Raw genomic sequence first — 57055 nt, 5'->3', positions numbered from 1 at the left:
CACGCCTCCGCCACCGCGCACACCGTGGTGTACGGCGGCTCCGACGTGCCCGAGCATCGGCGCATCCGCTCGGGCCTCGCCTGCAACCCCACCTTCCTGCGCATGTTCGCCAGTGCCGCCGTCCTCGACGCGGTCCGTCTCTCGCGGGGGTTCTTCGACCTGGGCCCGTTCCGCGCCGCCGACATGGAACAGCTCGCCGACAACCGGTACCGGCTCACCCAGACCCTCACGACCGCCTACTACCAGCCGCTCCCGAAGGATCTGAGGCGCGACGACGGCGCGTACCGTCTGGTGGACGAGGGCCGCTTCTCCGCGGCGATGGCCTTCCCCGACCGCCCTCAGGACGAGGTCTCCCACACGACCCGGGTCGAGGTCGACCTGCGCAAGGACGGGGCCGACCTGCGGATCGACATCAGCGGCCCACCGGTGCCCTGGGCCCTCGAACTGACCTTCCGGCCGGGCGGGAAGCCGAAGGGCGCCGTACCGCTCGGCGACGGCCGCTGGTGCCTGACGACCGGACCGATGACCTACCGCGTCGGCGACGACGAGATCCGCGTCGAGGCCCACGTCGAGGCGGGCGAACCCCTGGCCGGGCCGGACCGCGCCGACGTACTGCGCTACGACCCGGGGCAGGACTACACCGTGGTGGGCGGCACCGACGCGACGACCGGCAACCGTGTCTACATCGGCGGACAGGGTCCGCACACACTGACCCTCGCACTGCGCGCCCACCGGCCCGCACCTCTCGTACGGCCATCCCAGGCATGAAGGGCTGATCCCACGTGCACCTCGTCCATCAGCGCGGCCCGCTCCACGACCTGCCCGACACCCCCGAGGCATACGATGCCGTCCTCGCGGACGTCGTCGAGCAGGCCCTGGCCCGGCTCACGCCGGAGGGCAACCTCGAACACCCCGACTGCGTCGACGACATCGGCGACACCTCCCTCGGCATCACCTCGCTGCTGGCCCTCGCCTGGCAGCGCTCCAAGGACCCGCGACTGCCCGAGGCGGTGCGGCGCAGCCTCGCCTTCCACCTGCGCGAGCGGGTCTACCGCGAGGACAACCCCGGCTACCCGAACCTGCGGATCCGCAACTCCGGCCTGCCGTACGCCCGTTACACCCTGGCGGCCGGCGCGCACCCCGTCGGCGACTGGCCGAGCACGGTGTGGGCGCTGCTCCAGGCCGTCAACCTCCTCGACACCACCGACAACCTCGTCGACGACGAGCAGCGCGCCGAACTCCTCGACGTGGCACGGGGTTACTGGCGCTGGCTCACCGAGGCGACCTTCTTCAACCCGCAGGAGGCCGGCAACCAGGCCATCGGCTGCGTGGTGGGCGGCCTGATGCTGGCGCGCCATCTGCCGGACGCCGAGAGCGAGCCGGTGCGTGCGCTGGCGCTGCGGCTGTACGCCGAGAAGATCCGCGCCCACCGGGTCGCGGACCGGGGCGCCCTGCTGCCGCCGGAGCACGGAGGGGCGTACGACAACAACTACGGCCCGATCTCCCTCTCCTTCCTGGCCCAGGCCCACCGCGTCAGCGGCGAGGAGGTCTTCGCCGAGGACGGCGACACGCTCGCCCGCTACATCGACGCCCGCCTCACGGGCGGCGGCTTCGACAACGGCGGGCCGCGCTACAGCGAGCAGCACTCCGCCTTCGAGTCGGTCCTCGGCCTGCGCTACTTCGGCGCCCGGATCGGCTCCGACCTGGGCCGCTACCGGGGCGACAGCCGCTGGGCCCGGCACGCGGCCAAGGCGGACGGAGGGGTCGACGGACACTTCGCGTGGATGCTGGTCTGGCAGATACAGGACACCACTCCCTGGCACCGCGAGCCGTCGACGCGCCCCGCAAGGCACCAACTGCGCGCCGGCACGGTCTCCGTGGCCTTCGACAGCCGTATGACCCCCGCGGTCGTCGAGGCGGGCGGCACGTACTACCTGCCCGCCGCGGTCAACCGCCAGCACGGCTTCGGCCCGGTGGCCGACGGGTTCGTGTTCTGCCGTCCCATGGGCGAGGTCCGGGTACGGGACCTGCGCGCCGACGGACTGACGGCGAAACTGGTCACCAAGCCGGTCGTCGGCCGCGACCACGTCCTGCGGCACGTGCGGTCCCTGTACGTCACCGACGGCACGACCCTGTGGACGACCGTCGCCGTCGAACGCCTCCCCGAGGACGCGTACCTCCTCGCGGGCCTGCCGTACGCGGCCGACGACGGCGACCGGGTGCGCCGTACCGCCGGGGGAGCGGTCGCGTCGGCGGGCCCGCTGCGGCTGACCCACCCGCAGGAGCAGGGCCCGGAGCACTTCGACGCGCGCGCCGAACTCCTCCAGGAACAGGCCGCGTTCGCGCTCGCCGAGGACCCGCGCGGCTACGGCAACCCCGACGAGGGCTGGCGGCACCTGATCAGCTCGACGGCCCTGGAGGCGGCCCCGATCGCGGACGCGCCGGACGACCTCCATGTCTTCGCCGTGCAGTACGGGTCGGCGGAGCCGTATACCGTCGAGGCCGCGTGGGCCGAGGAAGGGCTGACCCTACGAACGGCCGCCTTCACCGCGGTGATCGGCGAGGCGGACGAGCACGGGGAGCCGGAGCTGAGCCTGCGCGCCTAGGCCGTCCCTGACGGCTCGTACGGCCAGGACAGGGAGCCGACCGATACGACCAGGTCGGCCCTGTCCCGGGTCGCGGCGACCAGCTCGGCGTTGGGCTGGTCGCTGCGCATCACCCACGCCACGGCTTCCTCGTGGCCCTTGCCGAACTCCTCGTGCCGGGCGATCAGCCGCCGCAGCCGCTCCTGCTCGTCCAGTTCGCAGAACCACACCTCGTCGAGCCGGCCGCGGACCCGGCGCCACGGGTCGGCGTCCAGCAGCAGGTAGTTGCCCTCGGTCACCACCAGCCGCGCCGTCGGCTCCACGGCGACCGCACCCGCGATCGGCTGCTCCAGCACCCGCTCGAAACCGGGCGCGTACACCACCTCGTCCCGCTCCTCGCGCAGCCGGCCCAGCAGCGCCGCGTACCCGGCCGCGTCGAAGGTCTCCGGCGCACCCTTGCGGTCCCGCAGCCCGAGCCGCTCCAGTTGCACGTCGGCGAGGTGAAAGCTGTCCATCGGGACGTGCGCGACCCAGGGCTTCCCGGTGCCGTTCAGTTCCCGTACGAGGTGCTCGGCGAGCGTCGTCTTCCCCGCGCCGGGACTGCCCGCGACACCGAGGACCGCGCGCCGGCCGGTGCGGGTGAGGGCGCGGGCACGGGCGAGGAGGTCGTCGAAAGTCAGCGGCACAGAGGAGAGTGTGTCACCGTCCGGCGAACGGCTCGGCCAATTGATGTGGCGTGCGCCATAAAGTGGAGGTCGTTCTGCGGGGAACCGGACCCGTATGACGCAGCTCGGTCTTCCCGAAGACATCCAGGCCTGTCTCTTCGACCTCGACGGGGTCGTGACCAGGACGGCTGTGGTGCACGCGGCCGCCTGGAAGGAGACCTTCGACGCGTTCCTGAGGGAGCGGGAGGGCGACGGCTTCCGGCCCTTCGATCCCGTCGCCGACTACGACGAGTACGTCGACGGACGGCCGCGCGCCGACGGTGTGCGCACCTTCCTCGCCTCCCGCGGCATCGAACTGGCCGAAGGATCCCCCGACGACCCGCCGGACACGCCGACCGTGAACGGGGTCGGCAACCGCAAGAACGTCCTGCTGCTGGAGAAGATCCGCACCCAGGGCGTCGAGGCGTACGACGGCACCCTGCGCTACATCGAGGCCGTCCGCGCGCAGGGCCTGCGCACCGCGATCGTGTCCTCCAGCGCCAACACCCTCGACGTGCTGCACTCCATCGGCGCGGAGCCCCTCTTCGATGTGCGCATCGACGGTGTCGTGGCCGCCGAGCGGGGCCTGCCGGGCAAGCCGCACCCCGACACCTTCCTCGCCGCCGCGAAGGACCTGGGCGTCGAGCCGAAGCGGGCCGCCGTCTTCGAGGACGCCCTCGCCGGGATGGACGCGGGCCGCTCCGGCGACTTCGGTTACGTCGTCGGCGTCGACCGGGTCGGGCAGACCGAGGCGCTGTACGCGCACGGCGCGGACGTCGTCGTACGGGACCTCGCCGAGCTGCGAGGTGAGAAGTGATCACGCATCGGTCGTACGCCGTCGACCCGTGGTGCGTGCGCGAGACGGACCTGCACCTGGACGTCCTCGCCCAGAGCGAGTCGGTCTTCGCCCTGTCCAACGGCCATGTCGGCTGGCGCGGGAACCTCGACGAGGGCGAGCCGCACGGCCTGCCCGGCAGCTACCTGGGCGGCGTCCACGAACTGCACCCCCTGCCGTACGCCGAGGCCGGCTACGGATATCCGGAGTCCGGCCAGACCGTCATCAACGTCACCAACGGCAAGATCCTGCGGCTGCTGGTCGACGACGAGCCCTTCGACCTGCGCTACGGGCGGCTCGTCTCCCACGAACGCGTCCTGGACCTGCGCCGCGGCGTGCTGGAGCGGACCTGCGAATGGACCTCGCCGGCCGGGTCGACGGTACGCGTGCGCTCGACCCGGCTGGTCTCGCTCACCCAGCGGGCCGTCGCCGCCGTCGCCTACGAGGTGGAGGCCGTCGGCGACCGCTCCCGCGTGGTCATCCAGTCCGAACTCGTCGCCAACGAGAGCCTTCCCGAGCCGAAGGGCGACCCGCGCGCCGCGAGGGCGCTGAAGTCTCCGCTGGAGCCGGAGGAGGACGTCGCCGTCGGACACCGGCTGCGGCTCGTGCACCGCACCCGGCGCAGCGGACTGCGTGTCGCCGTGGCCGCCGACCACACCGTCACCGGCCCCGAGCGCACCACGACCGACAGCGAGAGCAACGTGGACGTGGCCCGCCTGACCGTCACCTCCGTGCTGGAGCCCGGCCAGCGGCTGCGCGTGGAGAAGCTCGTCGCCCACGGCTGGTCCGGCGTCCGCTCCCGGCCCGCGATGTCCGACCAGGTGGAGGCGGCCCTCGCCGCGGCCGCGCACAGCGGCTGGGACGGCCTCCTCGCCGACCAGCGCGGCTACCTCGACGACTTCTGGGCGCGCGCCGACGTCGAGGTCGACGGCGACGAGGAACTCCAGCAGGCCGTCCGCTTCGCCCTCTTCCACGTCCTGCAGGCCGGCGCCCGCGCCGAACGGCGCGCGATACCCGCCAAGGGCCTGACCGGCTCCGGCTACGACGGCCACGCCTTCTGGGACACCGAGACCTTCGTGCTGCCCCTGCTCACCTACACCGCCCCGGAAGCCGTCGCCGAGGCACTGCGCTGGCGGCACAGCACCCTGCCCGCCGCCCGCGAGCGCGCCGCCCAACTCGGCCTGGCCGGGGCCGCGTTCCCCTGGCGCACCATCGAGGGCTCGGAAGGGTCGGCGTACTGGCCCGCCGGTACTGCCGCCTTCCACGTCAACGCCGACATCGCCGACGCGGTGGTGCGCTACGTCGCCGCCACCGGCGACACCGGTTTCGAGAGCGAGGCCGGTGTGGAGCTGCTGGTGGAGACCGCCCGGCTGTGGCGCTCGCTCGGCCACCACGACGGCCACGGCGTCTTCCACATCGACGGCGTGACCGGCCCCGACGAGTACAGCGCCGTCGCCGACGACAACGCGTACACCAACCTCATGGCCCGCGCGAACCTCCTGGCCGCCGTCGACGCCGTCGGCCGCCATCCGCGCCAGGCCGCCCGCCTCGGCGTCGACGACGAGGAGAGCGCCGGCTGGCGGGACGCCGCCGAGGCGATGCACCTGCCGTACAACCACGAGCTCGGCGTCCACGAGCAGCACGCCGGGTTCACCCGCTACCAGCACTGGGACTTCGCGGGCACGGGCCCCGAGCAGTACCCGCTGATGCTGCACTTCCCGTACTTCGACCTCTACCGCAAGCAGGTCGTCAAACAGGCGGACCTGGTGCTGGCGATGTACACCTGCGCCGCCCACTTCGACGAGGACCAGCTCGCCCGCAACTTCGCCTACTACGAGCCCCTCACCGTCCGGGACTCCTCGCTGTCGGCCTGCGTCCAGGCGGTGATCGCCGCCCGGGCCGGCCACCTGGGCCTCGCCTACGACTACACGGCCGAGGCAGCCCTGATGGACCTGGAGGACCTGGAGGACAACACCCGCGACGGCCTCCACATCGCCTCCCTGGCCGGCACCTGGACCGCCCTGGTCGCGGGTTTCGGCGGACTGCGCCGCGAGGGCGGCACGCTCCGCTTCACCCCGCGCCTGCCCGAGCGCCTCAGCCGCCTCGCCTTCCACGTCCAGCTCCTCGGCAGCCGGCTGCGCGTCGAGATCGGCCCCGACAAGGCGACCTACACACTGCTGTCCGGCCCGCCCCTGACGATCCGCCACCACGACACGTCCCTCACGGTCAACGGCGACGGCCCGGCGGTACGCCCGCTACCGCAGACCCCGGACCGCCCGGCTCCCGAGCAGCCTCCGCACCGGGGGCCGAGCGTGCGCTGAACGGGGGCGGGGCAGGCGCGTCCAGGCGTCAGGCGATCGGCCGTACAACGCGCGGCACGCCTTCGCCTGCCGAGTTAGCTTGTCCGTGTTTCAGCCGGTTCGCGTTCCTCTGCTCGCAGGGTGTCGCGGTCTCTACGGCAGCAGCCCTCACGGCAAGGGGTGGACCATGGCCGACGTGGTGCCGGCGGCACGGCAGGCCGGTCTTCGCAGGCGGGCCGGCTGGCAGGCGGCGCTCGCGCTCGCGGGTCTCGTGGGCGCGGCCTGGCTCGTCCGGCGTCACTGGCCCGTGCTGCACACCGGCGCCGTCCGGCTCGCCGTCGCCGACCAGGGCTGGCTGCTGCTCGCCGCGGCGGCCGCGGCCGGGACCTGGTTCTGCGCGGCCCTCGCCCAGCAGGGCGCGGTGGCCCGGCGGCTGCCCTCGGGACGGCTGCTGGCCACGCAGTTCGCCGCCACCGCCGCCAACCACATGCTGCCCGCGGGCCTCGGTGCGGGCGCGGTCAACCTGCGCTTCCTGATGCGCTGCGGACTCACGCCCGGCCGTTCGGCGACCGCCCTAGCGGTCAAGGCCACGGCGGGTGTCGTGGTCCGCGCGGCCCTGATCGCCGTACTCACCGCCGCCTGCCCCGGTCTGCTACGGCTGCCGCGATGGTCCGGGGGAGCGGTGGCAGCCGGGGTCGCGGTCGTCCTCCTCCTGCCGGGCGTTGTGCTGTGGCCGCGTTGCCGCCGGGCCCTCGTGACCGTGTGCGCCGACATCAGGGCCGTCCATGTGCGCCGGGGCCGGGCGCTCGCGCTGTGGGGCGGATCGCTGGCCTTCGTCGCGCTCCACTCCCTCGTGCTGATCGCCGTCACCCGCGCCGTCGCCCTGCCGCTGGCCCCGGAACGCGTCACCCTGCTCTACCTCGCCGCCAGCAGCGCGGCCGCCCTGCTGCCCACCCCCGGCGGGCTCGGCTCCCTCGACGCCGCGCTGGGCCTCGCTCTGACCGTCGCGGGAGCGCCCGGCGCCGCGGCCGCCTCCGTGGTCCTCGGCTACCGGCTCCTGACCGTGTGGCTGCCGCTGCTGCCGGGCCTGCTGGTGCTCGGGGTGCTCGTCCGGCGCAAGGCGCTGTAGCGGTCCGGCGTTTCCCGTCCCCCTGGTTCAGGTAGGAGTCGGAGTACCGGTGCGAGCAGGAGGGGGAGCGGCATGGCGGCGAGTGACAGCGAGGGCCAGTTGGGGGAGGAGTTCTTCACCCCCGGCAGCGCGTCCTTCACCGAGTTCCTGGCAGCCCACCGCCCGGAACTGCTGCCGACCCGGAGCCCCTTCCCGGACGGGGTGCGCGCCGAGCCCGGCCGGTTCCCGCACGGCACCACCGTGCTCGCCCTCGCCTACCGCGACGGCGTGATGATCGCCGGAGACCGCCGCGCCACCATGGGCAACATGATCGCCCAGCGCGACCTGGAGAAGGTACACCCCGCGGACGACTACACCGCCGTCGCCTTCGCCGGGTCCGTCGGCCTCGCCCTGGACATGGTGAAGCTGTACCAGGTCGAGCTGACGCACTTCGAGAAGATCGAGGGCATCCCGATGACCCTCCGGGCGAAGGCCAACCGCCTCGCCGGCATGATCCGGCAGAACCTCGGCCAGGCCATGCAGGGCCTCGCCGTCGTACCGCTCCTCGCCGGTTACGATCCCGCGCTGCCGGAAGGCCGCAGGGGACGCATCTTCAGCTTCGACGTGGCGGGCGGGCTGTACGAGAAGGCGGACTTCCACGCCGACGGCTCCGGATCCCCGTACGCCCGGGGCGCGTTGAAGAAGCTCTTCCACCCGGGCATGGACCGCCGCGAGGCGGCCCTGGCCGCGCTCCAGGCGCTGTGGGACGCGGCGGACGACGACTCCGCGACCGGCGGACCGGACATCAACCGCCGTATCTTCCCCATCGTTTCGGTGATCACCGAGGACGGTTTCGAGCGGCTGCCCGAGCCCGAGACGGAGGAGCTGAGCCGCGAGATGGTCGAGCAGCGCCGCGACCGCCCGGACGGGCCCGGCGCCACTCCGTGACACCGGACCCCGCACCGGTCAGCCGCGCAGCCGCAACTCCTTGCGGCACTTGAGGATCTGCTGCGCCGGATCCCCCGTGTACGACCACGGGGTCCGGGTGGCCCGCGGGCCGAGCATCCGCAGCACCGCTGTGGCGATGTCCGTGACGCCCGCGTTGCAGGCCGCGTGCGCGAGGTAGTTGAGGTCGCGCAGCTCGCCGGGCGCGATGCCGTCGTCCGGGCGGCCCATGATCCAGCGCTGCCAGGTCCGGCGTACGTCGCCGACCGCGCCGTCGTGGTTCCAGTGCTGCCCGAGACCCACCGCGGACTGGCTGCCCTGCGCGGTGTCGAGGGCGTAGCGGTACTCCTCGACGCGCGCGTACTGCACCAGGACCGGCAGGGCGCAGCCCTGGGGTGACACGCCCGCCGCGTCGCGCGCGAAGTCGTACATCAGGCCGTGCGTGCCGTGCCAGCGCGCCGAGTAGTAGTGCAGGACCTGCAGATGCCCTTCCACGCTGTACGGGTCGCGCTGGTGCAACTCGTCCCACCAGCGCGCCAGTTCCTGCCGGCGTACCCCCTGCGGATAGAGCCGGGCCACCGAGATCAGCGAGATCCACGGCGTCGGATCGTCCAGGTAGGCGTCCGCGGCCTGCAGACAGGCCGTCACCGCGGTGTCGATGCGGTGCTGGTCGATGGGCATGCCCCGGCCCGCGGCGATGGCCAGGTTGAACGCCCGGGCCGTCTCGGTCGCCGCGCGCAGCACCAGCGCGTCGGCGCTGTGGGGTTCGGCGGCCAGCCAGGTCTCCGCCGTCGAACTGCCCGCGCAGGCCTGGGCGAGCAGCCGGACCCGGTGGCCGCGGGCGAGCCAGTCGGGGCCGGTCGCCCGCAGCAGGTCCCTGAGGCCCTGCCAGCGGCCGATGACGATGTCGTGGGAGGCGTCCGTGAGGGCCGCGTCCCCGCAGTCGGGGTCGAAGTCGGGGGCGAAGCGGTCGCGCGCCATCGCGGTCTCCCTCAGAAGTCGGTGGAGAGACCTTCGTGGGCACGGGTGTCGGGGGCCGGGTGGTCGTCGAAGACGTACTCGGCCTCGACGGTACGGGTGGCGTCCAGGCGGGCCGGCCGGTAGTAGTCGCTGCCCTGCCGCCAGTACCAGAGCATCGGCACCACGCCGACCGCCAGGCCGCCGATGCCGATCGCGATGGCGGCCGTGTCCAGCTCGCCCAGCGACTCGAAGAAGATCCAGAACATGAACAGGGCGCCGAACAGCGGCCACAGACCGCCTAGCAGGAAGTTGCCCGCTGACTTCAGCAGCATCTTGCGGTACGCGACGACCACCGCGAGGCCGGCGAGCCCGTAGTAGACGGCGATCTGCAGGCCGATCGCGGAGATCGCGTCGGAGAGGATGTCACCCACCGAACCAAGGGCGTTGGAGGCGATGAACATGGCCAGTGCCACCCCGCCCACGACGGCGATCGCCACCCACGGCGTGTTCCAAGTGCGGTGCACCCGGCCCAGCGCGGACGGCATCGTACGGTCCCGGCCCATCGCGAACAGCGAGCGCGTGACCTGGATCAGCGTGGTCTCCAGGGTGGCGATGGTCGACAGCATCACCGCCACGATCAGCAGCTTGCCGCCCACTCCCGGCCAGACCTCCTCGCCCAGCACGCCCAGCACGTTGGCGTCGTTCTCGTCGATCTGCTTCGAGGAGAGGATCACGTTCACCGCGATGGTGAACACCTCGAACAGCAGGAAGACGATGCCCACTCCGATCAGGCCCGCGAGTCCCGTCGTACGGCGGCTGTTGCGGGTCTCCTCGCTCAGGTTGCTGGTGACGTCCCAGCCCCAGTAGTAGAAGGCGGCGACCAGCGCGCCCGAGGCGAAGCCCGCCACGCCGTCGAAGTGGGAGAAGCCGAGCCAGGACCAGTCGAAGGCGCGGGCGTTGCCGGTGTGGAAGAAGGCCAGCACCGCGAAGAGCGCCAGGATGGCGAGTTCGATGCCGGACATCACGAGCTGCGCGCGGACGGTGAGCCGGGCGCCGCCCAGCACGACGAGCAGCATCACGACGAACCAGCCGGCGCCGACCACCGTGGACAGCGCGGTGTTGTCGGCCAGGCCGTCGTCGAACAGGGCCAGCGTCATCGAACCGGCCGGCAGCGAGCCCGCCACCATGAAGATGGTCGCCGAGATCACCAGCGCCCAGCCGCTGATGAAGCCGAGGAAGGGGTGGAGCGTGCGGCCCACCCAGGAGTAACTGGCGCCCGCGTTCACGTCGATGCGGCTGAGGTAGCTGAACGCCAGCGCGATGCCCAGCATGGGTATCGCGCAGTACAGGAGCGCGGCCGGGCTCGCCAGCCCCACCGCGCCGACGAGGACCGCCGTGGTGGCGGCGATCGAGTACGCCGGGGCGCTGCCCGCGACGGCCATCACCACGGTGTCGAACGTACCGAGGGCATTGGCCTGAAGCCCTCTGCCCCTGTTGATGCTCATGGTTGCGCTGCTTTCCGTCTTGCACGACGCCACGGCGGCCTGGGCCCCGACGGCGTAGGGGGAGGTGGGGGGTGACGAACCCGCCCCGGACCCTGGAGGGTTGGCCTCGGTACAGATCAGGGGCAGCGAATACGAACAGGGTGGTGGAGAGCGCACGGCAGCCCGCGTCGCCGCTCGGTCACGCCGTGTGTGCGAGTGATGATAGCCCTACTTCTTGACCTTTCAAGATTGACCAGGGGGTAACCTCCCGCGCCCCCGGGGCACCCGGGGTTGACCGGCGCACAGCGGGAAACGCGGATCGGGACACCGTACAGAAGCGGCCCGCCGCGGCGCCCGAGGGAGGCACCCATGCACAGTGAACACACGGACTCCGAACCGATGGGCGACGACGTCTACCAGCCGGTCGGTACGAACGAGGAGCAGGAGGACGCCGCACCGCTCGACCCGCAGGACACCGTCGGCGAACGCAGCTACGACGAGACCCTCGACGCGGGCTACTCGCCTCCGGAGAAGCCGCTCGGCGTCACCCGGCACGGCACCACGGCCGCCGAGCAGCGCGAGGGTGAGAGCCTCGACGAACGGCTCGACGAGGAGGTCCCGGACGTGACCGCGCCTCCCGGCGACGAGCCCGGCGGCCCGCCCGCCGGCGAGCGGGGCCGCTGACGCCCGTCAGTCGCCGATGTGGTCGATCTGGCGGAGTTTGTTCGTCGCGTCGAGCGCGGCGACCTTGTAGGACTCGGCCAGCGTCGGGTAGTTGAAGACCGCGTCGACCAGGTAGTCGACCGTTCCGCCGCAGCCCATCACGGTCTGGCCGATGTGGATGAGCTCGGTGGCGCCGGTGCCGAAGCAGTGCACGCCGAGGAGTTTGCGGTCCTCGGGGGAGACCAGCAGCTTCAGCATGCCGTGCGAGTCGCCGATGATCTGGCCGCGGGCGAGCTCCCGGTAGCGGGAGATGCCGACCTCGAACGGCACGCTCTCCTCGGTGAGCTGGTCCTCGGTCCGGCCGACGAAGCTGATCTCGGGGATCGTGTAGATGCCGATGGGCTGCAGGTCGAGCATCTGCCCGACCGGCTCCCCGCAGGCGTGGTAGGCCGCCGCCCGCCCCTGCTCCATCGAGGTCGCGGCCAGCGCCGGGAAGCCGATGACGTCGCCGACGGCGTAGATGTGCGGCACCTCGGTGCGGTAGTGCTCGTCGACGGCGATCCGGCCGCGCCGGTCGGCCGTCAACCCCGCCTTGTCGAGGTCGAGTTCGTCCGTCAGACCCTGCCGGCCCGCCGAGTACATCACCGCGTCGGCCGGTATCTTCTTGCCGCTCTCCAGGATGGTGAGCGTGCCCCTCGAATGCCGCTCGACCGCGGCGACGGTCTCGCCGAAGCGGAAGGTCACGGCGAGGTCGCGCAGGTGGTACTTGAGCGACTCGATGACCTCGACGTCGCACATGTCGAGCATCCCGGCCCGCTTCTCGACCACCGTCACCTTGCTGCCGAGCGCGGCGAACATGGACGCGTACTCCATGCCGATCACCCCGGCGCCGACGATGACCATGGAGCGCGGCACGTGTTCCAGGTCGAGAACGTTGTCGGAGTCCATGATCGTACGGCTGTCGAACTCGACGCTGTCCGGCCGGGCCGGCCGGGTACCGGTGGCGATGATGATGTTCTCGGCGCTCAGCAGCCGTTCATGGCCGGTGACCTCGCGCAGCGCGACGGTGTGCGCGTCGACGAAGCGGCCGGTGCCGGCGAACAGGGAGATGTGGTTGCGGGAGAGCTGGCTGCGGATGACGTCCACCTCGCGGCTCACCACGTGCTGGGTGCGCGCGGTCAGGTCGGCGACGGTGATGTCGTCCTTGAGCCGGTAGCTCTGGCCGTACAGATCGCGCTGGGTGAGACCGGTCAGGTACAGCACCGCCTCGCGCAGGGTCTTGGAGGGGATGGTTCCGGTGTGGATGGAGACCCCGCCGACCATGTCGGGGCGGTCGACGACGGCGACCCGGCGGCCGAGCTTGGCCGCGGCGATGGCGGCTTTCTGGCCGCCCGGGCCGGATCCGATGACAAGCATGTCGAAGTCGGGCACCCTCCGGAGTCTGTCAGCCCGACGGCCCTCTTCGAAAGGGCGAACGGGCAACGACCGTCCGCTGATCGATCGGAACTCTCCTTGATCGGCGGAGAGTTGTGCTCCCGCACGAGGACATGCCGGGCCGGGCCCACGGCGTGATAATGCGCCCATGGGCCATCGACTCGCCGACACGAGCGCCCCCGCCCGGCTGGCCGCCCCCGACGAGGGCATCGGCCGGGACGAACTGGCGCTGGCCACCCGCAACCACGGCCTGCCGCTGGAGGCGCTGCGTTACGACGTCACCCCGCCGGGCCTGCACTACGTGCTGACGCACTACGACATCCCGTACGTCCCCGAGGACACCCCCTGGCGGCTCGCCGTCGCAGGCCGTGTCCGCCGCCCGCTGGAGCTCGGCCTCGCCGATCTGCGGGCCATGCCCTCGGTCACCGCCCGCGTCACCCTGGAGTGCGCGGGCAACGGCCGGGCCCTGCTCATGCCCCGCCCGGTCAGCCAGCCCTGGCTCGTCGAGGCCGTCGGCACCGCCGAGTGGACCGGCGTACCGCTGCGACTGCTGCTCGCCGAGGCCGGGGTGGACGCCGACGCCGTCGACGTCGTCTTCACCGGCGCCGACCACGGCGTGGAACGCGGGGTCGAGCAGGACTACCAGCGTTCCCTGCCCGTCGCCGTGGCCACCGGCACCGAGCCCGAGGTCCTGGTCGCGTACGAGATGAACGGCGGCCCGCTGCCCCCGCAGCACGGGCATCCGCTGCGGCTCGTCGTACCGGGCTGGTACGGCATGGCGCATGTGAAGTGGCTGCGCGAAGTCACCGTCACCGACGCCCCGTTCACCGGATTCCAGCAGGCCGTCGCCTACCGGCTGCGGCAGGAGTCCGGCGAGGAGGGCGAGCCGGTCACCCGGATTGCACCGCGCGCCCTGCTGATCCCGCCCGGCTTCCCGGACTTCATGTCCCGGTCCCGCGTGGTACGGCCCGGACCGGTACCGCTGGAGGGGCGCGCCTGGTCGGGGCGGGCGCCGGTGACGCGGGCCGAGGTCAGCACGGACGCCGGACGCACCTGGCACGAGGCCGAGCTGGAGCCCGACGGCGGGCGGCGCTGGGCCTGGCGGCGGTGGCGATACGACTGGACGGCGGCCTCCGGCGAGCACGTACTCAGCGCGCGGGCCACCGACGCCGAGGGCCACACGCAGCCCCTCGACCAGCACTGGAACCGGGGCGGCTTCGTCAACAACCTCGTCCAGCAGGTGCCGGTGCTGTGCCTGGAGCCCGACGCGGCGGACTCCGTCGGGCCCTAGGGCAGCAGCTTCTCCATCGCCGCCGGGCCCTCCGTCTCCAGCTTGTGCCTGGCCCATTCCAGGTTGTGCGGGGTGATGTCCCTGCCGGTGGCGAGCACGAGGTCCTCCGGAGAGACCTCGGTGCCGGTACGGGTGTGAAGCAGGTCGTCCGGGGTGACGCGGTCCTCGGACGACCCGGACGCGTCGGGCTGTGACGTCGGCATGATCTGTGCTCCTCGGCTCCGGATCGCTTCTTCGGCCCCGGAGCTGTCGTCCGGGTCCACTATCACCATTCATCGCGGGAGCCCGGCGTGCATCCGGAGGGCGTCGGAAACCGGCCACCGGCCCGAGATGCCGGAGCGATCGGTCGGGCGTGTAATGGGAGACAGCGATCCTGGAGAGGGCCATGGCACCCACCCGCACCAGCACAGGGGGAGCGGGCACCGTCGCCGGAGGGGCACTGCGACGGCTCGGGCAATGGTGCGCCCGCCACTTCGTGATCGTGATCGTCGGCTGGCTGATCGCCCTGGTGGCACTGCAGGTCCTCAACCGGTCCTTCGGCGGCGAGTACTCGGACAACTTCTCGTTGCCCGGCGTGCAGTCCCAGCAGGGCCTGGACGTCCTGAAGCGACACGACCCGGCCGCGGGCGGCTACAGCAGCCAGATCGTCCTGCACGACGGCAAGCAGTCCCTGACCGCACTGAGCTCGCAGATGTCCGGCGCAGTCGGTGACCTGCAGAAACTGCCGCACGTCCTGTCCGCGCAGAACCCGCTGTCCGCCCCCGCCTCGAAGGTCGGGCCCCTCTCCTCCGACGGGAAGACCGCCTACATCACCGTCCGCTTCGACACCCAGCCCTCGACCCTCGGCGACGGCTACCTGAACGGCGTCGACAAGGCGGTCCAGCCGCTGCGCGCGGCCGGCGCCCAGGTCGAGTACGGCGGACCGCTCGGCGAACTCGCCCGGCCCGCCGCCGACGACCGGGTCAGCGAACTCATCGGCTTCGCCGTCGCGATCGTCGTCCTGTTGATCGGCTTCGGCAGCGTCATCGCCGCCGGACTGCCCCTGCTGACCGCGCTGCTCAGCGCCGTCGGCGGACTCGCCTGCCTCGGGCTGCTCGCCGCCGCGTTCACCTTCGCGACCGTCTCACCGACCCTCGCCACGATGATCGGGCTCGGCGTCGGGATCGACTACGCCCTGTTCCTGATCACCCGTCACCGCCAGAACCTCATGGACGGCGCCGACCCGGTGCACGCCGCGGGCCACGCCACCGCCACCAGCGGCCGGGCCGTCCTCGTCTCCGGCTGCACGGTGATCATCGCGCTGGCCGGACTGTCCGCGTCCGGCGTGACCTTCATCGGCAAACTCGGCCTCGCCGCCGCCGTCACGGTGGTCTCGGCGGTCGCGGGCGCCCTGACCCTGGTCCCGGCGCTGCTGGGGCTGATCGGCACACGTATCGACCGCTACCGAGTGCGCCGACCCGTCGCCGAGACCGACGCCGTGCCGGGCGCCGAGCCCCAGGGCACCTGGCACCGCTATGCCCAGCGCGTCGAGCGACGGCCCTGGCAGTACCTGGCCGCGGGCGTCGCGACCGTCATCGTCCTCGCCATCCCCGTGTTCTCCATCCAGCTCGGCCACATCGGAGACGGCGCCGACCCCACCTCCTTCACCGACCGGCGGGCCTACGACCTGATGACCGACGCGTTCGGCCCCGGCTCCAACGGCCCGCTCACCGTCGTCATCGACCAGACCACCGTGCCCTCGGACCAGCGCTCCACCCTCTCCGACCAGGCGCAGAAGACCCTGAACGGGGTGGCGGGCGCCGCCACGGTCACCCCGCTGACACCCACCAAGGACGGCGACGTCCTGATCGGCACCGTCTACTCGCAGAAGTCCCCGCAGAGCGCCGAGACCACCGACCTGACGAACCGTCTGATCGACCACACCCTCCCCGAGGCCGTCTCCGGCACGGACGCCAAGGGGTACGTCACCGGTACCACGGCCGCCCAGGTCGACTTCCGCGACATCGTCGCCGGCCGGCTGCCCCTGATCATCGGTGTCGTGGTCGCCCTGGCCTTCCTGATCATCCTCGCCGTCTTCCGCGGCCTGCTCGTCGCCGTCAAGGCGGCCGTCCTCAACGTCCTGTCCATCGCCGCTTCTTACGGCGTCGTCGTGGCCGTCTTCCAGTGGGGCTGGGGCGGGCCCGCGCTCGGCGTCTCCGGCAAGGTGCCCATCGAGAGCTATGTGCCGATGATGATGTTCGCGATCATCTTCGGACTGAGCATGGACTACGAGATCTTCCTGCTCTCCCGCGTCCACGAGTCCTGGCTGCGCACAGGCGACGCGAAGGCCTCGGTCGCGCACGCCCTGGAGATCACCGCGCGGGTCATCACCTGCGCGGCACTGATCATGGTGAGCGTCTTCGCCGCCTTCATCGTCAGCGACAACATCGTGGTCAAGATGCTCGGACTGGGCCTCGCCGTGAGCGTGTTGATCGATGCGACCGTGGTGCGTCTGCTGATGGTCCCGGCGGTCATGACGCTGCTCGGGCGGCACGCCTGGTGGACACCCAGGTGGCTGGACCGGATGCTGCCGCACATCGACGCCGAGGGAGAGTCGGAGCAGGCGGCGACGGAGGAGACCGTCGAGCGGCCGGTCACCCGGGCCTGAGAAGCGGCCCGAGGGCGGCGAGCCTCGGAAATTCGATGGACGTGCCCACGACAAGCCCGTTAGCGTGTGACGTCGCGCCCCGAGACCGGCGGAAGGAGGCGAGTGCCGTGCGGACCACAACCACCCAGCGCTCCCTCTCCGTTGCCCCGGCGTGTCTCGTCTGACCTGACCCGGGAGCGCTCACGCAGTACGCATCCCGGAGGAATCCATGACCGATCTGGTCATCCGCGCGCTCGACGAGAGCGCCGCCCACCTTTTCGACGACATGCCCGACCCGCTCGACGCCCGGGTGGGGCACCGGCGCACCCGGCACCGCCCCGAGTGGAAGCGGGTCGCCCTGCGCGACGGCACCGTCGTCGCACGCGGCGCCTGGTGGGGCGGCCCCGACGACACCGAGCCCCTCAACGTCAACTGGTTCGACGTGGCCGAGGGCGAGGAGGAGGCGGGCGCCGAACTCCTGCGTACCGCCCCCTGGCAGGTCGAACTCGAACTCACCCTCCCCGGCGACTGGCGCGAGGACCCGCACCGACGCGCCGCCGCCGAGACCCGGTTCGGCGCCGCACGGGCCGCAGGCTACGAGCTGCTCGTCGAGCGGTTCCTGTACCGGTGGACGCCGGAGTGCGGGCTGCCCGAGCGGCCCGGACGGCTTGACTTCCGCGCCGAACCGGACGACGCGGTGTTCTTCGACGCACTGCGCCGCATCCACTCCGCGACGCTGGACGCGCACGCGCTCAAGGCCATCGAGGAAGGCGGCCTCGACCGGGCCGCCCAGGAGGAACTCGACTTCTTCCACTGGTGCCCGTCGCCACGGGAGTGGTGGCAGATCGCGTACACGCGCGCGGGCGAGCCCGCGGGCATCCACATCCCGGCACACAACCCGTCCGGCCCGTGCGTCGGCTTCATCGGCGTGCTGCCCGATCAGCGCGGACAGGGTTACGCCTACGACCTGTTGGCGGAGTGCACGCACTTCCTGGCCGAGCGGGGCGCGGAGTTCGTGGCCGCGACGACCGACCGGGGGAACTTCCCCATGGCGGCGAACTTCGCCAAGGCCGGGTATCCGATCGAGCGGGAGCGCATCAACTTCGAGCCCCCGCGCACCGAGTAGCCCGGCCCACGCGCCGAGCGGGCCGCGCTGTCAGTGCCGACTGGCATGCTGGGCGCCATGGCTTTCCTGGGCGAGGTCTGGCGTGTGCACAGCGGCGAGGTGGAGGTCGGCGACATCCTGATCGACGACGCCGACTTCCCCTGGCTGTCCGGCCGCTTCACCGCGCACCCCGCCTTCGACGCCGTCCGCGACCTGTTCGCCCGCGAACTCGTGCTCATCGAGCGCGAAGACGACTGGGAGGAGTGGGAGGCGGCGTACGAGGAGATCAGACGCAGCGTCTCCCTCTCCTCCCCGGACGGCCCGGTCCCCGAGTTCCTGCTGCACATCGAGGGCGACCGGGCCTGGTTCCGGTGGAGCGACGAGCCCTTCGAGAAGGAGTGAGGGCAAGGGGGCTGACGCAGCGTCAGTGAGTCGTGGACTCCAGCAGCGCTTCGGCTTCCACCAGGATCTCGGTGACCCGCAGCGCGAAGGCCGCGTCGCACGGGTCGGCCTCCCCGGTGCCGGCCGCGGTGAGAAGGGCGTCGGCGGCGTGGACCAGGGCCGTGACCGCGTTCTCGGTGCCCTCCGGCAGCACCGTCACCCCCGACTCGCCCCGGAGTTCCACGCCTGCGCCCGCCGCCGCGGCCGGTGCCGACAGGCTGAGGGTGAGCGAGCTCGACGCGCCGTCGGTGTGGTCGAGGACCAGCTGGACCGTGTCCCCGGGACCGGGCACCGCGGCCGCCACCCGGCGGACGTCGCCCAGGACCGGCAGCAGCACCGACAGCGCGTGCGGGCCGACGTCCCACAGCGCGCCCTTCTCCTGCCGCCACGGCGAGTCGGCGAACGGGCTGTCGCTGTCGCTCCCGAACAGCGCGCCGAGCCACTGCGCCCGCGCCGTGAACCAGCCGCCCACGCCCGCCTGTTCGGTGATCCAGGCCGCGGTCTCGGTGACGAAGCGCGTGGTGAAGAAGACCACCGACGCGACCCCGGCCTCCCGCGCCGCGTCGACCACGGCCCGCCCCTGCTCGACCGTGGTCGCGAGAGGCTTGTCCAGCAGCAGATGGCAGCCCGCCCGGGCGGCGCGCACCGCGAGGTCCGCCTGAATCGCCGGGGGGAGTGCCACGGCGACCGCGTCCACGTCGGCGAACAGCGCGTCCACGTCGTCGTAGGCCCGTACGCCGTACCGGTCGGCCAGCGCCTTGGCCGCGTCCGGGCGGCGGCCCCACACACCCACGAAGTCCAGGCCGGGGTGCTCGTCCAGTGCGGGGGCGTGAGCCATGGCCGCCCAGGGGCCGGTACCGAGGAGTCCGATGCGCATGCCGCCGCCTCTCGTCGTGATCGATCGAGGGTGAGCGTCGCACACCGACCCGCCGCTCGGGCAAGCCCTTTCCGCAGGCCGGACGATTCAGTTGCGCGGCTGCTGAATGCGTTCTCTTTCCTCTATTGGACCTCCGGCCGCGCGGAGAGTCAGGCTGGAAGACGCTCCGTCCCGCCGCGACCCCTGTCCGGCGGGCCGGACGCCATCCGAGTGCGCGACAGCCGAAAGCCGAAAGAGGACACGAGCACATGCACACCCGTCGTATCGGTGACGTCGAGGTCAGCGCGATCGGCCTGGGCGGAATGCCCATGTCCATCGAGGGACGCCCGGACGAGGGACGCTCCCTCGCCACGATCCACGCCGCGCTCGACGCCGGCGTGACGCTGATCGACACCGCGGACGCCTACCACCGTGACGCCCACGAAGTCGGCCACAACGAGACCCTGATCGCCAAGGCCCTCGCCTCCCACGACCGCGGCGGGGACGTCCTGGTCGCCACCAAGGGCGGCCATCTGCGCCCCGGCGACGGCAGCTGGACCCTCGACGGCAGCCCCCACCACCTCAAGGAGGCCTGCGAGGCGTCCCTGCGCCGGCTCGGCGTGGAGGCCATCGGGCTCTACCAGTTCCACCGGCCCGACCCGCGTGTCCCGTACGCCGATTCCGTCGGCGCGATCAGGGACCTGCTCGACGAGGGCAAGATCCGGCTCGCGGGCATCTCCAACGCCAACCCGGACCAGATCCGGCAGGCCCAGGAGATCCTCGGCGGCCGGCTGGTCTCCGTGCAGAACCAGTTCTCCCCGGCCTTCCGCTCCAGCGAGCCGGAGCTGGAACTCTGCGACGAGCTGGGCATCGCCTTCCTGCCCTGGAGCCCGCTCGGCGGGATCTCCCGGGCGAGTGAACTCGGCTCCTCCTACGCCCCGTTCGCCCGGATCGCCGAGGCCCACGGGGTGAGCCCGCAGCGCGTCTGCCTGGCCTGGATGCTCGCCAAGTCGCCGGTCGTCGTACCGATTCCGGGCTCCAGCCGCCCGGAGACCATCCTCGACTCCCTCGCCGCGACGGAACTCGACCTCTCGGCCGAGGAACTCGACCAGCTCGACGCCGTCTGACACTTCCCCCGGAGGACCCCCGCCGATGGCGTCGTCGTCGGAAAGACCCCTCGACCACCGCTACCGCGACGAACACCCGATACGCACCCTCGCGTATCTGTTCCGCGCCGACCGCCGCCGACTGATCGCGGCGGTCGGCGTGTTCACCGTCAAGCACAGCCCGGTCTGGCTGCTGCCGCTGATCACCGCGTCCATCATCGACACCGTCGTCCAGCACGCGCCGATCGGGCGGCTCTGGCTGAGCACCGGCATCATCCTGTTCATCCTGCTGGTCAACTACCCGCTGCACGTGCTGAACGTACGACTCCTGTACGGCAGCGTCCGCCGCATGGGCACCGCCCTGCGGTCCGCGCTGTGCACCCGTATGCAGCAGCTGTCCATCGGCTACCACTCCAGGGTCAGCGCCGGCGTGCTGCAGGCGAAGATCGTCCGGGACGTGGAGACGGTCGAGCAGATGGTGCAGCAGACCGCCGAGACCGGGCTCGGCGCCATCACCGTGCTCGTCGGCGGGCTCGTCATCATCGCCGTCCGCACACCGGAGTTCGTGCCCGTCTTCGTGGTCGTCGTGCCCGCCGCCGCACTCGTCGTGGCCCGGCTGCGGGCGCGTCTGCGCACCCACAACGAGCACTTCCGGCACGAGGTCGAGACGCTCTCCTCCCGGGTCTCGGAGATGACCCGCCTGATCCCGGTCACCCGCGCCCACGGCCTGGAGGGCAAGGCGCTGCGCCGCATGGACGGCACCCTGCGCCGACTGCTCACCTCCGGCCTGCGCCTCGACCTCGTCAACGGCCGCTTCGGCTCGCTGGCCTGGGTCGTCCTCAACGTGGTCGGCGTACTCGTCCTGGCCGGCGCGGCCCTGGTCTCGTACTACGGCGTCTGGGGCGTCACGGCCGGCGACGTCGTCATGCTCAGCGCCTTCCTGACCACGCTCACCAACTCCACGACCACGCTGGCGACTCTGGCCCCGGTCATCACCAAGGGCCTGGAGTCGGTCCGCTCGGTCGGCGAGGTGCTCCAGGCACCCGAGCTGGAGGACAACGACGGCAAGGCCGAACTGGCCTCGCTGCGCGGCGCGGTCACCTTCGAGAACGTCGGCCACGCCTACGACGACAGCGGCCGGCCCGCCGTCCGAGACTTCACCCTGGACGTCGTACCGGGGGAGACCGTCGCGCTGGTCGGCGCGTCCGGCGCGGGCAAGTCCACCGTGCTCAACCTCGTCATCGGCTTCATCCGCCCGACCACGGGCCGGCTGCTGCTCGACGGCACCGACATGAACACCCTGGACCTGCGCACCTACCGGCGCTTCGTCTCGGTCGTGCCGCAGGAGTCGATCCTCTTCGACGGCACGATCCGGGAGAACGTGGCGTACGGCATGGACGAGGCCGACGAGGAGACGGTGCGGACGGCGCTGCGGGACGCCAACGCGCTGGAGTTCGTCGACCGGCTGCCGCAGGGCCTCGACACCGTGGTCGGGGAGCGTGGCGCCCGGCTCTCCGGCGGGCAGCGCCAGCGCCTCGCCATCGCCCGCGCCCTGATCCGCGACCCGAGGGTGCTGATCCTGGACGAGGCGACCTCGGCCCTGGACACCCGCTCGGAGGCCCTGGTCCAGGAGGCGCTGGCCCGGCTGCTGCACGGCCGCACCACGTTCGTCGTGGCGCACCGGCTGTCCACCGTGCGGGGCGCCGACCGGATCGTGGTGATGGGCGACGGCCGCATCCTGGAGACCGGGACGCACGAGGAACTCCTGCGCCGCGGTGGGGCCTACACCCAGCTGCACAGCGGCCAGGTCGCCTGACCCCGCCCGGGGTCAGGCGGCGCTGCTGCGCGGGATCCGGTGCGGACAGGCCGCGTCGTGGTCCGTGCCGAGACTCGTCCACCAGCGCTCGCAGCACGCCGCGTCCAGCTCCTCCCGGACGATCTCGTCGGCGGCCGACCGCACCGGCCGGCGCGGCCCGGCGGCGGCCGTGCGCAGCTCGTGGATCAGCGTCTCGCGGACGACGGCGATGACCGGGACCAGACTCGCGGCGGCGAACAGACACGCGGCCCACGCCGGGCCGTGCAGCGTTTCGAGGAACGTGGTCCACGCGAGCCCGCAGCTGGTGGCGAGATACAGGGCGCAGAGGAGGCGGCCGGAGCGGTTCATGAAGGTCACCGTTCGTGCTGGGTCGGTTGCTCTCTGCTCAACGCCTCGCGGGCCGGGGGGAATCGGGTGGAGCGGTGGGATTGCGTCAATTGCGGTACGGAGTACGGAAGTCGGTCACGCGTGGGCCGTCGCCGCGGGCGTCCCGTTCGCGTGGAACGCGGCCCGGTAGGCCTGCGGAGTCGTCCCGACCACCCGGCGGAAACGCTCGCGGAACGCCGTCGGTGAGCCGAACCCCGCCTGCTGCGCGATCCGTTCGACCGGGCGGTCGCTGTTCTCCAGCAGGTACTGGGCCCGTCGTACCCGCGTCCGCAGCAGCCACTGCAAGGGCGTCGTGCCCGTCTGCTCGCGGAAGCGCCGGCTGAAGGTGCGCTCGCTCATCCCCGAGCGGGCCGCCATCGCGCCCAGGGTGATCTCGCCCGCCAGGTTGTCCTCGATCCACTCCAGGACCGGCTCCAGCGTCGAGCCGCGCGGCACGGGCGGCAGCTCGTGCACGATGAACTGGGCCTGCCCGCCCTCCCGTTCGAGCGGCATCACACACCTGCGGGCGGCGTCGGCGGCCACGGCCGAGCCCAGGTCCCGGCGGATCATGTGCAGACACAGGTCCAGCGCGGCCGCGGCACCGGCCGAGGTGAGGATCTGCCCGTTGTCGACGTACAGCACGTCCGGCTGCACCTTCACGCGCGGGAACAGCCGGGCCAGTTCACCGGCGGCCGCCCAGTGCGTGGTGGCCCGCAGCCCGTCCAGCAGCCCCGCCTCCGCCAGCACGAACGCGCCCGAGCAGACCGAGGCGATCCGGGTGCCGTCCGCGGCGGCCCGGCGCAGCGCCGCCAGGACCGGTTCGGGCGTCGGACCCACCCCGGGCTTGCGGCCCGGCACGACGACCGTGTCCGCGTCCGCGAGGGCGTCGAGCCCCCGCTCCACCCGCAGCACCAGCCCGTCCCCGCGCACCTCCGGCTTCTCGGCGCACAGGGTCACCCGGTAGGGGCTGCGCCCGTCGGGCAGCTGCGCCCAGTCGAACACCGTCATCGGTGCCGTCAGGTCGAACGGCACCACGTCTTCCAGCGCGAGGATCACCACAGAGTGCATGAACGCCACGATAGACGGATTCCCGCCATCCTCATGACCTGTGGCAAAGGCTGATTTACCGGACCAACGCGATGGCGGGAACCCGTTGGAGTCTGTCGTTTCTGCCGCTGTTCGACCGCTCCGAAGATCCCTACCGTGGGCCGCGCACAGCCGATCGATCCACGGAAAGAGCTCCTCGATGACCAAGGTCCTGCTGTCCCTCCACGTGCTCGCGGCCATCGTCGCCGTCGGCCCCGTCACCGTGGCGGCCAGCATGTTCCCGCCTGCCGTGCGCCGGGCCGGCGCCGACGCGGCCGGGGTGGGCACGGTGCGGCTGCTGCACCGCATCTGCCGCATCTACTCCGGCATCGGCCTCGCCGTACCCGCCCTCGGCTTCGCCACCGCGTCGGCCATGGGCGTGCTCGGCGACAAGTGGCTCATCGCGTCCATCACGCTGACCGCGGTCGCCGCCGGGATGCTGATCGCGTTCGTCCTGCCCCGCCAGGACGAACTGCTGGAACAACTGGACGCCGAACAGGCGGTGGAGCGTTCCAGTACGGCGCAACTCGCCATGTTCACCGGCGTTTTCAACCTGCTGTGGGCGACCGTCACCGTCCTGATGATCGTCCGCCCCGGCTCGACGACCGGGGCCTGAGCGGACGCACACCCGTTTCGTGGGCGTCAAGTGCTCTTGGGGAATTCACACTGGGACATGCCGGGGCGCATACACTCTCAACGGTGCCCATGTGTGTGGGCCGGCACACGAAAGGCGCATGACGGGTGTTCCAGGATTCCCCCATCTATGACCGACTCGTCGCCGAGCGCGGCGACGTCCCCACCCAGACTCGCCGGGAGGCCGAGCGCGTGAACCGGGAACTGGAGTACGCCATGCGGCCGCTGCAGTCCTTCGCCCCCGCGCCGGTCCCCGAGCGGCCCGCCTCCCCGGGCGCCGGATGGCAGCGCACCGCGCTGCTGCCGGGCTCGATGCCGCACTGACCGGCCTCAACACACCTTCGTACTGGCGCCGTTGACGTGTGACGTCGGCTCGGGGCCGACATGGGCCAGCCACTCGGCGACGGTCCGGGAGATCGGCTGGCCCGTCTCCACCTCGACGAAGCCGAACTGGCCCGACTGGTTGCACTCCAGGAACCACCAGGTCCCGTCGGCGTCCTCGGCGAAGTCGAAGGCGCCGTAGGCCAGTTCGGCCCGCCGCATGTACGCGCCGACCGCGGCGGCGACCCGCGGTGGCACCTCGGTGGCCTGCCACGGCACGTCCGGCGAGGCGAACCGGACGTCCACTTGGTCGGGGTCGGCGTCCTCGGCGGTCGCCTTGCGGGCGGCCAGCAGCCGCTCGCCCACCACGGTCAGCCGGATGTCGGCTCGCTTGGCCACCCGCCGCTGCAGCAGCGTGGGACCGAACGCGACCGCGGAGAAGTCCGTGTCCGGCGCCACCCGGCTGGTCGGCACCGCACGCGGCGGATCCTGCGGATGCGCACCGGAGACCGGCTTGACCACCAGGTCCGGATAGCGCTCCGCGAACTCCCGCGCCGCCTGCGGGAACGTCGTGATCAGAGTGGCCGGGACCGGCAGTCCGCAGCCCTGGGCCACCCTCAGCTGCCAGGGCTTGTGCCGCGCCCGGCGGGCCGCGTCCGGGTGGTTCATCCAGCGCGCGTCCGAGCCGCGGAGCATGCCGTACAGCGCCTGGCCGGACTCCTCGGTCAGCCAGTCCGAGGGCTCGGGCGCCCGACCGGCCGCCGGGCCCGGCCTGCGCATCCATATGGAACGCAGACCGGAGATGCTCACCAGGCGGCCCGCGGACTGGAGATGGCCACGGAAGGCGCCGTGCACGTACTCACCGGACAGCGCCACACCGCCGGGGAGGTCGGCAGGGTCCAGACGGACCACCGGGACCCCGGACGCGTTCAGATGGACGACCACCATGTCGGCGGTGACGTCCTCTTCACAGGTCAGTATCAGCACGGTCATGGTCGGCGGTTCCGCGTTCAGTCGTCGAAGTGAGTCTTGGAGCCCGCGGTGGACGTCGTCGTCCCCAGCTCTCTGAGCAGAGCCAGGTCACCGGCGGCGATCCGGCCGTCACTGAGCACGTTCAACTGCAGTCCGGAGTCGTAGGCATACGGAGTCGTGGCCTCCAACTCCACCGCCGGACGTGCGTAGTTGAGCGCGAACGGTTGCATCGTGTCTCCCTCGTCGGTGCTGCGCCGACCGCGCGGTCCCTGCCCTGTGGCGCCGCCCGGTCCGCCGACTGCCTTGCCCTTCCAGTCACTTATACGAATCGAACGAGTGATTGGTTTCCTTACTCTCCGTAACCATGGGGGATTTATGGCTGTTCGGCATCCGTAAAGGTGCACTGATGGTGCGTAGTGCGAGAAGGAGGACGCCGATGTCGTCCAGATACACGGGGTCGGGAAGCAGGTCGGTGGGCAGCACCAAGTAGAGGACGGCGCCCCAGAAGACCCAGCGCGGGCCGGTCGGCAGCCCGGCGCGGCGCAGATCGCGCCGGGTCCGTACCAGTCGCACCAACAGGACGACTGCCATGGTCAGGACGAGTGCGGCAAGGGCCACGGCGACGACGATCACCGTTGTGGTCGTATCCACGGGTCCTCCTCGGACGGGCGGGCCCGAGCGGCGCGCCCTCTTCTCGGATTCCCGCATCCGCCGTTCGTACGTCGCCCTGGGGCGGCACGTCTCATTCCGGTGGCTCACCCGAGTGGCACTGTGCGGGGGTGGCGCCTAGTAATGGCACGTAACGTCGCGTGAGCGCACTCGGGGGGTGCGAGAGCTCGCCGAACTCTTCCATCTCTCCCATGGAGCAGAGAATGAGCACCCGCTCTTCATCACCTCAGCCGAACGAACCCTCGATAACCACCGCTCACGACGACCCGGTCAGCGCACTGGTGCATGCCGCGGTCGCCGACCGCCCGCTGGAGGAGGTCGCCCGGCTGATCACCCTGCTGGAGCAGTCCCCGCAGTACGCGCAGGCCACCGTCGACGCGCTCCGCGCGGTCGGCACGGACCGGTCCGTGGAGGACGTCACCCGGCTGGCCGTCCTGCTGACCCGGCCGCCGCGCGACGCCGACAGCGCCGACGAGGCGATCCGCGCCGCCGCCGGGAGCCGGCCGGTGGAGGAGGTGACCCGGCTGATGGCGCTGCTGCACCGGACACCGATGGAACCCCACTGCGGCCAGGAGGCGGCCCGCGCCGCCGCGACCGCGCGGCCCGTCGAGGAACTCGTCGAACTCATCGGCCGGTTGAGCGAGGAGCGCGAGGCGCAGACCGCCCGGCTGGAAGCGGAGGAGCCGCCGCGGCCGTACGTCGACCAGGAGTCGTACGGCGACCAGGCGCCGCCCGTGCCCGGTGTCTTCCCGCCGCCCGAACCCGACTTCGCGCCCGCGATCGGCGACCTCCGCACACCGCGCCGGCTCGCCCGTACGCCGGCCCGGCCCGCCGCCCGGCTCCAGTGGCCCGGTCTGTTCGCCGCCGCCGCGCTGCTCGTGTGCGCGATGCTCTGGTTCCCGCTGCACCGGGACGGCGCGTCGCTCCGCGCGTACGGACTCGCCCTCGGCCTGTCGGCGGTGTGCGCGGCGGTCTCCGTACTGCTGACCCTGCGGCCCGGCCTGACCGTCCTCGCGGTCGCGGTCGTGCTGCCGGCCCTGCTCGCGGCGGCTCAGCTGTACGAGGGACGGTTCCACTCGGCCCGCCTCTCTCGGGCGCTCGACCTCACGCTCGCCCCGAACTGGATCGCGGGCCTGGCCGCCGTATGCGCGTCCCTCGTGGCCCTGACGGCCCTGCTGGTACGTCTGGCGTCGCAGGCCCCGACGGTGAACGCACCGGCACGCCCGCTGGTGGGGGCACGGCGCGGGGCGGAGTGACACCCCCGCGTCAGCCGCGGGTCGACTCGCCCGAGTCGTCCCCGTCCGGCTTTCCGGAAGGCTCGCTGTCCGTTGCGGGCGTGGGCCGCAGGGCCTTGCCCGTCCCCTTGAGGCGTTCCAAGGTGCGGGTCAGGTGCTGGAAGGGGGAGGCGGTGGGGGCGGGCTGCGGCGGTGCCGGGGTGGCCGTGCCGGACTCGCGGTAGGCCTCCAGTGCCTCGTGGGCGCGTTCGGCCGCCTCGCGGTACAGGTCACGGGACTTCGTCATCGCGTCGAGGGCCTCGGCGTAGCGCGTCACCAGCGCGCGCTCGCGGGCGAGTTCCTCCTCGAGCGTCATCAGCTCCCAGTCGTCCCGCAGCGCCGCCACGACCTCCTCGGCGCCCTTGGGCAGGGGCGGCGGCAGCGCGGCGAAGCGGGTCAGCGCGTCGACCAGGTCCGTCGGCCGCGAGCCGTCGAGAAACACCGTCCGTACGGCGAACTCGTCCGCGTCGAAGCCGTCCCGGTCCGCGGACAGTGGTACGGCGCCGCCGCGCGGGACCTGCACGCCGAACTCCCGCAGCGCCCGGTTCACGATCCGCAACTGCTCGGGGGCGGCCCGGTGTTCCAGCACGCGGTGGCGCAGTCCCGGCGGCAGCAGCGGGCCGAGCGGACCCCGGCCGCGCTCGTCGGGCGTCATCGCCTCGTGCACGACGAGGTTGATGCTCCAGCCGTCGCGCACGCTGTCGCGCAGCAGCCGCCGGATCTCCTTGTCGTCGGTGGGCAGGTGATTGACCTGCCGGAGGCGCAGCCCCGTGCCGGGTTCGTGGTCCCAGTCCGCGTCCGGGTCCTCGGGCCAGAACATGGTGGCGGGCGAGGGCCACTCCGGGTCCCACGGGGACTCGGCCTCCGCCGCCAGCGTCCAGTCGTGTCCACCGTCCGCGCCGGGCGTCAGCGTCAGCCGGGCCCGCACGGTCACCCTGCCGGCGGCGACCCGCCAACGAGCTTCGAACACGAGCGGCGAGGCGTCCTCGGCCGTAGGGAGCTCGTGCTGGTCGTCGAGGACTTCGCTGCTCTTGAGCCGTTGCAGGGTGCGGCGGACCGCGTGGGGCGCGTCGGGGCCGGGATGGTGGCCGCGGGCCAGCCACAGGGTCGGGGAGGGTGTCGGGCGGGCGGTGGAGGAGAAGCGCATGGGTCCATCGGGTGGCGGGGGCACGTGGACCCACCAGTATCGTCCGCGTGGTTCGGGCGGGATCGGGCGGGGTGTGCACACGGGATGTGCGTGCCGCACTCGGGGTGCGAGCGGAACACCCCAGTCCGCGGCGTTTCACTCGTGCCCCGCGCGCATCCGGGCCGCGAGGATGACGCCCCGAACAGGGCCCACCCACCATCCGCTTCGGGGTGGGTCCTGTTCGCGGCGGCGGTGGTCGCACCCACCGAGCCCGGCGGTGCCGGAGTCCGGCCGGCACCGCACGGACGCCGCTCCTGTCACCCCACCCCGCACGGGACAGACCTTCGTGACTCCGTGCCGCGCTATATATCGGAATCCGAGATATCATGGCCGCATGGCATCGAGGAACATGACACAGGCGGCGTTCTTCGTCCTCACCGCCCTCGCCGACCAGCCCCGGCACGGCTACGGCATCCTGCGTGAGGTCGAGGAACTGTCCGACGGCGCCGTGCAGTTGCGCGTCGGCACCCTGTACGGCGTGCTGGACCGGCTCACCGCCGACGGGCTGATCGTGCTGGACCGCGAGGAGGTGCACGAGGGCCGGCTCAGGCGCTACTACCGCCTCACCGACGAGGGCATGCGGGCCCTCGACGCCGAGGCGGAGCGCATGGCGGCCGGAGCCAGCGCCGCCAAGCGCCGCATCGCCGAGGGCCGCGGCGCCCCCGGCCCCCTCACGAACCCGGCCCAGGGCCCCGGACTCGCGGGAGGTCTCGCATGACGACGCTGCTCGAAGCCCGCTACCGCACGGTGCTGCGGCTGCTCCCCGACTACTACCGGCGGGCCCGGGAGGAGGAGATGGTCGAGGTGTACCTGTGGGACCTCGACCGGGACACCCAGGACCAGAGCCGGCCCACCCTCGGTGAGGTGGCGAGCGTCGCGGCACTCGCCGTACGCACCAGGCTGGCCGCCAATGGCGCACCTCGGCCCTATGCGCTCCTCGGCTCGGCGGTCCGTCACTTCGCCCTGTTCGCCGTGCTCCTGCAGGCGGCCACCGCCGTCGTCGACCGGGTCCTGGAACTGACCTGGGCGTCGACCCACGGCGCACGGGAGTGGGACATCTTCCTGTCCGGCTTCACCGGGCACGGGCCCACGCCCGCCGTCGTCGAGATCGCCGTGTGGGTGCTGCCGTTGCTCTGGCCGGTCGGCTTCTTCGCCCTGGTGCACGACCGAAGGCGCCTGGCCCAGGTGTCGGTGCTGCTGGCGGCGCTCCCGTCGCTGTGGCCGTTGGTCGGTCCGCTGGTGAGCGGAACCGTGCCGGGCGCCCCGTGGTTCGCCGCCGCCTTCGCCCTGTTCGCCTGGGCGTCCGCTCTCGCCCTGTGCGCCGGCCACCACCGGGACGCCCCGGCGGCCCTGCTGCCGGCCGGCTCGCCCGGCCTGGTCTTCGCGGCGTGCTGCGTGGTGACGGGCGCCTCCGAGGTGCTGCTGCCCGCCATGTCCGACGCGGCCTGGGCACCTGCCATGTGCTTCGTCGTCGGCTCCCTCGGCTGGCTGGTGTGGCACGGTCGCCACGCCGACCGCAGTGCCGCCTGCGGTGCGCCCGCCCTTGCCGCGCTCGGCCTGCTCCTGCTCGCCGTACGCGTCGCCACGCTCTACACGTGGCTCGGCGTCCCGGTCCCCGCCGCACTCGTCGGCGGAGCGCTCGCCCAGGCCGTGGTGCTCACGCTCCTCGTCGTCGGGCTCGGCGCCGTGGCCAGGCGCGACCTCGCATCGCGCTGACCCGCACGGGCGATACGGTCGGCCCATGTCTTACGCCCGGTGACCACTTCCTCGTATCTCGTGCTCGGCGTCATCGACAGGCGCGTGCCGCTCGCCCGCGGCGCCGCCGTCACCCGTGGAACGTGATGTACCCGTTGCCGTCGGAGTCGTTGCCGCTCTTCGTGTAGGAGTGCGAGTCGGCGCCGCTGCCGGACGGCTTGTACACGTAGATCGTGTCCTTGTCGTTGTTCCACATGAAGTTGCAGTTGTTGCGGTAGACGACGTTCTTGGTGTCCGAGTCCGTGCCCTTGCCACCGCGGAGCTTCACGTAGTCGCCGGGCTGGAGGTAGTGGTTCTTCGAGAACGTGAACTTGTTGCCGGCCTTGTCCTTGACCACGTAACCCTTCAGGTTCACGGTCGTGTGGGCCGAGTAGTTCTTGATCGTCAGGTACTCGTCCTTCGTGTTCCCGGTCGTGCAGCTGTTGGAGTCTCTGCCGGGCGCGTCGTACTGGATGCCCTTGATCTTCAGCGCGGACGAGTACTCCGTGGCGTGCGCCGGGACGGCGGCCAGTACGGCGAGCGTGCCCGCGGCGGTGGCGGTTGCGGCGACAAGACGTATGCGCATGTGAAACTTCCCCCCTGTGTGGATTTTCCGTGAAGAAACGGAGCGTATACAACCAGGGGGATGCGGGAGGTCACTTCACCGAATTGATGCGTGCCAGTCGAGGAGCCTTACGAGTTCGTCCTCGCCCGGCCTGGCGGGAGCCCCGCTCCGCGCGGCGGGGGACGGGGGGTTGGTGCCGCGCGAGATGTTCCCGCTCACGGTGATGTTGTGCTCCACCCGCGGGCGGCGCAGCTCCTCGTAGAGGGAGAGCGCGGCGTCGGTGTCCGGTGTGTCGCGCAGGGATTTCGCGAGGATCACGGCGTCCTCCATGGCCATCGAGGCGCCCTGTCCGGTCGCCGGGGAGGCCGCGTGGGCCGCGTCGCCGAGGAGCAGGATCCGGCCGGAACGCCAAGGGGTGCCCGGGGGAAGCTCGTTGGCGTTGGTGACCAGGACGTCGTCGGCGGTGGCGGCGACGATGTCGGCCGCCGGGGTGGCGTCCTTGCGCAGCGCCGGGAGCAGCAGCTCGCGCCAACCGGCCGGTGTGCCCTGGTCGATCGCCTCCGCCGGCAGCGGGTCGCCGGACACGCGCGCGAACCAGTACGTCTCCCCGTCGGGCGACACCGCGAAGCCGAACGCGGCCTCGCTTCCCCGCACCATCGTGATGTGCGCGCCCCCTTCCGAGGCGGGCGCGGCGCCCGTGTAGCCGTAGAAGACGCGCTGGCCCGCGTAGACGGGGCGCGCATCGGGGGCGATCGCCTGCCGGACGGTCGAGTTGAGGCCGTCGGCGCCGATCAGGACGTCGGCGCTCGCGCTGCTGCCGTCGGCGAAGTGTGCGGTGACGCCCGCGCCGTTCTCCTGGACGGAGGTGAGCCGGGCGCCGTGGTGGACGGCGATGCCCCTGCGCGTTGCCTCCGCCTGCAACCCGGAGTTGAGGTCGCCGCGGCGCAGACACCGGTACTGGAGGAGCGGATCGCCCGACTCTCCGAGGGGCACCTGCGCCAACTCCTTGCCCCTGTCGTCCAGTACACGCATCGAGGTCAGCGGAAAGCCGAGCGCCGTGACCGCGGCGGAGGCGTCGATCTGGGCGAGGGCCCGCATGCCGTTGCTCGCGAGGGTGAGGAACGCGCCGAGGTCCTCGGCCGAGTCGGGATGCGCCTCGTGCACGACGACCTCGAAACCCGCCTTGTCCAGTGCCAGAGCCGTCGTCGTACCCGCGATTCCGCCACCGATGACCAGTACCCGCGCCACGCGCCACCTCGCCCGTCTCCGTGCGGCCCCCGTGGTCGCACCTGCACAGAGGGGAACGTACGGGCGTCGGGAGCGGTTCCGCGGAACGCGCCAACCGGACTCTGCGGAACGCGCCATCCGGGCTGCGTCACCTCCTTGACTGGTGACGCCTTGCCTGTAAGCATGGTCATCAGCCGAACCGGTAACGGTCGGGCGGGCTTCGAGCGCAGGAGCGTGAGATGGCGATGCAGTCGCAGGAGAAGAAGGTGGCGGACCCCGCAGAGGCCGGGCGCCGGGCGCGGTTCGGGAGTCTGCCCGAGCGGATCCGCCTTGAGGACACGGTCGAGGAGCGGCCCGCGGTGGCGCCGGATCCGGCCAGGGACACGTACAACGCCGACGAGTGGCTCGTGCGCACGTGCCTGTGACCGGCGTACTGATTCGATGGGTGCCATGACCGACAAGATCGCCCTGAGCACCTGGCCCACCCCGATGGAGCCCGCGCCCCGCCTCGCCGCTGAACTCGGCCTGCGCGAGGACGACCTGTGGATCAAACGGGACGACCTCATCGGCCTCGGCGGAGGCGGCAACAAGGTGCGCAAGCTGGAGTGGTTCGTCGGCGCCGCGTCGGCTGCGGGCGCGGACACGCTGGTGACCACGGGGGCCGCGCAGAGCAACCACGCCCGGCTCACCGCGGCCGCCGGTGCCCGGCTGGGGCTCGACGTCGTGCTCGTCTTCCCCGGTACGCCCGACAGCGCGGCGCACGGCTCCGGGAACCTCGTGCTCGACAGCCTCTTCGGGGCGCGTGTCCACTGGGCCGGCGAGGGTGCTCCGAGCAATCTGGGGCGAGTGGCGGAAAGCGTCTGCGAGCAGCTGCGCGGAGAAGGCGCCCGGCCCTTCCTGATCCCCTTCGGGGGCTCAAGTCCCCTGGGCGCGCGGGGCTATGTCGACGGTGGTCAGGAACTGCTGGCCCAACTGCCGGACGTGGCGCACGTGGTGGTGGCTCTCGGCTCCGGGGGCACCATGGCCGGTCTTGTCGGCGCGCTGGGGGCGGAGCGGGTGCTCGGCGTCCACTGCGGGGCTGTGGAAGATCCGTCCGCCACCGTCGCCGAACTCGCCGGCGTCGACCCCGGTTCCCTCCGCGTGCGTACCGACCAGGTCGGCGCGGGATACGGCGTCCTGCACGAGCCCGTCCTGGAGGCGATGCGGACGGCCGCCGCCACCGAGGGGATCGTCCTGGACCCCGTCTACACGGGGCGGGCCATGGCCGGGCTGTTCGCCGCCGTGCGGGACGGTGACATCGGGCCGGGACAGCGCACCGTCTTCCTGCACAGCGGAGGGCTGCCGGGACTGTTCGGCCACGCGGAGACGGTGCACCGTACCGTCTCCGCGCTGTCGTCCCGGGAGTCCTCCTGAGGTACCGTCAGGCGCCGCTCTCGCGGAGCATGTCCTCGCGCTCGACGATCTTCACGCGCTCGCGGCCCTGCGGCTCGCCCAGCGCCTTCTCGGCGGCGTCCAGCTTGTACCAGCCGTCCCAGGTGGTGTAGCGGACGCCCCGCTCGGCGAGGAACGCGTCCACGGCCTCCGGCTCGGGTGCGGCGGGGGTGTGGAGGCGGTCGTTCGCGTAGTCGTCCAGCAGGTTCGACACCGTCTCGTTGGCGTCGCCCTTGGTGTGGCCGATGAGGCCCACCGGGCCGCGCCGGATCCAGCCCGTGACGTACGTCGACTGGAGGTGCTCGCCGCTCTCCTGGATGACCCGGCCGCCCTCGTCGGGGACGGTGCCCGAGTCGATGTCCCAGGGCAGCTTGGGGAGCTTGTCGGAGAGGTAGCCGACCGCGCGGTAGATCGCGGTGACGTCCCAGTCCTTGAACTCGCCGGTGCCCTTGACGTTGCCGGTGCCGTCGAGGGCGGTGCGCTCGGTGCGCAGGCCGACGACCTTGCCGTCCTCGCCGAGAACCTCGGCGGGGGACTCGAAGAAGTGCAGGAAGAGCTTGTGCGGGCGGTCGCCGACGTCGCGGATCGCCCAGTTCTCCAGGGTCTTGGCGACCATGTCGGCCTGCTTGTTGCCGCGCCGGGTCTCGATCGAGCCCTCGTCGTAGTCGATGTCCTCGGGGTCGACGATGACCTCGATGTTGGGGGAGTGGTCCAGCTCCCGCAGCTCCATCGGGGAGAACTTCGCCTGCGCCGGGCCGCGGCGGCCGAAGACGTGGATCTCCAGCGCCTTGTTGGCCTTCAGGCCCTCGTAGACGTTCGGCGGGATCTCCGTCGGCAGCAGCTCGTCGGCCGTCTTGGCGAGGACGCGGGCCACGTCGAGGGCGACGTTGCCGACGCCGAGCACCGCGACCTTCTCGGCCTCCAGCGGCCAGGTGCGCGGCACGTCCGGGTGGCCGTCGTACCAGGAGACGAAGTCGGCTGCGCCGTAGGAGCCGTCGAGCTCGATACCGGGTATGCGCAGCTCGCGGTCGGCCGTCGCGCCCGTCGAGAAGATCACCGCGTCGTAGAAAGCGCGCAGGTCGTCCAGGCTGATGTCGTTCGGGTAGTCGACGTTGCCGAACAGGCGGATCTGCGGCTTGTCGAGCACCTGGTGGAGGGCCGTGATGATGCCCTTGATGCGGGGGTGGTCGGGGGCGACGCCGTAGCGGATCAGCCCGAAGGGCGCCGGCATGCGCTCGTAGAGGTCGATGGACACACCGGGTTCGGCGGCCACGTCGGACTTGAGCAACGCGTCGGCGGCGTAGATCCCGGCGGGGCCGGCTCCGACGATGGCTACCCGCAGGGGGCGGGGCATGATCAGGTTCCCTTCGAGCGGCGATAGATCGACTCGAACGGGAAGCCTAAGCTAAGGCAAGCCTAAGTCGGTACGCGGGTCCGGTCTATGGGCTCATAAATCGACTTTATGAGCCCATAGAAAGCTTACCTTCCGGATCAGCCGATGTGGTAACTGTCCCCGTACACCTTCCAGTCCAGCGGGGTGTTCAGGCACAGGTTGCCCTTGCGCAGGAAGACCCGCTGCTCGGTGTCGACGCGGGTGGTGTCGCTGTGGGCCTCCTCCTGCTTCATCGCCCACACCCGCGCGTCGAGGAAGGCGTTCAGGTACGTCACCTCGTCGCCGCCCTGGGCCGGCGGCTTGGCCTTGTTCAGGGCGCGCTTGCGTATGTTGCGGAAGCTCGTCGGGTCGTCTCCGTCGCCGTGCATGACGATGGCGTCGTAGTACGTGAACTGGCCCAGTGTTCCGAGGCCGTCCGTCTTGCCCTGCTTGACGGCCGGGTTGAAGTAGACGCGGTCGCGCTCGTCGTTCTGCGCCTGCTGGAAGGCGGAGTCCTGGGCCGCCTTGCGCCAGTCCTTGGGGAAGTCCGGGTCGAGACCGTCGTGCGAGTCGGAGCCGTTCACCCGCTTCAGCGCCGGCAGGTACTTGGCAAGAACATTGCCCGGCTTGCGGTCGGTGTAGAGCTGGACCAGGTCGAGCATGTCGCCGGTGCCGGAGCAGAAGCCAATGATGCCGGCGGTGTAGCCGCGGCCGTCGCCGATGTCCTCGATGTACTTGTACTGCGCCTTCCAGTCGAGCGAGGAGTTCTCCGCGCTCGACACCAGCTTCATGGCGATCTCCTTCTTCGCCGGGTCGTCGAGCCCGACACAGCCCGCGGCGGGCGCCGCGGAGGCGTGCGACGGGCGCAGCAGCGGGGCCGCTGCCAGGGATGCGCCGAGCAGCGCGAGGACGGTGCGGCGCGAGGTGAGCGCGGGGCGTGGCAGATCGCTGGACGGATGCCTCACGGGGACTCCAAGTGGAGGTGGGGGGTGGGGAGTTGGCCGTGCGTCACTCTGATAGGAAGGTTTCCTATCAGAAGTTGGCGACGGACGGCACCCGTCGCGTGAAAACTTCGTAGGGAAGAACGAAGAGCGGTCGGTCAGGGCAGCGGCTGCTCGGCCCAGATGACCTTGCCCTCGGGCGTGTAGCGGGTGCCCCAGCGCTCGGTGAGCTGCGCAACGAGGAAGAGCCCGCGGCCGCCCTCGTCCGTCATCGCCGCGTACCGCAGATGCGGTGAGGTGCTGCTGCTGTCGAAGACCTCGCAGATCAGGGTGCGGTCGAACAGCACCCGGACGCGGATGGGGTCGGCGCCGTAGCGGATCGCGTTGGTGACCAGCTCGCTCAGGATCAGCTCGGTGGTGAACGTCAGCTCGTCCAGGCCCCATTCGGCCAGCCGCCGGGTGACCGAGGCGCGCAACTCGCCCACGGCCGCCGGGTCCGGCGGGACCTGCCACTCGGCGACACGGTCGGCGGCGAGCGCCCGGGTGCGGGCGACGATCAGGGCGACGTCGTCGCTGGGCTTGTTCGGCAGCTGGGTGTCGAGCACGACCCGGCAGGTGTCCTCCGGCGAGTCCCCGGAGCGTTCCAGGGCGCCCCGCAGGAGGTCGAGTCCCTCGTCGATGTCCCGTTCACGGTCCTCGACGAGACCGTCGGTGTAGAGCACCAGCCGGCTGCCCTCGGCCAGTTCGAGGTCGGCCGTCTCGAAGGGCAGACCGCCCAGGCCCAGCGGGAGACCGGCGGGGACCTCCGGGAACTCGACGCCGCCGTCGGGCCGGACCAGGGCGGGCGGCGGATGGCCGGCGCGGGCGATGGAGCATCTCCGGGACACCGGGTCGTAGATCGCGTACAGACAGGTCGCGCCGGTGACCGGGGCGCTGCCGTCATCGGCGGTCTCGTCCTGGTCGATGCGGCCCACCAACTCGTCCAGGAGGGCGAGGAGTTCGTCGGGCGGGAGGTCGAGGGCGGAGAAGTTGTGCACCGCCGTACGCAGCCGTCCCATGGTGGCCGCGGCGTGCAGTCCGTGCCCGACGACGTCGCCCACGACGAGCGCGACCCGCGCGCCCGACAGCGGCAGTACGTCGAACCAGTCGCCGCCGACCCCGGCCTGCGCCGGCAGATAGCGGTAGGCGATGTCCAGCGCCGTCTGTTCCGGCAGGCTGCGGGGGAGCAGGCTGCGCTGCAGGGTGACGGCCATGCTGTGCTCGCGCGTGTAGCGGCGCGCGTTGTCGATGGAGACCGCGGCGCGGGCCACCAGCTCCTCGGCGAGGGCGAGTTCCTCCGCGTCGAAGGGCGCGGGCTCCTCGGAGCGCCAGAAGCTGACCACCCCCAGGACCAGCGTCCCGGCGCGCAGCGGCACGGTGATCAGCGAGTGGATGCCGTACCCCACGACCTGCGCGGTCCGCTCCAGGTCCTGCGCGTGCCAGCCGGGGGCCAGGTCGAGGTCGGGTTCGAGGACGGGCTGGCCGGAGCGGAGGCTGCGGGCCTGCGGCGAGGACTCGACGAAGGTGATCTGCCGGCCGATCGGGTAGAGCGGGGCGTCCTTGCGGATCCCGCTGACGGCGGTACGGCGCAGCACGGTCGCGGCTTCCGGCTGGCCGCCGCCGAGCACCGCGTCGAACAGGTCGACGCTCGCGAAGTCGGCGAAGCGGGGCACGGCGATCTCCGCGAGCTCCTCCGCGGTGCGGGTGACGTCCAGGCTGGTCCCGATGCCCACGCCGGCGTCGTACAGCATGTTCAGCCGTTCCCTGGCCGCCTCGGCGCGGCCGGACAGGGCGCGCAGTTCCGTCGAGTCGCGCAGGGTGGCGACGCTGCCGGGCGGGCCGCCCTCGGCGTCCGTGGGGCGCTGGTTGACGGCCAGCAGCCGGTCCTTGACCAGGTGCACCTCGTCGGTGGCCATGCGCCCTGAGGCCAGCAGGTCGGCGGTGTCGGCGGGCAGGCCCAGGTCCAGGACGTGCCGGCCTTCGGCGTCCTCGGGCAGGTCGAGCAGGCGGTGCGCCTCGTCGTTGGCGAGGAGCAGCCGGCCCTCGTCGCCGGCGATGAGCACGCCCTCGCGGACGGCGTGCAGTACGGCGTCGTGGTGCTCGTACATACGGGTCATCTCGTGCGGGCCCAGGCCGTGCGTCTGGCGCAGCAGCCGTCTGCTGACCAGTGCGGTGCCGGCCGTGGCCAGGGCGAGGCCGACGGCGGCGGCGAGCAGGACCAGCGGGAGCTGCCGGTTGGCGGCGCCGCCGACGTTCGCGGTGGTGATGCCCGCGGAGACCAGGCCCACGACCTTGCCGTCGTCCGACTTGATCGGTACGACGGCCTGGACGAGGCGTCCGATCGTGCCGTTGATCTCCTCGGTGACGGTCTGCCCGGCCAGCGCGGGGGCGATGTTGCCGACGAACTTCTTGCCGATGCGGTCCGGTTTGGGGTGGGTGTAGCGGATGCCGTCCGTGTTCATGACGACGATGAAGTCCACGTCGGTCGCCTTGCGGGCCGCCTCGGCGCGGGGCTGCAGAATCGCCGTGGGGTCGGGGCTGGTGAGCGCGTCGCGGGTGCCCGGCGAGTTGGCGAAGGCCTCGGCGACGGCGACCGACCGGTTGCGGGCCTCCTGGGTGCTGTCGTGGCGTGCCTGGAGGTAGAGCGCGACCACGGCGGCGACGACCAGGAGGAGCACGATCACGACCTGGAGGACGAACACCTGTCCGGCGACGCTGCGTCCGGTCAGTGCCGACCGCAGCCCTGCGAAACGTCCCTGGTCCGCTGCGTCCGCGCGCGTGAACCGCCGGGCCGTCGCACCGCCCGGCGTCCGCGCCGTTCGCCGCCCCTGCGCTCCGCGGGCGCCGTCGGGCGCGCGTTCGGCACGGGACCCGCTGGGGCGACGGTTCGACCCGGCCCCGGAGCGGCCCAGAAGTCGGACCATGTGCCCATGTCTACACTGCCGCGCCCCAGGAGGCGAGAGGCGTCACAGAGGGTGACACGACGCGCCGCGGGTTGGGATGCGGGGCGGGGAGGGACGGCTGGGGCGGGGGTCACGCTGGCGGTGGGTGCGCGCGGCGGCGGTCCAAAGTGAGCACACCGTCGGCCAATCTGGGCGTCGACAGGGCTGTGTGGGCATGCGGTCGGCCGGTCTGGGGGTGGGCAGGGCTGTGTGGGCATGCGGTCGGGCGGTCTGGGGGTGGGCAGGGTTGTGAGGGCACGCCGTCGGGCGATCCGGGCGTTGTCGGGGCTGTGAGGGCATGGCGGCGGCGAGTCTGCGCGGGGCCGGTGCGGAGAAGGGCACGCCCAGCGGGACACCGGTCGGCACGGTGACGGCCACGTGCCGGGTCCGGGCGACGCGCGGTGAGGCCGGAGCTCTCACCGGTTGGTTAGCTGCCGGAGTTGGCGCGCGGGCTCTCACCGGTCGTCAACCCGCCGGAAGCGGCGCGGGCTCCCGCAGGTCGGCAAGCTGTCGAACCCGGCGCCCTGACTTCCACCGGTCCGCGAATCGCCCGGCTCCGCTTCACCCCCCACGTGCGACACGCCGTGTGGCCAGCAGCAGGGCGATGTCGTCCGGGCGGTCGGCCGTGTGGCGGGCCGTGGCTGTGAGGCGGTCGGCTATGCCGGCGAGGGGGCGGCGGCCGGGACGGGTCGCCGGGGCGCCTGCCTTTGCCAGGGCCACGCGGAGGGCCGTGATGCCCTCGTCGATGTCCATGCCGGGGCGCTCCACGAGGCCGTCGGTGTAGAGGGCGAGGACGGCGCCTGGCTCGATCCGGAGCTCCGCGACCGGGTAATGGGCCTGGGGGTCCACTCCGAGGACCACTCCACCGGGCAGGTCGAGGACCTCCGTGTGGCCGTCCGGGCCGCGCAGCAGCGGCGGCAGGTGGCCTGCCCGGGCCACCCGGGCGATCCCCGAGACCGGGTCGAGGCGGATGTAGCAGCAGCTCGCGAACTGGCCGGGGTCGAGGTCGATGAGCAGATGGTTCGTGCCGCTCATCACCTCGTCGGGGGGCCGGTCACCGAGCGCGAACGCCCGTACCGCACTGCGCAGTTGACCCATCGTGGCCGCCGCCTGCACCCCGTGTCCCTGGACGTCTCCGATCACCAGCGCGAGACCGTCCCCGGCCTCCACGACGTCGTACCAGTCCCCGCCGATCTCCATGCCCTGCGTGCCGGGCAGATAGCGACCCGTGGTCTCCACCTGCGGATGGGCCGACAGCCGGCGGGGGAGGAGTGCCTGCTGGAGGCCGCGGGCGAGGGCCGCCTCGCTCTCGTACCGTCGGGCCTTCTCCATGGCGTGGGCGATGAGCCCGGCCAGCGCGGTCAGCACGGTCCGTTCCTCGGTGCTGAAGGTGCGCGGGCGGTCGAAGCCGAGGATGCAGGAGCCGACCGGCCGCCCGGAGGCGATCAGCGGCAGGAAGGCGCGGGCCCCCTCCGCCGCGTCCAGCGCGATGCCCGGGTAGGCGGCCGTCAGCTGCTCCATCGAGTCGAAGAAGAGCGGCCGGCCGGTGGTGAGGGTCTCGACGCCGGGCAGATGGGCGTCCAGGCCCACGCCCTCGAAGGGGGCGAGGAAGCCCTTGGGGAAGCCGGTCTCCCAGGCCAGGTTCAGGTGCCGGTCCTGCAGCAGGTAGATGGCGAGGCGGCGGCCGCCGAACGCGGGCAGCAGCTCCCGCATCACCACGGCCGACACCTGCCGAGCCGTGACCGCCTCGGTCAGCGCGATGGCCAGCACGATCGGCCGGTAGAGCGGCGCCATCGACGGCACACCGGGCGTGGCCGGCTTGCCCGCCACCTCCGGTTCGGGCTCGGGCGCCAGCTCGGCGGCGGCGTCCGCCACGGGACTCGCCGGACTGAACGTGCAGGTCAGGACGTCCGAGCCGGGATAGAAGTGCACATCGAGCCAGGTGCCTTCGTACGGCGGCGTGTCGGTCGGCTCCCCGTCGGCCGCGGGCAGCCCGACATGGAAGCTCACCGGCTCAGGGGACAGCAGCGCGCTGCGCAGATGGTCCTCGCAGTTCGGCTGGTTCAGCCAGGGCACGCCGTCCCACAGGGACCGGCCGAGCAGCTCGGCCCGCGGGCGGCGCAGCAGCTGTCCGGCGCGCGGATTGGCGTAGAGGATCAGCCCCAGCCGGTCCACGCACAGGACCCCCTCGGGCAGCAGGTCCGCCGCCGCGTCGGCCGCCGCGCCGGGGCCCGGGTCGACGACCGAGCCCCGGACCGGGTGCGCGCCCGGCACCGTGCCCCGCCTGGCGGGCGGGGCGTACGGGCTCCACAGCTCCACCAGGCGCAGCGCGCCGTCCCCGTCCCGCACGTACAGGGGCAGCGCCGGCGGGCGGCCCGCGGCCGTCTCCCGCAGCGCGGCCAGCACCCGCTGCGTCTCTCCCGGGGCCACCGCCTCGGCGAGCGCCTGCACGGAGGCGCCGAACGTCTCGGCGGGCAGGCCCAGCAGAGCCGGCAGCCGCTCGTCGACGGTCACCACGTCCGTCACCGGATCCCAGGCGAAACCCCCGGCGCGCCCGACGGGCGGACGGGCGCCCGGCGGCCGTACGCAGACCGGTTCGCCGTCCCAGGAGACCTGCGGACTGTCGCGGTCCTCCAGGCGGCGCAGGGCCGCGCCGAGGTCCTCGGCCTGCCGGACCAGGCGGTCGCGGTGCTGGAGCAGCTCGGCGGCGTCCGTGGCCGAGGGACGCAGCACGGTCAGTACGCCGTACGTCGTCGAACCGCCCACGACCGGCACGTACAGCGAGCCGAACTGGAACGGCAGCCCGGCCGCGAACTGGGGATAGCGCCGCATCGTCTCCGTGGCGTTCGGCAGCACCACCTGCACGCCGAGCCGGTAGGCGTCGGCCACCGGGAACGGGCGGTCCACGTGCATCCGCCACCAGGGCCGGAAGAGGGGACCCGGCAGCCCGGCGAGCACGGCCAGCCGCAGCAGTCCGGGCGTGCCGGAGCGCAGATAGACCCCTCCCGCGTGGCCGCCGGCCAGGTCGATCGCCTCCGTCGCGGCGTCGATCAGCAACGCGGCCAGCTGCCCGGGCGTCCGGTGTGCTTCCTCCGCGCTCCGCGTCATCCGGTCCTACCTCGTCCGTGCGCCGTCCAGCGGGCGACACAGCAAGAATGCGCCACGACGGGCCTGCGGCGCACCTGGGCGGACAGAGACAGCGGAGGGACCTGTGTGACGCAGAGATCACCGCCCCGGTGCATCGGCGTTGACTGTCATGGGCATGCATCCGGGGGTTTGATCCCGCCCCACGAGGAGTGATCGCGTGATGAGCGCCCCCACCACGGCAGCCATCCCCACCCCCACGGTCCCCGGCGGACTCCCGCTGATCGGACACGGACTCCGCCTCGCCCGCGACCCGCTGGCGTTCTTCAAGTCGCTTCGTGAGTACGGCAGTGTCGTGCGCATCCGCATCGGCCCCACCCCTGCCTACGTGGTCACCGACCCCGCACTGACCCGGCGTGTCCTGGTGACCGACGCCGCCCACTTCACCAAGGGCGGCAAGTACAACGACGCGCTGCGGGTCTTCCTCGGCGACGGAATCGCGACCGTCGCCGACGGCGACACCCATCTGCGCAACCGCCGGCTGATGCAGCCCATGTTCAACAAGGCGCACATCGCCGAGCACGGTGACGCCATGATCGAGCAGGTGCGGACGATGGTCGGCGCCTGGACCGCGGGCGAACCGCGCGACGTGCTCGCCGACATGAACGGCATCACCCTCGCCGCGTTCCTCGTCGCCGTGTTCGGCGCGGACCTGCCCGCTCACCTGGAGGGCGAGTTCACCGCCCTGATGCCCGACATCATGAAAGGAACGATTCGGCAGGTCATTCTCCCGCCCTGGATCACGCGACTGCCGCTGCCCGCCAACCGCGCGCACGCCGACCGAGTCGCCCGCCTGCGCGCCCTCATCGACCAGGCCATCGACCATCGCGTCGACGCCGCCGCACCCGGATCCGCCGCGGCGGCCGACGCCGAGGCATGCCCGCACGCATCCCAGGCGCACCAGCAGCAGAAAGGTTTGTTCGAGACTCTGATCGGCGCCGAGGACCAACTCGGCCGCCGGCAGCTCCAGGACGAGACCATCACCCTCCTGGCCGGCTCGATCGAGACCACCGGCACCACCCTCGCCTGGGCGCTGTACGAGATCGCCCGCAACCCCGCCGTGGAACGACGCCTGCGCGAGGAACTGGCCTCGGTGTGCGGGGACCGGCCGCTGCGCCACGACGACATCGACCGGCTCCCGTACGCCCGACGGGTCCTGCAGGAGGCCATCAGGAAGTACGGGGTGCTCTGGATGGTGACGCGGACCGCCGCCCGCGACGTCGTCCTCGGCGGGCACCTCATACCCGAGGGCGCCGATGTCATGTGGAGCCCCTATCTGCACCAGCACGACTCCGCTCTCTTCCCCGACCCGGACAGCTTCGACCCCGACCGCTGGGAGACGGGCGGCGCCGCGGGCACCCGAGGCTCCTTCCTCGCCTTCGGCGACGGCCGCCGCAAGTGCATCGGGGAGAACTTCGCGTGGGTCGAGCTCCAGATCATCCTCGCGACCGTCCTCCAGGCCTGGCCCCGGTTCCAGGTGACCTCCCGGCCACCGCGTGCCCAGGCCGTCATCACGGTCGAACCCGACGCCCTGGCCATGGAGTTCCACTCGGACGTCTCCCAACACCCGGCAACATCCAGGTAGTTGTCCATGCCCGAGGGCCCGGTCACGCGACCGGGCCCGCGCATCGGCCCCTCGTGCCGACCTCTTGTGGGAGCGCTCCCATCCGTTGCAGGATGCCGGTGTGACTTCGTCTCCCGCCATCCGCCCCTACCGCCCCGAGGACCGTGAGGCACTCGACGACATCTGCGTCCGGACCGCGCACAACGGCCAGGACAGCCGCCCCTTCTACGCCGACCCGGGCATCTTCCCGACGATCTTCGCGACGCCGTACGCCTGTCTGGAACCGGAGTTGGCCTTCGTGCTGGACGACGGGCACGGTCGGGCCGTCGGCTACATCGTCGGCACCGTCGACACCCCGGGCTTCGTCGAGGCCTTCCGGACCAAGTGGCTGCCCCTGGTCGCGGACCGCTACCCGGAGCCCGCCGGAGTGCCGAGCACCCAGGACGAGGAGATGATCGCGCTGCTGCACCACCCCGAGCGGATGATCGTGCCCGAGGTCGCCGCGTACCCGGCCCATCTCCACATCGACCTGCTCCCCGCGTGGCAGGGCCGCGGTCATGGCCGTGAGCTGATGCGGACGTTCCTGCGCGCCCTGCACGTCCGGGGTGTCGCCGCCGCGCACCTGTGCATGGTCACGGCCAACACCCCGGCCAGGGCCTTCTACGACCGCCTCGGCTTCCACGAGATCGACGTGCCGAACCCCGGTCCGGTCACCTATCTCGGCCGTACGACAGGGGAGTTGGAGTCCCTCTGACGAGCGCCGGCGCTTATATCCAGGTGTCCAGCCACATCCGGGCGTGCCAGTCGGAGTACGGGATCGTCTGGCCGGTGTAGAGCGGGAAGAAGTAGATGAAGTTCCAGATGATGAGCAGGACGAGGACACCCGCGCCCGCCGTTCCCGCGAGCCGGCGCCGTTCGCTCGACCCCGGTGGTCCCAGCAGGGCGCCGATCAGCAGGGCCACGGCCAGACACAGGTACGGCACGAACGCGACGGCGTAGAACGAGAAGATCGTACGGTCCTGGTAGTTGAACCAGGGGAGATAGCCCGCCGCCACCGCGCACAGGACGGCGCCGGAGCGCCAGTCGCGGCGCATCGCCCACCGGTAGAGGAGGTAGGCGAGCGCGAAGCAGGCCGTCCACCACAGCAGTGGCGTGCCGAGGCCGAGGATCTCCTGGGAGCAGTCGACGCTGGTGTGGCAGCCCTCCTGGCCGGGCTTCGGGGACTCGTAGAAGAAGGACACCGGGCGGCCCTGGACGAGCCAGCTCCACGGGTTGGACTTGTAGCGGTGCCAGGCGTGGAGGTTGATGTTGAACTCGTAGACGGCGTGCTCGTAGTGCCACAGGCTGCGCAGCGGGGCCGGGATCCACGACCAGGTGCCGCCGCGGCCGTCCGCCCAGTGCCGGGCATAGCCGTCATCGGTCATGAACCAGCCGGTCCAGGTCGCCAGATACGTCAGCACGGCGACCGGCACCATCGAGACGACCGACCAGCCCAGGTCCTTGCGCAGCACCGCCCGGTACGGGCTGTACGCCCCCGCGACGCGGCGCGCGCCGACGTCCCAGAGCAGGGTCAGGGCGGTGAAGAAGACGAGGAAGTACAGGCCGTTCCACTTGCTCGCCGCCGCCAGGCCCAGGAAGACACCGGCCGCGAGCCGCCAGGGGCGCCAGCCGGTGCCGGTGTGTTCGCCGGTGTGGTGGTCGGGGCGGGCGAAGCCGTCCGGGCCGACGGGCAGGGCGGCCGCGAGGCGGGCGCGGGCCCGGTCCCGGTCGACGAGCAGGCAACCGAAGGCGGCCAGCGCGAAGAACATGACCACCAGGTCGAGCAGCGCGGTCCGGCTCATCACGAAGTGCAGGCCGTCCACCGCCAGCAGCGCCCCGGCCAGACAGCCGAGCAGCGTCGAGCGGAACAGCCGGCGGCCTATTCGGCACAGCATGAGCACCGACAAGGTGCCCAGCAGGGCCGTCATGAACCGCCAGCCGAACGGGTCGAGGCCGAAGAGGCTCTCGCCGACCGCGATCACCCACTTGCCCATCGGCGGATGCGCGACGAAGCTCCCGGGGTCCGAGAGCGGGATCACCTGCGGGTCGGCCAGGATCTTCGGGTCGGCGATCTTCCGGTCCGGCCAGGTGCCCTCGTAACCGAGCTTGAGCAGCGACCAGGCGTCCTTCGCGTAGTACGTCTCGTCGAACACGAGGGCGTGCGGCTGCCCCAGCCGCCAGAACCGGATCGCCCCGGCGACCGCGGCGACGAGGAGCGGACCCACCCACGCCATGGATCCGGCGAGGCGCCCGGCGAGGCGCGGGCCGAGACCCAGGAACTCCCAGATCCGGGTGCTCGGTTGCGGGAACGGAGGCACCAGGCGCTCGCGCGTGTCGGTCCGTGGGGCCGGCGTGTACCCGAACCGGCGCAGGCGCTGCGCCCAGGGAGCGGTCTCGGGTTCCGCGGCCGGGCGGACGTCCTCGTCGGCGCCGGCCCGTGTGGGGGTGTCACTCGTCACCCGGTCATCGTAGGGAACGCCAGTGCGGGCCCGGGATCACGGCAGGCGGTACGGCGGAATCACGACAGGTGCGGGGCCCCGACCGCACCCTCGCAGCGGTCGGGGCCTCTCGCGCACCGGCTCAGTGGTGCGCGGGCCCTGATGGCGTGTATCAGCCGGTGTATCCGGCGAAGACGCGGGTGTAGTCCCAGGCCTGTTGGCTCACCCCGGAGCAGCTGTCGTCGGGGCCGCCGGTGCAGGGCCGGTCGCGGTTCGCGGACCAGAAGGTCAGCCGGGCGAGGTGGTGCTGCTGGGCGTAGCCGAGGATGGTGCGGAAGTCGGCGACCGTCACCTTCTCGTTGTCGTCGGTGATGCCGTTCATCGACGATATGCCCATGTCCCGGTAGGCCTGGTCGTCGCTGTAGCCGTAGGCGCTCTTGAGCGCGGACTTCAGGCCCTCGGCGGCCTGCTTGGTGAGCGTGCCCATGTTCTTGCCGGCGCCGCCGAAGTCGAACGGCATGATGGCCCACGCGTCGACGGAGAGGCCGGAGGAGGCCGCGCGCTTGATGAGGCTGGTGTCCGGGCCGCTCTGGTCGGTGCCGATGGTGATGTACACCTTCAGCCCGGGGTTGTTGGCCTTCACCGTCTTCAGCGCGTCGACCGTGCGCTTCTGGACGGTGGCGCTGCTGTAGGCGTCGGCCTCGATGTCGATGTCGATCGCCTTGAGGCCGTACGCGTTGATCACCTTCTGGTAGGCGCTCGCCAGTTCGTTGGCGTTGGAGCAGGAACTCTCCAGCTTGTTGCCGCTGTAGCCGCCGAAGGAGGGGATGACGTCACCGCCGTTGGTGCGGACGGTGTTGACGGTCCGTTGGTCGACGCCGCCGGTCAGGGGCCGGGAGCCGTCCCACTGGGGATTGCAGTGCCCGTTGCTGAGCACGAAGGCGAGCGTGAACCACTTGACGCCGGTCGCGTTCGTGATGGTGGTCGGGCTCGGCGGGCTGCCCCAGCCGTTGTAGAGGTACGGCGCGACGGCCATCGGTGCGGACGCGGCGGCGTCGGCGGCCGGGGCGGCGAGGAACGTCGCGGGCAGGGTGAGCAGGGCTGCGGCGAGACCGCCGCGCAACAGGGCGCGGGGCGTGGGGGGTTGGGCTCTCATGAGGTGGGTTCACAGCCTTTCGCAGGCGGCGGACGGTGGGGGGTGGCACCACAAAGCGAGTTCACGTGAGTGAATCTCGGTCGAGCTCGTGAAGCCGTGCGTCCGGGAACCTAAAGGTCTGAACCAAACACGTCAAGAGTGCGGGACGGTCAGGGATTCCAGAAGATGCTGGTGAACGCGCGGTGGAAGCGCCGCGCCGCCAGGTCCTCGCGCTGGATCACCCAGTGGACGGTGGCGCTCTCCCAGCCCTGCACGTCCATACCGGTCTGCCAGTCGGCCAGCAGCACCCAGTCCGCCACGTCCTCCGAGACCGGCGCGTCCGACCGGCCCGCCTCCGCGGCCTTGATGGCCTTCACGGCCCAGGGCACCGCGGAGGCGACCGGGTCGAGGTCGATGGCCTCCTCGTCGGCGTATCCGCCGATCTGCAGCGGCCCCGCGGGGGCGATGCCGTCGCGGATGTCCTCCCAGAGGCCGGCGAGTTCCTCGGAGCGGGGATGGCTGGGAATCGGCTCGCTGAGCACGAGGCTGGGGCCTCCGACCGAGCCGTGGCAGGGCAGCGACACGTCGGCCTTGAGCCGCAGCGGACCCTGCGGGAACTCCTCCATCATCGCCTCGTTCTCCGCCCAGCCGACGGGGTCCCAGGCGAGCTTGTCCCGTTCCGTCACGGCCGTACCGACGGGGACGTACACCACTCCGCCCAAGCCGCCGTAGTCGGTCTCGGGGAAGGCGAAGAACAGCAGTTCGCCGTCGGGAGGCAGGGGCAGGTCCGTCGCGTCGGCGGGCAGGGCGGTGAGGTCGACGGAGGCGACGAAGGGGCGGTCGGGGTCCGGGACGTCGGCCGGCAGCAGCAGCGGACCGCCGAACCGGCCCACGACCGGCCCGTCCCCGTCCCGGGTCAGCGTCGCGCAGGGGCGGGCGGTCGTGAGCCACCGCTCCACGTCCTCGGCCGGTATGCCCTGCTCGATCGCCGCGTCACGGAAGGGACTTAAGCGGTCCCGCATCTCAGGAGTCATGGGGCACACCGTAGGCGGAGGGACCGACAGCGGCTGAATGCGACGCGGAGGACCGGCCGTTGGCGGATGCCGACGCCGTCGTGGAGAGCGCCTGACGCATGATGGGCGGGTGACTTCGCTGACCTTCGAGGACCACTGCCGCGAGATCGTCTCCCAGACAGACCTGCTCAGGACCCAGGTCGTAGGCGCGGACCCGACCACCCCGGTGCCGTCCTGCCCCGGCTGGGACCTCGGCCGGCTGCTGCGGCACGTGGGCGGCGACCACCGCTGGGCGGAGGCGATCGTACGGACCCGTTCCGCCGAGCCGCTCCCCGACGAAGGCGTCAACGACCCGGCGGTGTACTCGCATGTGACCGGTGACGCCCTCGACGCGTGGCTCGGCGAGGGCGCGTCGGAACTCGCCGCCGCACTGCGGGGCGCAGGGGCGGGGGTGCCGGTGTGGACGCCTGCCGACGAGCAACTCGTCGAGCAGTCCACGTCGTTCTGGGCGCGAAGGATGACCCACGAGACCGTCGTCCACCGCGCCGACGCGGTGCTCGCGACCGGCGGGAAGTTCGGCCTCGACGACAGCCTCGCGCTCGACGGCGTCGAGGAGTGGCTGGCCTTCTCGACGGTCCCCGAAGCGTACGAGCCCGGCCCGGACGCACCCGGCCTGCTGGGCCCCGGCCGCACGCTCCGCTTCGAGGCGGCCGGCGCCGGGCGGTGGCTCGTCGACCTGACCGGCGACCGGCCCGTCTGGCGGCCCGGCGACGGGGACGCCACCGTCAGCGTCCGCGGATCGGCGACCGACCTGCTGCTGTTCCTCTACGGCCGTCCGACGCCCGCGGTCGAGACCGACGGCGATACGGCGCTGCTCGACCTCTGGCTGACGCGCACGGGTTTCTGGCTGGAGCTGTAGGGCCCCGCCAATCCGTGGGACGGACGACAGGCGTCCCGTTCGACGCTGTTGACTGCGGGACCGGCGGCTTCCTGAGTGCCACGCGAGCGCGTCCCGGTGCACGCGCTTACTGAGAGGTTCCTATGAATCTGTGGTGCGGTTGAACACCCCTGTGCCGGGGTCCGTATGGGGTCGAGGGATTTCCATGCCTGACCGCCATGATCCGTAGGAGAACTCTCGTGGGACGCAACACGCGCAGACGCCCGACAGGACCGCGCCGCGCAACCTTCGCGGCTTTCGCCCTGATGCTGGGTGGCGGCGGCCTGGTCGCGGCCAACGTGTACGCCTCGGCGACGGAAGGCGGCTCGGGCACTGAGCAGTCGACCCGCAGCGCGGCGGCCGGCACCATCGACTGTCCGGACGTCGGAAGCAAGCTGACCCAGGTGCCGGACCAGGCACGGGGCGACGTCGACAAGCAACTCGCCTCGCTGGACCAGCAGATAGCCGAGGCCTACCAGAAGCTGCAGGCGGCGACGCCGGAGCAGCGCCAGGACAGCGGCTACACGGACGAGACGGTCATGAAGCCGCTGAAGGAGCAGCGCTCCCAGACGCTCGACCGCATCGGCGGCGCCATGGAGCAGGCCGGGCAGAGCGCCGACGGCCTCGACGCCATGGCGGACTGCTCGATGCGGACGTGGAACGACCAGAACGCCGGTCAGGACAACGGCGGCAACGGCGGTGACGACTCCCAGAACGGCCAGCAGCAGGGCGGCCAGGGAGACGGCCAGAACGGCGGGGACCAGCAGAACGGCAACGGCGGGCAGGCCGGCAACGGGCCCGTCGCCGGGGACTACCAGGACATCAACAGCGTGCAGCCGAACGCCCCGGCTCCGGACCTGAACTCCTTCGTCTCCAAGGGCACCTTCACCACCAGCTGCGGCGTGAACGAGAACGGGCTGTTCAACTCCGACAACGTGATCGTGGCCCCGGGTGTCACCAACGGCGCCCACCACTTCCACGACTACATCGGCAACCAGTCCAACAACGCCTTCGCCAGCGACGACGACCTCGCGAACGCCGACACCAGCTGCGAGAACCCGGGCGACAAGTCCACCTACTATTGGCCCGTGCTGCGGCTGCAGAACGGCACCCAGGAGCAGGACGCCAACAAGCCCGGCGGCGGCATCGAGGGCAACGCCGGTGAGATCGTCCAGGCCAAGCAGGTCACGCTGACCTTCATCGGCAGCCCGCGCAGCAAGGTCACCGAGATGCCCCGCCTGCTGCGCATCATCACCGGTGACGCCAAGGCCTTCGTCAACGGCCCGGCCAACGCCAACGCCTCCTGGAGCTGCACCGGGTTCGAGGACCGGCAGCTGAAGGACAAGTACCCGCTGTGCCCGCAGGGCAGTGACGTGGTGCGCACCTTCCGCTTCCAGAGCTGCTGGGACGGCCGCAACATCGACAGCGCCAACCACCGCACCCACGTGGCCTTCGCGGACGCCCAGGGCAACTGCCCGAACGGCTTCGAGGCCATCCCGCAGCTGGTCCAGCGGATCGTGTACGACGTGAAGGCGCCGAGCCTGCAGGACGGCGGCAAGACCACCCCGTTGTTCGCGGTGGACTCCTTCCCCGAGCAGGTGCACAAGCCGATCACCGACCACGGCGACTTCATCAACGTCTTCGACGAGGGCCTGATGAAGGAGGTCGTCTCCTGCATCAACGGCGGCCGCAACTGCGGCGCGGGCACGAACGAGGACCCGGGCTCGGACAACGGGGCGACCCAGCAGCCGACGGAGAACCCCACGGACCAGCCCACCGAGAAGCCGACCGACCAGCCCACGGACGAGCCGACCGCCCAGCCGACCGAGGACCCGACGACACCGCCGGCCGGTGACGACAACGGCAACTCGGGCAACGGGAACGGCGATTCGGGCAACGGTGACGGCGGATCCGGCAACGGCAACGGCTCCGGCCAGCAGCAGTCGGCCGACCCGACGACCGAAGCCCCGGCGACCGAACAGCCGGGCACGGACAACGCGCCGACCATGTCCAGTACCTCCGAGCCCAAGGTCTACGCGAAGCCCTCGGCGTCCAAGACCACCGCGGCCGCGCAGAACGGCGGTTCCTCGGACAACGGTTCCGGCAGCGGAGACAACGCCGCCCAGTCCACGGGCGGCAGCGACACCGGCGCCGCGAACCAGACCGAACCGCAGGCCGTCCAGGGCGGGCTGGCCGAGACCGGCACGACGCTGTGGCCGGCCGCGGCCGGTACGGCGCTGCTGATCGCGGGCCTGTTCCTGCTCACGCGGACGCGCCGGCGCTACGTGCGCTGACACCACAGGAGGGGGCGCTCGGACCGACGGGTCGGTCCGGGCGCCCTTTCGTGTGGGTCAGGACTCCGGCTGGGGATGCCGGACGGCCTGTTTGACCTCGGCCTCAACCCCTGTGCGCGTCTTACCGGTCTCCTTGGCGTACTCGGTGACCGAGGACTGCGCCTCCCGGGCCAGGTCGCGCCAGGCTCGCCACGCGGTCTCGTACGTCTCCGTCTGCTGCCCGGTCCAGCCGCCCGGCTGCGTCGGCGGACCGTACGCGAGCCGCAGCTCCTCGACCCGGTTGTGGGCCTGGTCGGCCGCGCGCTGTTTCTCCACGAGCTCGTCGAAGGTGTGTGTCACACAAAGGGAGCATAAGCATGCAATTGGCATCCCGCGCGTGGAGCCGCAGGTCCGGGACGCATCAGCCCTGGAGGGCCAGCGCCTCGCCCAGCAGCTCTCGTACGGCATCCAGCGCCGCCGCCCGGTCCTCCGGTACCACCCCGATCCGGGTGCGCCGGTCGAGTACGTCGGCCTCGTCGAGCGCGCCTTCGTGGCGTACCGCCCACAGCAGTTCGGCGGCGGTGACGGGGTGCCCCGGCAGTACCCGCTCGCCCAGCCGGGGGTCGGCCGCGCCGAGGGCCTGGACGGCCGGTGCCTCCGTGCCGTACCGCCGTACCAGATGGCGTGGGGCCGGCAGCGCTTCGAGGGTCCGTGGGGACGCGGCGCCGACGAGGGGCAGGGACGCGGTGCGGGAGGGGCCCGCCGTGAGGTTGCGGGCCTCGACGGCCGCGTCCACCGCGTCCTCGGCCATCCGCCGGTACGTGGTGAGCTTGCCGCCGACCACGGTGATCACGCCCTCGGACGAGGTGAGCACCGCGTGCCGGCGCGAGATGTCGGCGGTCCGGGTCGTATCCCCGGTGGAGGTGTCGAGCAGGGGGCGCAGTCCGGCGAAGGCCCCGATGACGTCCTCGCGGCGGACCGGGACGTCCAGGACCGAGCCGAGCACGTCGAGGAGGAAGCCGATGTCCGTCTCGGGTGCCTCGGGGACGTCCGGGATCTGGCCCTCGGCGGGTTCGTCGGTGAGGCCGACGTAGACCCGGCCGTCCCCTTGGGGCAGGACGAGGACGAAGCGGTTCGTCTCGCCGGGGACCGGGATGTGCAGGGCGGCCGGCAGCGGGCCGAGGTGCTCCGCGCGCAGGATCAGGTGGGTGCCGCGCGAGGGGCGGATGCGGATGCCGTCCACCAGGCCGCCCGCCCAGACGCCCGAGGCGTTGACGACCGCGCGGGCGCGGATCTCGCCCTCCTCGCCGGTGAGTTCGTCGCGGACCCGGGCGCCGGAGCCGGTGAGTTCCAGTGCCCGGACGCGGGTCAGGATCTGTGCCCCGTGCGCGGCGGCGGTGCGGGCGACGGCGGTGACCAGGCGGGCGTCGTCGACGAGCCGGCCGTCCCAGGACAGCAGCCCGCCGCGCAGGCCGTCGGTGCGCAGGGCGGGGGCCAGATGGCGGGTCTCCACTGCGGAGAGGCGGCGGGGCGCGGGGAGCGTCGCCCGGGCGGTGCGGGCCGTCAGGCGCAGGGTGTCGCCCGCCTTGAAGCCGGCCCAGGTGAGCGCCGCCTGACCGCGGGAGACGAGCGGGGTCAGGGGCAGCACGAACGGCTGGGCGCGGACCAGATGGGGCGCGGTGCGCTCCATCAGCACGCCCCGCTCGACCGCGCTCTCGTGGGCGACGTCGAGCTGGCCGGAGGCGAGATAGCGCAGCCCGCCGTGGATGAGCTTGCTGCTCCAGCGGGAGGTGCCGAAGGCCAGGTCGTGGGCGTCGACGGCGACGACGGACAGCCCGCGGGCCGCCGCGTCCAGCGCCGCTCCGGCACCGGTGGCGCCGAGCCCGACGACGAGGACGTCCACGACCGGGCCGCCGACGGTCTCGGTGAGCTCGCGCGAGCGGCGGGCGGCGGACAGGGTAGAGCCGGGTTCGGGGGCGATGCTCATGGCGCGAGAGTCCTTTCCAGGATGTCGCTCAACTCGGCGAGGAACGCGGGGGAGTCGAGCTCGGCGTCGTCCTCGTCGGTCATGGTCCGCAGGGACAGGGTGAAGGACTGGACGATCAGCAGCAGCGACCGCGCCTGCCGCTCGGGATGGCCGACGCGCACCGACCCGTCGGCGTGCCCCTCCCCGATGCTGCCGACCAGCAGCTCCAGCAGGGCGATCTGGCTGGCCCCGCGCCGGTCCAGCACATAGGGGAGCAGCAGCTCGGGGTCGACGTCGACGATCTTCAGGAACAGCGGATGGGCGCGGAAGGCGGCCACTCCGGCCACCAGCCCCTCCACGAGCAGGCTGCGCGCGTCGGCGCCTTCTCTGCGCTCGGGGATCGCCCGGGTGGCCACGCCGACCCACTCCCGGGTCATCAGGTCGCCGACCAGCGTGCGCACATCGGGCCAGCGCCGGTACAGCGTCATCCGGGAGACGCCCGCGCGGCGGGCCACGTCCGTGAGCGTCGTACGGCGGACCCCGACGGCCAGGACGCAGTCCCTGACCGCGTCGAGCACCGCGTCGTTGTCCGAGCCGTTGTGACGAATAGGCGCCATGTGTCACAGTGTAACGCCTCGACGGGCCCGCGGGTGGCGTCGGCGGACGGAATCGCTCGAATCGACCGGTGAGGACGGCACTCATGGACATGCTGTGGAGCGGCTGGGGCGACCCGGCCAGGGCGACGCCGCTGCCCGACACGGTGATCGGGCTGCTGCGCGATCTGCTCGGCGTGAAGCCACGCGCCGCCGAGCCGGTCGAGCTGGCGGAAATCGCCGTACCGGAAGGGCAGTTGGAGCCCGCAGCCCACCAAGCCCTCGCGGCCGCGGTCGGCGGCCAGGAGTACGTGCGCACGGATGCCGAGACGCGGATCCGGCACACCAGGGGCAAGTCCACGCCGGATCTGCTGCGGATCAGGGAGGGCGAGGTCGAGGACGTCCCTGCGGCCGTACTGCTCCCGGCCGGGCACGACGAGGTCCTCGCCGTGCTGCGGGCGTGTGCCGAACTCGGCCTGTCCGTCGTGCCGTTCGGCGGCGGTACGTCGGTCGTCGGCGGTCTCGCGCCCGAACGGCGCAGCGTGTTCGTCGCGTTGGACCTGCGGCGCATGGACGGGCTGCTCGACCTCGACCCCGTGTCCCGCACCGCCACGCTGCAACCGGGTCTGCGCGCCCCGCAGGCCGAGGCGCTGCTGGCCCAACACGGCTTCACCCTGGGTCACTTCCCGCAGTCGTACGAGTGGGCCAGCATCGGCGGCTTCGCCGCCACCCGCTCCAGCGGCCAGGCCTCCGCCGGCTACGGCCGCTTCGACGAGATGGTCCTCGCGCTCACCCTCGCCGCGCCGGAGGGCACGATCGACACGGGCCGCGCCCCGCGCTCAGCGGCAGGACCGGACCTGCGCCAGCTCGTGCTCGGCTCGGAGGGCGCCTTCGGCGTCATCACCTCCGTGACGGTCCGCGTCCGCCCGGTCCCGCAGGTCCGCGTGTACGAGGGCTGGCGCTTCGCCTCCTTCGAGGAAGGGTCCGCGGCGCTGCGCCGGCTCGCCCAGGACGGGCCGCGCCCGACCGTACTGCGCCTGTCCGACGAGACCGAGACCCTCATCGGCCTCGCCCAGCCCGACGCGATCGGTTCGTCCGAGGCCCCGACGCCCGCCGGGTGCACGGCGATTGCCGGTTACGAGGGTACGGACGAGGACGTCTCGTACCGCCGCGAGCGTGCCGCGGCCGTCCTGCGCGAGTGCGGCGGCACGTCCCTCGGCGCGGAGCCCGGCGAGCGCTGGGCGCACGGCCGCTACTCGGCGCCGTATCTGCGCGACTCGCTGCTCGACGCGGGCGCCTTCGCCGAGACGCTGGAGACGGCAACCTTCTGGTCCCGCATCCCCGGGCTCCACGCGGCCGTGCGCGAGGCGCTCACCACGACGCTCACCGGGGCCGGCACCCCGCCCCTGGTCATGTGCCACATCTCCCACGTCTACGAGAACGGCGCCTCGCTGTACTTCACCGTCGTCTCGGCGCAGGGCGACGATCCGGTCGCGCACTGGACGCGGGCCAAGCACGCGGCGAACGAGGCGATCCTCGCCGCGGGCGGCACCATCACCCACCACCACGGTGTCGGCACCGACCACCGCGACTGGTACGTCCGGGAGGCCGGACCCCTCGCCGTCGGCGCGCTGCGGGCCGTGAAGCGGACACTGGACCCGGACGGGCTGCTCAACCCCGGTGTTCTGCTGCCCCTCGAAGACTGACCGGAGGCCACACCGATGCGACAGTTCACCGCCGTCGTCAACCCCACCGCGGGCGGATCCACCGGCGCCGCCGCGCTGCTCGCCGTGGCCCGGCTGCTGAGGGAGGCGGGCGCCGAGCTGGAGACCGAGTACAGCCGCAGCCTCGCCCACGCCCAGGAGCTCGCCCGGGACGCGGGCCGCAAGGGCCGGGTCGTGCTCGCCGTCGGCGGGGACGGCATCGCCGGCGGGATCGGCGGCGCGCTCAGCGGCACCGGAGCCGTCCTGGGCCTCGTCCCTGCCGGACGCGGGAACGACTTCGCCCGCGCCCTCGAACTGCCCACCCAACCGGCCGAGTTGGCCGAGGTGCTGCTCCACCACGAGCCGCGCGCCGTCGACACCATCGAGGTGGAGTCGGCCGTCCACGACCGCACCGTCGTCCTCGGCAGCGTCTACGCGGGCGTCGACGCCCTCGCCAACCGCCACGCCAACCAGTCGAGACTGCTGCGCGGCGCCGCCTCCTACTACGCCGGCGGCCTCCGCGCCGTCACCACCTGGCGGGCGGCCCGCTACCGCGTCACCGTCGACGGCAAGGAGCACCGGCACACCGGCTATACGGTCGTGGCCGCCAACTCCGGCTACTACGGCTCCGGCCGCCTGATCGCCCCCGACGCCCGCGTGGACGACGGACTGCTGGAGATCGTGATGATCGGCGAGGCGCCCCGGCGGCTGTTCTTCGCCCTCATGAACGACCTGAAGACCGGCGCCCACGTCGACCGGCCCCAGGTGCGCATCCTGCGCGGGCGGGAGATCAGCATCTCCGCCGACCGTGACGTGCCCTACGGCGCCGACGGCGAGGTCGAGGCCGTACTGCCCGTCACGGTCAGGGTCCTGCCCGGAGCGCTGCGCGTGCTGTGCTGAGCCCCGAGGTCAGCCGAGGTTGCCGGTCCGGGCGTCCCGCCACAGGTCGACGCCGCCGTCGGTGGCGTACTTGTCGATCTCGGCCAGCTCCTCGGGGCTGAAGTCGGGGTTCTCCAGCGCGGCGACGTTCTGCTCCAGCTGCTCGGTGCGCGACGCGCCGATGACCAGCGAGGTGACCCGCTCGTCCCGCAGCGCCCAGGCGAGCGCCATCTGGGCTAGGGTCTGCCCGCGCCGGGCCGCGATGTCGTTCAGTGCGCGCAGCCTGACCAGCATGTCCTCCGACAGCCACGACGTGTCGAACGACGTCCCCGCCGCGGCCCGCGACCCCTCCGG

49 protein-coding genes and 2 pseudogenes (2 of these 51 running past the window's edge) are annotated in these 57055 nt (G+C 72.0%); 26 read left to right on the top strand and 25 right to left on the bottom strand.

Going from position 1 to position 57055, the window contains the following annotated elements:
• On the top strand, positions 1–768 hold the 3' portion of the coding sequence (locus ABZ848_RS21210) for a hypothetical protein (protein WP_360833927.1). It extends 966 nt beyond the left edge of the window; 768 of the gene's 1734 nt are visible here — the last part of the coding sequence; its start codon lies off the left edge, out of view; it ends in the stop codon at positions 766–768.
• Between the two features lie 14 nt (positions 769–782).
• Positions 783–2606 (top strand): hypothetical protein, encoded by a 1824-nt coding sequence (locus ABZ848_RS21205; RefSeq protein ID WP_360833925.1) that lies wholly within the window; start codon positions 783–785, stop codon positions 2604–2606.
• On the opposite strand, the gene ABZ848_RS21200 is transcribed toward ABZ848_RS21205, so the two are convergent.
• Complete coding sequence (locus ABZ848_RS21200) at positions 2603–3271, bottom strand: nucleoside/nucleotide kinase family protein (protein WP_360833923.1); 669 nt, start codon at positions 3269–3271, stop codon at positions 2603–2605. The genes ABZ848_RS21205 and ABZ848_RS21200 overlap by 4 nt on opposite strands.
• A 94-nt stretch (positions 3272–3365) precedes the next feature.
• On the opposite strand from ABZ848_RS21200, the gene ABZ848_RS21195 reads away from it, so the two are divergent.
• The 4 genes from ABZ848_RS21195 (at position 3366) to prcB (ending at position 8480) form a co-directional block, all read left to right on the top strand.
• Positions 3366–4106 (top strand): beta-phosphoglucomutase family hydrolase, encoded by a 741-nt coding sequence (locus tag ABZ848_RS21195; protein WP_360833921.1) that lies wholly within the window; start codon positions 3366–3368, stop codon positions 4104–4106.
• The gene (locus tag ABZ848_RS21190) at positions 4103–6445 is read left to right on the top strand and encodes a glycosyl hydrolase family 65 protein (RefSeq protein ID WP_360833919.1); all 2343 of its coding nucleotides are present in this window, start codon (positions 4103–4105) and stop codon (positions 6443–6445) included. The genes ABZ848_RS21195 and ABZ848_RS21190 overlap by 4 nt, the downstream gene beginning before the upstream one ends.
• A 166-nt stretch (positions 6446–6611) precedes the next feature.
• Positions 6612–7553 (top strand): lysylphosphatidylglycerol synthase domain-containing protein, encoded by a 942-nt coding sequence (locus ABZ848_RS21185; RefSeq protein WP_360833917.1) that lies wholly within the window; start codon positions 6612–6614, stop codon positions 7551–7553.
• Positions 7554–7625: 72 nt separating this feature from the next.
• Complete coding sequence (gene prcB, locus ABZ848_RS21180; RefSeq protein ID WP_360833915.1) at positions 7626–8480, top strand: proteasome subunit beta; 855 nt, start codon at positions 7626–7628, stop codon at positions 8478–8480.
• 18 nt (positions 8481–8498) lie between these two features.
• Here prcB and ABZ848_RS21175 read toward each other — a convergent pair whose 3' ends face one another.
• Positions 8499–9458, bottom strand: coding sequence for a hypothetical protein (locus tag ABZ848_RS21175; protein WP_360833913.1), 960 nt, complete (start codon positions 9456–9458; stop codon positions 8499–8501).
• 11 nt (positions 9459–9469) lie between these two features.
• Complete coding sequence (locus ABZ848_RS21170; RefSeq protein WP_360833911.1) at positions 9470–10942, bottom strand: APC family permease; 1473 nt, start codon at positions 10940–10942, stop codon at positions 9470–9472.
• A gap of 348 nt (positions 10943–11290) precedes the next feature.
• Between ABZ848_RS21170 and ABZ848_RS21165 the strand changes: the two are divergent.
• Positions 11291–11566: pseudogene (locus ABZ848_RS21165) on the top strand (hypothetical protein); the annotation flags it as partial.
• A gap of 45 nt (positions 11567–11611) precedes the next feature.
• Here the strand turns inward: ABZ848_RS21165 and sthA are convergent.
• Positions 11612–13015: a Si-specific NAD(P)(+) transhydrogenase gene (gene sthA / locus ABZ848_RS21160; RefSeq protein ID WP_360833909.1), complete on the bottom strand. Its 1404-nt coding sequence runs from the start codon at positions 13013–13015 to the stop codon at positions 11612–11614.
• Positions 13016–13166: 151 nt separating this feature from the next.
• Between sthA and ABZ848_RS21155 the strand changes: the two genes are divergently transcribed.
• Positions 13167–14309, top strand: a complete 1143-nt coding sequence (locus tag ABZ848_RS21155; RefSeq protein WP_360833907.1) for a sulfite oxidase — start codon at positions 13167–13169, stop codon at positions 14307–14309.
• Here the strand turns inward: ABZ848_RS21155 and ABZ848_RS21150 are convergent.
• Positions 14306–14512, bottom strand: coding sequence for a hypothetical protein (locus ABZ848_RS21150; protein ID WP_242767279.1), 207 nt, complete (start codon positions 14510–14512; stop codon positions 14306–14308). The two genes, ABZ848_RS21155 and ABZ848_RS21150, sit on opposite strands and share 4 nt — an antisense overlap.
• A 182-nt stretch (positions 14513–14694) precedes the next feature.
• Between ABZ848_RS21150 and ABZ848_RS21145 the strand changes: the two genes are divergently transcribed.
• The 3 genes from ABZ848_RS21145 to ABZ848_RS21135 all read left to right on the top strand — a co-directional run bounded on the left by ABZ848_RS21145 (position 14695) and on the right by ABZ848_RS21135 (position 18442).
• Positions 14695–16956 (top strand): MMPL family transporter, encoded by a 2262-nt coding sequence (locus ABZ848_RS21145; protein ID WP_360833905.1) that lies wholly within the window; start codon positions 14695–14697, stop codon positions 16954–16956.
• Between the two features lie 208 nt (positions 16957–17164).
• Positions 17165–18061 carry a GNAT family N-acetyltransferase gene (locus ABZ848_RS21140; RefSeq protein WP_360833903.1) on the top strand — a complete coding sequence of 299 codons (897 nt, stop codon included), beginning with the start codon at positions 17165–17167 and terminating at the stop codon, positions 18059–18061.
• Positions 18062–18118: 57 nt separating this feature from the next.
• Positions 18119–18442 (top strand): hypothetical protein, encoded by a 324-nt coding sequence (locus ABZ848_RS21135; protein ID WP_360833901.1) that lies wholly within the window; start codon positions 18119–18121, stop codon positions 18440–18442.
• Positions 18443–18464: 22 nt separating this feature from the next.
• Here the strand turns inward: ABZ848_RS21135 and ABZ848_RS21130 are convergent, their stop codons facing one another.
• Positions 18465–19358, bottom strand: a complete 894-nt coding sequence (locus ABZ848_RS21130) for a Gfo/Idh/MocA family oxidoreductase (RefSeq protein WP_360833899.1) — start codon at positions 19356–19358, stop codon at positions 18465–18467.
• A gap of 248 nt (positions 19359–19606) precedes the next feature.
• Here ABZ848_RS21130 and ABZ848_RS21125 point away from each other — a divergent pair, with 248 nt between their 5' ends.
• A complete protein-coding gene (locus ABZ848_RS21125; protein WP_360833897.1) occupies positions 19607–20464 on the top strand; it encodes an aldo/keto reductase in 858 nt (285 codons plus the stop codon).
• Positions 20465–20489: 25 nt separating this feature from the next.
• Positions 20490–22259, top strand: a complete 1770-nt coding sequence (locus tag ABZ848_RS21120; protein WP_360833895.1) for an ABC transporter ATP-binding protein — start codon at positions 20490–20492, stop codon at positions 22257–22259.
• Between the two features lie 12 nt (positions 22260–22271).
• Here ABZ848_RS21120 and ABZ848_RS21115 read toward each other — a convergent pair whose 3' ends face one another.
• The gene (locus ABZ848_RS21115; protein WP_360833893.1) at positions 22272–22607 is read right to left on the bottom strand and encodes a hypothetical protein; all 336 of its coding nucleotides are present in this window, start codon (positions 22605–22607) and stop codon (positions 22272–22274) included.
• A 114-nt stretch (positions 22608–22721) separates the two neighbouring features.
• Positions 22722–23693, bottom strand: a complete 972-nt coding sequence (locus ABZ848_RS21110; protein ID WP_360833891.1) for a helix-turn-helix domain-containing protein — start codon at positions 23691–23693, stop codon at positions 22722–22724.
• A gap of 178 nt (positions 23694–23871) precedes the next feature.
• Here ABZ848_RS21110 and ABZ848_RS21105 point away from each other — a divergent pair, with 178 nt between their 5' ends.
• Positions 23872–24327, top strand: coding sequence for a hypothetical protein (locus ABZ848_RS21105; RefSeq protein ID WP_360833889.1), 456 nt, complete (start codon positions 23872–23874; stop codon positions 24325–24327).
• A gap of 125 nt (positions 24328–24452) precedes the next feature.
• A complete protein-coding gene (locus ABZ848_RS21100; protein ID WP_360833887.1) occupies positions 24453–24668 on the top strand; it encodes a hypothetical protein in 216 nt (71 codons plus the stop codon).
• 6 nt (positions 24669–24674) lie between these two features.
• Here ABZ848_RS21100 and tgmB read toward each other — a convergent pair whose 3' ends face one another.
• The 3 genes from tgmB to ABZ848_RS21085 all read right to left on the bottom strand — a co-directional run bounded on the left by tgmB (position 24675) and on the right by ABZ848_RS21085 (position 26288).
• Complete coding sequence (tgmB, locus tag ABZ848_RS21095; RefSeq protein WP_360833885.1) at positions 24675–25658, bottom strand: ATP-grasp ribosomal peptide maturase; 984 nt, start codon at positions 25656–25658, stop codon at positions 24675–24677.
• Positions 25659–25675: 17 nt separating this feature from the next.
• Positions 25676–25867, bottom strand: coding sequence for a putative ATP-grasp-modified RiPP (gene tgmA, locus ABZ848_RS21090; protein ID WP_360833883.1), 192 nt, complete (start codon positions 25865–25867; stop codon positions 25676–25678).
• An 85-nt stretch (positions 25868–25952) separates the two neighbouring features.
• Entirely contained in the window at positions 25953–26288 is a 336-nt protein-coding gene (locus tag ABZ848_RS21085) for a YkvA family protein (RefSeq protein WP_360833881.1), read from the bottom strand.
• Positions 26289–26509: 221 nt separating this feature from the next.
• On the opposite strand from ABZ848_RS21085, the gene ABZ848_RS21080 reads away from it, so the two are divergent.
• Positions 26510–27562: a hypothetical protein gene (locus ABZ848_RS21080; protein ID WP_360833879.1), complete on the top strand. Its 1053-nt coding sequence runs from the start codon at positions 26510–26512 to the stop codon at positions 27560–27562.
• 10 nt (positions 27563–27572) lie between these two features.
• On the opposite strand, the gene ABZ848_RS21075 is transcribed toward ABZ848_RS21080, so the two are convergent.
• Complete coding sequence (locus ABZ848_RS21075) at positions 27573–28727, bottom strand: hypothetical protein (protein ID WP_360833877.1); 1155 nt, start codon at positions 28725–28727, stop codon at positions 27573–27575.
• A 388-nt stretch (positions 28728–29115) separates the two neighbouring features.
• Between ABZ848_RS21075 and ABZ848_RS21070 the strand changes: the two genes are divergently transcribed.
• Together ABZ848_RS21070 and ABZ848_RS21065 are read left to right on the top strand one after the other, a co-directional pair.
• Positions 29116–29484 carry a PadR family transcriptional regulator gene (locus ABZ848_RS21070; protein WP_360834144.1) on the top strand — a complete coding sequence of 123 codons (369 nt, stop codon included), beginning with the start codon at positions 29116–29118 and terminating at the stop codon, positions 29482–29484.
• Positions 29481–30482 (top strand): hypothetical protein, encoded by a 1002-nt coding sequence (locus tag ABZ848_RS21065; RefSeq protein ID WP_360833875.1) that lies wholly within the window; start codon positions 29481–29483, stop codon positions 30480–30482. Before ABZ848_RS21070 ends, ABZ848_RS21065 begins: the two co-directional genes overlap by 4 nt.
• 109 nt (positions 30483–30591) lie before the next feature.
• Here the strand turns inward: ABZ848_RS21065 and ABZ848_RS21060 are convergent, their stop codons facing one another.
• Positions 30592–31086 (bottom strand): lamin tail domain-containing protein, encoded by a 495-nt coding sequence (locus ABZ848_RS21060; protein WP_360833873.1) that lies wholly within the window; start codon positions 31084–31086, stop codon positions 30592–30594.
• A 75-nt stretch (positions 31087–31161) separates the two neighbouring features.
• Positions 31162–32313: an NAD(P)/FAD-dependent oxidoreductase gene (locus ABZ848_RS21055; RefSeq protein ID WP_360833871.1), complete on the bottom strand. Its 1152-nt coding sequence runs from the start codon at positions 32311–32313 to the stop codon at positions 31162–31164.
• 224 nt (positions 32314–32537) lie between these two features.
• Here ABZ848_RS21055 and ABZ848_RS21050 point away from each other — a divergent pair, with 224 nt between their 5' ends.
• Both ABZ848_RS21050 and ABZ848_RS21045 read left to right on the top strand, forming a co-directional pair.
• Positions 32538–32717 (top strand): hypothetical protein, encoded by a 180-nt coding sequence (locus tag ABZ848_RS21050; protein WP_360834142.1) that lies wholly within the window; start codon positions 32538–32540, stop codon positions 32715–32717.
• A 25-nt stretch (positions 32718–32742) separates the two neighbouring features.
• Positions 32743–33705 carry a D-cysteine desulfhydrase family protein gene (locus ABZ848_RS21045; RefSeq protein WP_360833869.1) on the top strand — a complete coding sequence of 321 codons (963 nt, stop codon included), beginning with the start codon at positions 32743–32745 and terminating at the stop codon, positions 33703–33705.
• 7 nt (positions 33706–33712) lie between these two features.
• Here the strand turns inward: ABZ848_RS21045 and ABZ848_RS21040 are convergent, their stop codons facing one another.
• From ABZ848_RS21040 to ABZ848_RS21025, 4 genes are all read right to left on the bottom strand, one after another.
• On the bottom strand, positions 33713–35077 hold the full coding sequence (locus ABZ848_RS21040) for an FAD-dependent oxidoreductase (RefSeq protein ID WP_360833867.1): 1365 nt from the start codon (positions 35075–35077) through the stop codon (positions 33713–33715).
• A 137-nt stretch (positions 35078–35214) separates the two neighbouring features.
• A complete protein-coding gene (locus ABZ848_RS21035; protein ID WP_360833865.1) occupies positions 35215–36060 on the bottom strand; it encodes a chitosanase in 846 nt (281 codons plus the stop codon).
• A 134-nt stretch (positions 36061–36194) separates the two neighbouring features.
• A complete protein-coding gene (locus ABZ848_RS21030) occupies positions 36195–38999 on the bottom strand; it encodes a SpoIIE family protein phosphatase (protein ID WP_360833863.1) in 2805 nt (934 codons plus the stop codon).
• Positions 39000–39578: 579 nt separating this feature from the next.
• Entirely contained in the window at positions 39579–42125 is a 2547-nt protein-coding gene (locus ABZ848_RS21025) for a SpoIIE family protein phosphatase (RefSeq protein WP_360833861.1), read from the bottom strand.
• Positions 42126–42324: 199 nt separating this feature from the next.
• On the opposite strand from ABZ848_RS21025, the gene ABZ848_RS21020 reads away from it, so the two are divergent.
• The gene (locus tag ABZ848_RS21020) at positions 42325–43746 is read left to right on the top strand and encodes a cytochrome P450 (protein ID WP_360833859.1); all 1422 of its coding nucleotides are present in this window, start codon (positions 42325–42327) and stop codon (positions 43744–43746) included.
• Positions 43747–43846: 100 nt separating this feature from the next.
• Positions 43847–44479 carry an N-acetyltransferase gene (locus ABZ848_RS21015; protein ID WP_360833857.1) on the top strand — a complete coding sequence of 211 codons (633 nt, stop codon included), beginning with the start codon at positions 43847–43849 and terminating at the stop codon, positions 44477–44479.
• Positions 44480–44492: 13 nt separating this feature from the next.
• Here the strand turns inward: ABZ848_RS21015 and ABZ848_RS21010 are convergent, their stop codons facing one another.
• From ABZ848_RS21010 to ABZ848_RS21000, 3 genes and pseudogenes are all read right to left on the bottom strand, one after another.
• A complete protein-coding gene (locus ABZ848_RS21010; protein ID WP_360833855.1) occupies positions 44493–46223 on the bottom strand; it encodes a phospholipid carrier-dependent glycosyltransferase in 1731 nt (576 codons plus the stop codon).
• 151 nt (positions 46224–46374) lie between these two features.
• Positions 46375–47247, bottom strand: a pseudogene (locus ABZ848_RS21005) (chitinase); the annotation flags it as partial.
• 260 nt (positions 47248–47507) lie between these two features.
• Positions 47508–48371 (bottom strand): DUF1963 domain-containing protein, encoded by an 864-nt coding sequence (locus ABZ848_RS21000; protein ID WP_360833853.1) that lies wholly within the window; start codon positions 48369–48371, stop codon positions 47508–47510.
• 109 nt (positions 48372–48480) lie between these two features.
• Between ABZ848_RS21000 and ABZ848_RS20995 the strand changes: the two genes are divergently transcribed.
• A complete protein-coding gene (locus ABZ848_RS20995) occupies positions 48481–49269 on the top strand; it encodes a maleylpyruvate isomerase family mycothiol-dependent enzyme (RefSeq protein WP_360833851.1) in 789 nt (262 codons plus the stop codon).
• A 218-nt stretch (positions 49270–49487) separates the two neighbouring features.
• Positions 49488–51581 carry a DUF1996 domain-containing protein gene (locus ABZ848_RS20990; RefSeq protein ID WP_360833849.1) on the top strand — a complete coding sequence of 698 codons (2094 nt, stop codon included), beginning with the start codon at positions 49488–49490 and terminating at the stop codon, positions 51579–51581.
• Between the two features lie 57 nt (positions 51582–51638).
• Here the strand turns inward: ABZ848_RS20990 and ABZ848_RS20985 are convergent, their stop codons facing one another.
• From ABZ848_RS20985 to ABZ848_RS20975, 3 genes are all read right to left on the bottom strand, one after another.
• A complete protein-coding gene (locus tag ABZ848_RS20985) occupies positions 51639–51920 on the bottom strand; it encodes a hypothetical protein (protein ID WP_360833847.1) in 282 nt (93 codons plus the stop codon).
• A 61-nt stretch (positions 51921–51981) separates the two neighbouring features.
• Entirely contained in the window at positions 51982–53547 is a 1566-nt protein-coding gene (locus ABZ848_RS20980; RefSeq protein ID WP_360833845.1) for a glycerol-3-phosphate dehydrogenase/oxidase, read from the bottom strand.
• Entirely contained in the window at positions 53544–54143 is a 600-nt protein-coding gene (locus tag ABZ848_RS20975; RefSeq protein WP_360833843.1) for a TetR/AcrR family transcriptional regulator, read from the bottom strand. Before ABZ848_RS20975 ends, ABZ848_RS20980 begins: the two co-directional genes overlap by 4 nt.
• An 83-nt stretch (positions 54144–54226) precedes the next feature.
• On the opposite strand from ABZ848_RS20975, the gene ABZ848_RS20970 reads away from it, so the two are divergent.
• Entirely contained in the window at positions 54227–55825 is a 1599-nt protein-coding gene (locus tag ABZ848_RS20970) for an FAD-binding oxidoreductase (protein WP_360834140.1), read from the top strand.
• Between the two features lie 15 nt (positions 55826–55840).
• The gene (locus ABZ848_RS20965; protein WP_360833841.1) at positions 55841–56722 is read left to right on the top strand and encodes a YegS/Rv2252/BmrU family lipid kinase; all 882 of its coding nucleotides are present in this window, start codon (positions 55841–55843) and stop codon (positions 56720–56722) included.
• A gap of 9 nt (positions 56723–56731) precedes the next feature.
• On the opposite strand, the gene mgrA is transcribed toward ABZ848_RS20965, so the two are convergent.
• Positions 56732–57055, bottom strand: the 3' end of a protein-coding gene (gene mgrA, locus ABZ848_RS20960) for an L-glyceraldehyde 3-phosphate reductase (RefSeq protein ID WP_360833839.1). The gene runs 720 nt beyond the window's last position; 324 of the gene's 1044 nt are visible here — the last part of the coding sequence; the start codon falls outside the window, past its right edge; the stop codon is at positions 56732–56734.

The sequence above is a fragment of the Streptomyces sp. NPDC047081 genome (assembly GCF_040643775.1).
GTDB lineage: Bacteria > Actinomycetota > Actinomycetes > Streptomycetales > Streptomycetaceae > Streptomyces.
This window is presented reverse-complemented; position numbering and strand designations above follow the sequence as displayed.

Bases quoted from the DNA above. Each gene is read 5' to 3' on its own strand.
- prcB (WP_360833915.1), top strand. From the start codon at position 7,626: ATGGCGGCGAGTGACAGCGAGGGCCAGTTGGGGGAGGAGTTCTTCACC.
- ABZ848_RS21050 (WP_360834142.1), top strand. From the start codon at position 32,538: ATGCAGTCGCAGGAGAAGAAGGTGGCGGACCCCGCAGAGGCCGGGCGC.
- ABZ848_RS21135 (WP_360833901.1), top strand. From the start codon at position 18,119: ATGGCTTTCCTGGGCGAGGTCTGGCGTGTGCACAGCGGCGAGGTGGAG.
- ABZ848_RS21185 (WP_360833917.1), top strand. From the start codon at position 6,612: ATGGCCGACGTGGTGCCGGCGGCACGGCAGGCCGGTCTTCGCAGGCGG.
- ABZ848_RS21075 (WP_360833877.1), bottom strand. From the start codon at position 28,727: ATGCGCTTCTCCTCCACCGCCCGCCCGACACCCTCCCCGACCCTGTGG.
- ABZ848_RS21175 (WP_360833913.1), bottom strand. From the start codon at position 9,458: ATGGCGCGCGACCGCTTCGCCCCCGACTTCGACCCCGACTGCGGGGAC.
- ABZ848_RS20965 (WP_360833841.1), top strand. From the start codon at position 55,841: ATGCGACAGTTCACCGCCGTCGTCAACCCCACCGCGGGCGGATCCACC.
- tgmA (WP_360833883.1), bottom strand. From the start codon at position 25,867: ATGCAACCGTTCGCGCTCAACTACGCACGTCCGGCGGTGGAGTTGGAG.
- ABZ848_RS21025 (WP_360833861.1), bottom strand. From the start codon at position 42,125: ATGACGCGGAGCGCGGAGGAAGCACACCGGACGCCCGGGCAGCTGGCC.
- ABZ848_RS21170 (WP_360833911.1), bottom strand. From the start codon at position 10,942: ATGAGCATCAACAGGGGCAGAGGGCTTCAGGCCAATGCCCTCGGTACG.
- ABZ848_RS21140 (WP_360833903.1), top strand. From the start codon at position 17,165: ATGACCGATCTGGTCATCCGCGCGCTCGACGAGAGCGCCGCCCACCTT.
- ABZ848_RS21030 (WP_360833863.1), bottom strand. From the start codon at position 38,999: ATGGTCCGACTTCTGGGCCGCTCCGGGGCCGGGTCGAACCGTCGCCCC.
- ABZ848_RS21060 (WP_360833873.1), bottom strand. From the start codon at position 31,086: ATGCGCATACGTCTTGTCGCCGCAACCGCCACCGCCGCGGGCACGCTC.
- ABZ848_RS21130 (WP_360833899.1), bottom strand. From the start codon at position 19,358: ATGCGCATCGGACTCCTCGGTACCGGCCCCTGGGCGGCCATGGCTCAC.
- ABZ848_RS21150 (WP_242767279.1), bottom strand. From the start codon at position 14,512: ATGCCGACGTCACAGCCCGACGCGTCCGGGTCGTCCGAGGACCGCGTC.
- ABZ848_RS21125 (WP_360833897.1), top strand. From the start codon at position 19,607: ATGCACACCCGTCGTATCGGTGACGTCGAGGTCAGCGCGATCGGCCTG.
- ABZ848_RS21045 (WP_360833869.1), top strand. From the start codon at position 32,743: ATGACCGACAAGATCGCCCTGAGCACCTGGCCCACCCCGATGGAGCCC.
- ABZ848_RS21020 (WP_360833859.1), top strand. From the start codon at position 42,325: ATGAGCGCCCCCACCACGGCAGCCATCCCCACCCCCACGGTCCCCGGC.
- ABZ848_RS21105 (WP_360833889.1), top strand. From the start codon at position 23,872: ATGACCAAGGTCCTGCTGTCCCTCCACGTGCTCGCGGCCATCGTCGCC.
- ABZ848_RS21145 (WP_360833905.1), top strand. From the start codon at position 14,695: ATGGCACCCACCCGCACCAGCACAGGGGGAGCGGGCACCGTCGCCGGA.
- ABZ848_RS21110 (WP_360833891.1), bottom strand. From the start codon at position 23,693: ATGCACTCTGTGGTGATCCTCGCGCTGGAAGACGTGGTGCCGTTCGAC.
- ABZ848_RS21155 (WP_360833907.1), top strand. From the start codon at position 13,167: ATGGGCCATCGACTCGCCGACACGAGCGCCCCCGCCCGGCTGGCCGCC.
- ABZ848_RS20980 (WP_360833845.1), bottom strand. From the start codon at position 53,547: ATGAGCATCGCCCCCGAACCCGGCTCTACCCTGTCCGCCGCCCGCCGC.
- ABZ848_RS21120 (WP_360833895.1), top strand. From the start codon at position 20,490: ATGGCGTCGTCGTCGGAAAGACCCCTCGACCACCGCTACCGCGACGAA.
- ABZ848_RS21080 (WP_360833879.1), top strand. From the start codon at position 26,510: ATGAGCACCCGCTCTTCATCACCTCAGCCGAACGAACCCTCGATAACC.
- ABZ848_RS21070 (WP_360834144.1), top strand. From the start codon at position 29,116: ATGACACAGGCGGCGTTCTTCGTCCTCACCGCCCTCGCCGACCAGCCC.
- ABZ848_RS21065 (WP_360833875.1), top strand. From the start codon at position 29,481: ATGACGACGCTGCTCGAAGCCCGCTACCGCACGGTGCTGCGGCTGCTC.
- ABZ848_RS20975 (WP_360833843.1), bottom strand. From the start codon at position 54,143: ATGGCGCCTATTCGTCACAACGGCTCGGACAACGACGCGGTGCTCGAC.
- tgmB (WP_360833885.1), bottom strand. From the start codon at position 25,658: ATGACCGTGCTGATACTGACCTGTGAAGAGGACGTCACCGCCGACATG.
- ABZ848_RS21195 (WP_360833921.1), top strand. From the start codon at position 3,366: ATGACGCAGCTCGGTCTTCCCGAAGACATCCAGGCCTGTCTCTTCGAC.
- ABZ848_RS21000 (WP_360833853.1), bottom strand. From the start codon at position 48,371: ATGACTCCTGAGATGCGGGACCGCTTAAGTCCCTTCCGTGACGCGGCG.
- ABZ848_RS21040 (WP_360833867.1), bottom strand. From the start codon at position 35,077: ATGCCCCGCCCCCTGCGGGTAGCCATCGTCGGAGCCGGCCCCGCCGGG.
- ABZ848_RS20970 (WP_360834140.1), top strand. From the start codon at position 54,227: ATGGACATGCTGTGGAGCGGCTGGGGCGACCCGGCCAGGGCGACGCCG.
- ABZ848_RS21115 (WP_360833893.1), bottom strand. From the start codon at position 22,607: ATGAACCGCTCCGGCCGCCTCCTCTGCGCCCTGTATCTCGCCACCAGC.